This window comes from Rhizobium sp. CBN3 (assembly GCF_030518245.1).
Taxonomy (GTDB): Bacteria; Pseudomonadota; Alphaproteobacteria; order Rhizobiales; family Rhizobiaceae; genus Rhizobium; species Rhizobium aethiopicum_A.
Genome location: NZ_JAULSE010000001.1, coordinates 511,020 through 568,690, shown reverse-complemented (window position 1 = coordinate 568,690; position 57,671 = coordinate 511,020). Strand labels below are relative to the sequence as shown.

The following is a 57,671-nucleotide window of genomic DNA, read 5'->3' as shown; positions in this document are numbered from 1 at the left end:
GCCAGCCGCGCCTTGATGACGCAACGTCTAGAAGAACTCATCGAGGAGCTGATAATAACCGAGCCTTGCCGGATCAGGTGCCGGCAGGCCGTAACGATCGAGAAAGGGCTGCACCAGCGCCTCGCCGAAATTATAGGCGATGCTGCGGCAGGCGAGCGCGATATCCTGATAGCGGTCGGCGACGCCGAGGCGGCTGCAATCGATAAAGCCTGAGAATTGGCTGCCGGACGCGACGAAGTTCGGCAGGCAGGCGTCGCCATGGGTGACGACGAGATCCTCGCTGCCCGGCCTCAGGCTCTCGAGCTCAGCGAAAAGCTCGGCAGCGCTCTTTCCAAGCTGGGCCGCATCGAAATCCTCTTCATCGACGATTGCCGCTTCCATACGCGCCTTGGCCACCGGCAGGCGTTTTTCCAGGCAGTGATCGAACGGACAGGAAGTAATCGGCAGGCGATGAAGATCGAGCATTGCCTCCGCCAGCAACTCGATGCGCGCCAGCGGCGTCAATTCCGCTGCGCTGGCAAGGTCGGTTCCCGGCAGGGCGCTCACCAGCAGCCAGTTACGCTCGCCGTCGCTTTCCAGCGCGATCACCTCCGGGCATGACAGGCGGCAAGCCTTGAGCCAGTCGAGCCGGGCCGCCTCATCGGCAAGTTCGCCGAACGGCCCGGCCGCCTCCACCTTCAAATAAAGCGCTGGCAGGCCCTCGCCTGCCAGACGGAAGACACTCGCCGCCGACCGGCCGAGCGCATCCCGCTCCATCCGGTAGCCGGCCAGACGGGCAGCAAGCGGGCCAGGCAATCTCTCGAAAGATGTCAATGAATCGTTTCGGCGGGGGCTGCTTCGAGCAGGATCTCGAACGCCTCTTCGAGCGCCGCCACCAGAATATCGGTCAGTTCCTCGCCTTTGTTTTCAAGGAACAGCGCGCTGACGGCTTCATCCTGACGCTCAAGAAAACGCTCGATCTCGTTCGACATATCATTGTCCCTTCTTCACCGTACCATCACGGCCAATGAGGAGAGGTTAGGCAGGGTTCCTTGCGCGTGGCTGGTTGCCTGGCGGCGCAAGCCTACATCAGTCAATCACGTATTCTATACTTTGGATATTGGCTCCGAGGGATCAGTCCACCGAATTCGAAAGCAAACGACAGTATTTTCGTGGCGTCGGTATCAACCTCGCACCTGAACCGTACACTGTACCAATTACCATCTTTCGAAAAAGCGCCCGTCTTCATCACCTCAAGTACCGTCGCGTTGGCGAGATATGGATAGGATGGAAGTTCCGGATCTCGGTATTTCGCCGATACGTGTTGAATTTGCTGGTTGAGCTCGGTCCGGCAGAGCTCATTCATGCGTTGGCCGCGCGGCATATTACCCCGTGCTGCTCGTGCGACTGGATCATCGGTTGCACTTTGTGAAAACAACCTCTTAACCTCGGGCAATGCCGTCTTCGATACCTGATCCGTCGGCGGCCTCGGCTGGACAGGCTGCGGCTTCTCCGTCTCGAAGTTCGTCCGCGCCTCTTCGGCTGATGCGACGGCAGGTGCATTCCGTTCCGGATGAATATTTGCCGTCGCGACTTCGGGTAGCTTTACCTCTTCGGGAACCGGATTGCCTGCAGGCTGCTCGGTCGGTTGTAGCGTCTGAGTGGCTTTGGCCATCTGCTCCAACGGCTTCTCCGGAGATGAGGGCGGCGGAGGCACAAGTGTATTATCTATCTCCCCTTGAGATGCATTTCCGTTTTTCGTCTTCGTCGACCCGCTATCCTTGTCACCGAACTCGAAAGCGGATGCCGTCCCTTTCGGCCGGCTCGGCGGCGGGGACGACTTGGGCGGAGGTGGGGGTGGTGGCGGAGGTGGCGGCGCAGCCTTTGCCTGCTTTTGCGGCTTCTCTTCTTTTGGCTTCTCCTCGGCCTTTTTCTGTTCCGGCTTCTTCTCCTCCGGCGGCGGGACGAGCTCGACCTTCACGCTCTCTTCCTCCGGCGGCTTCGGTTTGATCGTCGGCAGGCCGAAAAATAAGGAGGGCAACCACCGGGACATGCAGAAGCACGGACGCACCGATACCCCAGCGGATTTCGAGCCGCCGTTTTACCGTTTCGTGAGTCGTCTCTGCCAAGTCCACTTCGTCTGTCACAGCAGCGATGTGGCCTTTAAAGCCGGCAGCATCAAGCCGCAAAAGCAAAAAACCTCGTGATCGCCGCCGAACTCTCAGTTCGGCGGACGTCATCCGCAGCGCGGTATGGTATGCGATTCGGCCTCACCTGGCCTCTGCACGGTATTTGGAACCGGGCTCGAGCAGTCGTCAGCCCAACGAACCGATGAGATCCCGATAGGCCGCTTCCGGGAAGGCCTTCAGCGTCTCGGTCCGCACGTTGCCGGCCATGGCAAGAGAGAGTGTGAAATGCGCCATCACGGCATCGTCAGGCGCCTCGCAGACGGCCACCATGTCATGCCCGCCCATCGTCAGAAAGAATTGATTGAAGGAGCCGCCGACGCTGGCGAGCAGTTTCTTCGCCGCGTCCAGCCGTTTTGCCGAGTCGCGGACAGTGCGGATGCCTTGATCCGTCCAATCGATCAAAAGAATGTAAGTGGTCATATTGCACCTCCCAGAGCGTGGTGCCGAAAGGGTGAGCAGACGACATCATGCTCTCTTTCTTGATGCAGATCCGGATTCGGATTTCAGGCCGGCAAGGCCTGCAATCATCTGGATCCAGCGGAGGATGGGCCATGCAGGCATATGTCGCCCCTCGCTCGCGCGTTGCGATCGATCCTTACCCGCGGCCGGATTATAGGCTTGTCACCACAAGGCGACAAGAAGCCGCCGGGATCATTGGTACTAATCATAAAAGCAAAAGCCGGGCGTAAAACCCGGCTTTTGCAAATCATGACGGCATTGTCGAAGCGTCAGCTGTCGAGGAAGGAGCGCAGCTTTCTCGAGCGGCTCGGATGCTTCAGCTTCCGCAGCGCCTTCGCCTCGATCTGGCGGATACGTTCGCGGGTGACCGAGAACTGCTGGCCGACTTCTTCGAGCGTGTGGTCGGTGTTCATGCCGATGCCGAAGCGCATGCGCAGCACGCGTTCCTCGCGCGGCGTCAGCGAGGCGAGAACGCGGGTCGTCGTCTCGCGCAGGTTCGCCTGGATGGCAGCGTCGATCGGCAGCAGCGCGTTCTTGTCCTCGATGAAATCGCCGAGATGCGAATCCTCTTCGTCGCCCACCGGGGTTTCGAGCGAGATCGGCTCCTTGGCGATCTTCAGGACCTTGCGGACCTTTTCGAGCGGCATGGCGAGCTTTTCGGCCAGTTCCTCCGGCGTCGGCTCGCGGCCGATCTCGTGCAGCATCTGGCGCGAGGTCCGGACGATCTTGTTGATCGTCTCGATCATGTGCACCGGAATGCGGATCGTGCGGGCCTGGTCGGCGATCGAGCGGGTGATCGCCTGACGGATCCACCACGTCGCATAGGTCGAGAACTTGTAGCCGCGGCGGTATTCGAACTTGTCGACCGCCTTCATCAGGCCGATATTGCCTTCCTGAATGAGATCGAGGAACTGCAGGCCGCGGTTCGTGTACTTCTTGGCGATCGAGATGACGAGGCGAAGGTTCGCTTCGACCATTTCCTTCTTGGCGATGCGGGCTTCGCGCTCGCCCTTCTGCACCATATGCACGATGCGGCGGAATTCCGAGATCGAGATGCCGGTTTCCGTCGCCAGATTCTGGATCTCCTGGCGGATGTCGCGGATCGTCGTGTTCTCGGCCTTGGCGAATTCCTTCCAGCCGCGAGCAGCCAGATTGCCGATCGACTTCATCCAGTTCGGGTCGAGCTCGGCGCCCTGATACTGCTCAAGGAAACTATCGCGCTTGACGCCGTAGGATTCGGCCAGACGCAGCAGGCGGCCTTCGTTCTGCACGAGGCGCTTGTTGATGTCGTAGAGCTGCTCGACCAGCGCGTCGATGCGGTTCTGGTTGAGCGACAGCGATTTGACTGCCTTGATCAGCTCGTCCTTGAGCTCCTTGTAGCGGCGCTCCTGGGCGGAAGACAGCGTGCCGGTGGCGGCAAGGCGCTGCTCGACCTGCTGGTCCTGCAGCTTGCGCAGCTTCTTGTAAGTCTCGGCGATGATGTCGAGCGTTTCCATGACCTGCGGGCGCAGCTCGGCTTCCATCGCGGCGAGAGAGAGGTTGGATTCGTCCTCGTCCTCTTCCTCCTCTTCGGGAGGCAGGCCTTCGCCGCCGACATCGGTAATGTCGTCGTCGCCAGAACGGGCGCGCCGGGTCTTTTCCTTCTCTTCCGCCGCCTTGCGGTCGGCCTCGATCTTCTCGGGGCTCTGGAACTGCGGCGCGGCCTTGGCTTCCGGACCGGAATAGGTCGTCTCGAGATCGATGATCTCGCGCAGCAGCGTCGTGCCTTCGTTGAGTTCGTCGCGCCAGATGATCAGGGCCTGGAAGGTCAGCGGGCTCTCACAGAGGCCGGCGATCATCGTCTCGCGGCCGGCTTCGATGCGCTTGGCGATCGCGATTTCGCCTTCGCGCGACAGAAGCTCCACCGAGCCCATCTCGCGCAGATACATGCGCACCGGATCGTCGGTACGGTCGGTCGGCTCTTTCTTCTTGGCAGTCGCAAGCGCGGTGCCGGCCGAAGGCGCAAGTTCGCCGCCTTCGCTTTCGTCATCGCCGCCGGCGTCGTCGTCATCGCCACCGCCGGAAGCACCAGCCTCTTCGGCTTCCTCGTCCTCGATGACGTTGATGCCCATGTCCGACAGCATCGACATCGTGTCTTCGATCTGCTCGGAGGTCACTTCCTCGGACGGCAGGACGGCGTTCAGCTCGTCCATCGTCACATAGCCGCGCTTCTTGGCGGCCTTGATCATCTTCTTGACCGCGTCGTCGGAAAGATCGAGAAGAGGGCCGTCGCTTGCGCCGTCGCGTTCGACTTCCGCGTCTTCGTTCTCTTTGACCTTGGTTGCCATTTATATCGTCGCCTTCCTGACGCTATCCAATCTCGCTACGGTGAATGGGCCGTCTCAGGGCTTGACGCGCCGCTCGCGTCGCCCTTGAATCACCTGAGCCCACCTAACGGGATGACATTTAAAGTCTGATTAACCACGATCGCCGGTACCGGACAGCAAAGCTTTCTTGCCTTTGGATTTCCGGCCATGGTTGCGCGATCCGCCTTGACCCTGTTCACCGCTTCAACAAGTCGAACGGTGATTCCCACATTTTTTGTTCTCGTCAAGCTTTTCCAGCAAAAAAGCCCGCGAAAACTCGGAAAAAGCCTTATCCACAGGCTTTGAACCGCGGCTGCGATTGCGAACCTTATTTAAGAAGCAGCAAACAAAAGACAAGGGCGGCCGAGATTTTGCTCGCCGCGCCCGTTGTTTCAGCCTTTTGACGCAGTTGTGGCTTGGATATATTGCGCTTTTTCCGGGCGGGTATCGGCCGGCCTAATGCGCCGCGCCATCATAGGGCGTCACCTTCAGCGCGCCGAGATCGAGCGCGGGAATGCAGCGCAGATTAATCGAAGCCATCGACGAGCCGTTAGGGGCCACGCCCTCGCCGAAAGGCGCGATGCCGCAATTGGCGCAGAAATGATGCTGGATGACATGCTTGTTGAAAGTATAAGTCGAGATATTTTCCTCAGGTGTCTTCAGCACCAGCTTCTCGCGCGGCACGAAGGCAAGAAGTCCGCCTCGCCTGCGGCAGAGCGAACAATTGCAGTCGAGCGCCTCGGTGAATTCGCCTTCGACGGTGAAAGCGATGTTGCCGCAATGGCAGCTTCCATAGAGCATGTCGTCCTCCTCACATCCAATCCATCACGACTTTGCCTGAATTGCCCGACCGCATCGCCTCGAAACCGTCGCGGAAATCGTCGATCTTAATGCGATGGGTGATGATCGGCGAAAGATCGAGGCCGCCTTGCACGAAGGCGATCATCTTGTACCAGGTCTCGAACATCTCACGGCCATAGATGCCCTTGAGATTGAGCATCTTGAAAATCACCTTGTTCCAGTCGATCTCGAAACCAGCCGGCGCGATGCCGAGAATGGCGATCTTGCCGCCATTGTTCATCTTGTCGATCATGTCGCGGAAGGCGGGTGCTGCGCCCGACATTTCGAGCCCGACGTCGAAGCCCTCCGTCATGCCGATCGCCTTCATCACGTCGGCGAGGTTTTCCTTCGATGCATCGACGACATGGTCGATGCCGAGCTTGCGCGCCAGGTCCAGACGGTGCGGATTGATGTCGGTGATAACAACCTTGCGGGCGCCGGAACGTTTGGCGACGAGCGCTCCCATGATGCCGATCGGCCCGGCGCCGGTGACGAGCACGTCCTCACCGACGAGATCGAAGGAAAGCGCGGTATGCACGGCATTGCCGAACGGATCGAAGATCGCGGCGATCTCGTCGGAAATGTCGTCCGGGATCGGCACGACATTGCTTTCGGGAATGCAGACGAACTCGCCGAACGAGCCCGGCCGGTTAACGCCGACGCCGAGCGTGTTGCGGCAAAGATGCCCCCTGCCCGCCCGGCAGTTGCGGCACTTGCCGCAGACGATATGTCCCTCGCCGGAGACCCGCTCGCCGACGTGATAGCGGGTGACCGCCGAACCGATCTCGGCGATCTCGCCGGAGAATTCATGACCGACCACCATCGGCACCGGAATGGTCTTCTGCGCCCACTGGTCCCAGTTCCAGATGTGGACGTCGGTGCCGCAGATCGCCGATTTCTTCACCCGGATCAGCACATCGTTCGGCCCCACCTCCGGCACCGGCACATTCTCCATCCAAAGCCCGACTTCCGGCTGCGACTTGACCAGCGCCTTCATCATGTTCGACATTCAACTACCCCACCTTTGCTGGCCCAGACTTCGCTATTCCCTCTTCTCCCCAGCGGGGGAGAAGGTGCCCGTAGGGCGGATGAGGGGGCCACACGGCACACCGCCCAAATCCGATATTGTTTCTCGCTTACTGCTCGAAACCTCGCTTCGCTCGCCCCCTCATCTGTCCTGACGGACATCTTCTCCCCGCTGGGGAGAAGGGAGAAGAAGCCTTCTCAAATCACCCCCAACTCCCGCCCTGCCTCCGCAAAAGCCGCAATCGCCCGCTCTACATCCGCCTTCGAATGCGCCGCCGACATCTGGGTGCGGATGCGGGCCTGGCCTTTCGGCACCACAGGGAAAGAGAAGCCGACTACATAGATCCCCTTCTTCAGCATCAGGCTCGCCATGTCCTGCGCGAGCTTGGCATCGCCAAGCATGACCGGGATGATCGGGTGGCCTTCGCCGGCTAGCTTGAAGCCGAGCTTCGTCATTTCAATACGAAAGAGATCGGCATTGTCGGAAAGGCGCTTGCGCAGGGCATCGCCGTTTTCGATCAGGTCGAACACTTTCATCGAGGCAGCGGCGATGACGGGAGCCAGCGTGTTCGAGAACAGATAGGGCCGCGAACGTTGCCGCAGCCATTCGACGACTTCGGCTCTCGCCGAAGTGTAACCGCCGGACGCGCCGCCGAGCGCCTTGCCGAGCGTGCCGGTGATAATATCGATCCGGCCTTCGACGCCGCAATATTCCGGCGAACCGCGGCCGTTCTTGCCGACGAAGCCGACGGCGTGGCTGTCGTCGACCATGACCATCGCGCCGTATTTCTCGGCGAGATCGCAGACGCCACCGAGATTGGCGATGATGCCGTCCATCGAGAAGACGCCGTCGGTCGCAATCAGCTTGAAGCGGCTGCCTTCGGCCTTTTTCAGCTCCTCTTCCAGCGCCGCCATATCGTTGTTGGCGTAACGGAAACGCTTGGCCTTGGAGAGCCGCACGCCATCGATGATTGAGGCATGGTTCAGCGCGTCGGAAATGATCGCATCCTCTTCGCCGAGCAGCGTCTCGAACAGACCGCCATTAGCATCGAAGCAGGAGGAATAAAGGATCGTGTCCTCCATGCCGAGAAAGGCAGAAATGCGGGCTTCGAGCTGCTTGTGCTCCTCCTGCGTGCCGCAGATGAAACGCACTGAGGCCATGCCGTAGCCATAGCGGTCGAGCGCCTTCTTGCCGGCCTCGGCCAACTCTTCGTTGTCGGCAAGGCCGAGATAGTTGTTCGCGCAGAAATTCAGCACCCGCTCGCCGGTGGAAATCGCAATCTCGCCCGCCTGCTTCGAACTGATGACCCGCTCTGACTTGTAGAGGCCGGCATCTCTGAGCGCCGAAATCTCGGCCCGGAGATGAGAAAGAAATGGCGAGGTCATAGGCGGCCCTTCCTGACGTTTTTTATAGCAATCGGGTTAGCATATCGCTGCTTGCTTGTCTTCTCGCTGCGCCAAAATCAGCGAGCCCGTTCAATCCTTGTCGTGCGAGAGAATGATCTCCAGGAAAGCGTCGCCATAACGCTCGAGCTTCGATTGCCCGACGCCCGATATGCCGAGCAATTCCTTGCGGCTGCGCGGCCGCTCCGTTGCAAAGGCAATCAGCGTCGTATCGGGAAAGACGACGTAAGGCGGCACGCCGAGCGATTTGGCAATCGCCATGCGCTCGGCTCTCAGCGCCTCGAACAGCGTGCCGTCGGCGCCCGACAGGCCCGACTTGCGCTCGCTGCGCTCGGCCTTCTTCGTACGCCGTTCGGAAGCCGGACGGTCCTTGCGGAAGAAGACCTGCCGTTCCTGCTTGAAGACGGCGCGCGCCTCCGGCTCCAGCTTCAGCGCCCCATAGGCCTCATGATCGATACGGATCAGCCCCATGGCGAGCAGCTGGCGGTAGACGGATTGCCATGTGCGCGCCGGAATGTCCTTGCCGGCGCCGAAGACCGGCATAGTCACATGACCGAGACGTTCGGTCTTTTCGTTGATGTTACCGACCAGCACATCGATGACATGACCGGCGCCGAACCGCTCGCCGGTGCGGTAGACGGCGGCGAGCGCCTTGATCGCCGCTTCCGTGCCCTCCCAGGTTTCAACCGGCTTCAGGCAGGTGTCGCAATTGCCGCATTGGCCGGCATGCGGCTCGCCGAAATGGGCAAGGATCGCCTGCCGGCGGCAGGAGGCGGTTTCGCAGATCGCCAGCAAAGCATTGAGCTTGGCCCGCTCGACCCGCTTGATCTCGTCTGCGGCATTGCCCTCGTCGATCATGCGGCGGCGCTGGATCACGTCGGCCATGCCATAGGCCATCCAGACCTCGGACGGCAGCCCGTCTCGGCCGGCGCGCCCGGTTTCCTGATAATAGGCCTCCACCGAACCCGGCAGGTCGAGATGGGCGACATAACGCACATTCGGCTTGTCGATGCCCATGCCGAAAGCGACGGTCGCGACCAGGCAGAGATTCTCTTCTTTCAGGAAAGCATCCTGATTGGCGTCGCGCAGCGCCCGGTCCATACCGGCGTGGTAGGGCAGCGCGCGGATACCCTGCCCGTTCAGCCACTCGGCCGTATCCTCGACCTTGGCGCGCGACAGACAATAAACGATGCCGCTGTTGCCTTTATGGCCGGAGAGGAAGCGCAGAAGCTGCTGGCGCGGCTGGTCGCGCTCGACGATTTCATAGGCGATGTTCGGCCGGTCGAAGCTGGTGGTGAAGATTTCGGCATTGCCGAGCCCCAGCCGCTCGATGATATCGTCACGCGTATGCGGGTCGGCCGTTGCCGTCAGCGCCACGCGGGGCACGCCGGGATACTGTTCGCCGAGGCGGCCGAGCTCGCGATATTCCGGGCGGAAATCATGGCCCCACTGCGAGACGCAGTGGGCCTCGTCGATCGCAAACAGCGCGATCTTCTCACTGGCGATCAGCTCGCGGAAACCATCCGTCAGGATGCGCTCGGGCGTCACGTAGAGAAGATCGAGCTTTCCCGCCGAAAGCGCCCGGCGAACCTCGACGAACTCCTCGCGCGACAGCGACGAATTGAGTGCCGCAGCCCTGATGCCGAGCTGTTTCATCGCCTCCACCTGATCGCGCATCAGCGCGATCAGCGGCGAGACGACGATGCCGACGCCGTCACGGCAAAGCGCCGGGATCTGGAAGCACAGCGATTTTCCCGCGCCTGTCGGAAAGAGCACCACGGCATCGCCGCCGGAAACAATATGCTCCACCACCTGCTGCTGTTTGCCGCGGAAGGTGGAATAACCATAGACCTGTTTCAGGATGTCGAGCGGCGAGCGGCCGGCGGAAAACAGCGCATCGGAAGCGGAAAAGCCTGGTTCATTGCGTTCGCTGAGCGGCATCAGTGGTTCGCCGCCCCTTTGACACGGCCGGAAAGCACGCCGAAGCCGTCGATGATCGCCTCCTGATTCTCCAGGCGTACGCCTTCAAGATGCACTTCCTGCTGCGCCCGTATCAGCTGAACGATCGCCTCGCCGTCGCCGGCTTCGGTCGCCAGCGCAATCTCGCGTTCGAGTTCCATCTTCTGCCGGCGCAGCGCCTTCGCCCGTTTGTGGAAGGCGAGCGCCTGACGATAGCCCTCACGGGCATCCTCCATCGCCGCCTCCTCGGTCGCCGTCCAGAGTCTCGCATTGCGCACCTGCTGGTCGAGGCTCTTGATGAGCGGACCGAAGCCTTCGAATTCCAGCCGCTCAGTCAGATATTCGCGCGTCAGATGCGGGCCGGCGACGGCAGCGGCTGCGCCGAGCATCGCCGACCAGAGCCGCTGCAGCTCGCGGCTGTCATATTCGATCGCGGCGATCTCGTCATAATCGTCGATCATCAGGGCCGGATGATTGACGATGGTGAGCGCCAGCACGCTTTCGCGCAGCGCCGTATTGTCCCGGTGTCCGCGCACGGGGCCCGAGCGGGCGAGCCGGTCGGAAATCAGGCTGGGGCTTTTCGGTCCTGCCTTGGCCGCATTGTCGCGGCCGTTCCGGGAATTGCCGCTGAAACCGCGCCGCTCGCCACTGTTGCGGTTCTGGAACTGCGGCTGGAAGAAGGCGTTCAGCCGGTCGCGAATATCCTGCTGGTAATGGCGGCGCACATTTTCGTCGGCGATGACGGCGACGAGCTGCTTCAGCCGTGCTTCGAGCTCGGCGCGCGCCTCGGGCGTATCGAACTTGCCGGTGTTGATTTCCCGGCTCCACAGCATCTCCGAAAGCGGCTTCGCCTGGCTCATCACCTTGTCGAAAGGCGCGCGCCCATCGTCGCGCACGAGATCGTCCGGGTCCTTACCGTCAGGCAGAAGCGCGAAGCGGACGGAGCGGCCGGGCTTCAGATGCGGCAGCGCCAGCTCGGCGGCGCGATTGGCGGCGCGAATGCCGGCGCCGTCGCCATCGAAGCACAGCACCGGCTGCGGCACCATCTTCCAGAGCAGCTCGAGCTGGTTTTCGGTGAGCGCCGTGCCGAGCGGCGCGACGGCGTTTTCGATGCCCGCCTGATAGAGCGCGATCACGTCCATGTAACCTTCGACGGCGATGATGGTGCCGCTCGCATTGTCGTCCTGAGAGTCGCCGCGGCCAGGCCCCTGTATGGCGCGGCGCGCTCGGGCGAAATTGTAAAGGACATTACCCTTGTGGAAGAGCTCCGTCTCGTTGGAGTTCAGATATTTCGCCGGCGCATCTGATGACATGGCGCGGCCGCCGAAGGCGATCACCTTTTCCCGCGACGAAAGGATCGGGAACATGATGCGGTCGCGGAAACGGTCGTAGGAAACCGGCACATTTTCATGCACGACCAGGCCGCAGGCCTCGATCTGCTCCTTGGAGACACCCTTGCCGGCGAGGAATTCCTTCAGTGCATTGCGGCTGTCAGGCGCATAACCGAGACGGAAGGTCTCGATGGTACGCCCCGTCAGCCCGCGATCGCGCAGATAGGCGCGCGCCTTTGCGCCATTGGCCGTCTGCAGCTGGTCCTGGAAGAAGCTGGTCGCCATTTCCATGACGTCGATCAGCGAGCCGCGCTCCTTTTCGCGTTTCTCCATGACGGGATCGGCAAGCGGCATCGGCACGCCCGCCATGTCGGCGATCTGCTGCACCGCCTCTGGAAAACTCAAGCCCTCCAGCTCGGTCAGGAAGCGGAAGTGGTCGCCGGTGACGCCGCAGCCGAAGCAGTGATACCGCCCCTTTCGGTCCTCGCAGTGGAAGCTCGGCGATTTCTCGCCATGGAACGGGCAGCAGGCCCAGTAGTCGCCGCGCGAGACATTGGTCTTGCGCTTGTCCCAGCTGACGCGGCGCGCAATCACGTTCGAAATCGGAACGCGGTCGCGGATCTCATCGAGAAAGGTGTTGGAAAAGCGCATTTATCCCTCTTGGCCAAGCTCCATATAAGCTGCTTTGCCGCACCATGCCACGAAACTCGTCGGGAAAACCCGCTATTCACAGGCAAGTGCACCCGACGGTGGCAGCGTCGGTTATCCAATCAACAACGCGTGACCACCCCTGCGACAGGGGTGCGACATTATTGTCGCCGAAAGGCCTGAGGTCGGCCGCCTCAAGGGCTTCGGCACGAGCGTGGCATAACACGAAACCGAATTAAAACGTTTCAAAACAGGCCCTTAGCGACACGATCGCTCGCGGATCGTGATCCTGGCGGCGCCTGCCGAACCTTCGCCTCGAAGACGCTCGAAGCGCCGTTTCCGGCAATCATTATTTTTTTGTAATTTGAACAGACAGCCGCATCGCCATAGGTTTGATCTCAACAAAGCGATCCCCGAGCGAAGCACCATCCCTACCCCCGGCGCCGCTTCGCAAGGGTGCCTTTGCAAATACCCTCCGGCTTGGGCCTCAGCCCTGCGTTGCCGGCGGAAGCAAAGAGCAAGAAGGCAGGAGCGCCCCCAGCTCCTGCCTTCTTAAATTTTAGGCTCTGTTGCCAACTCTCCCTTTGAAATTAACCGCTTATCGACAAAACCGTTGACAGACGGCGCGGGCATGAAAGATGTATGCGCCGAACTCCTGGACCCTTCCCAATGGCTTTCACCGCGGAAAATCTTGCAGCAGACGATCGCTTTCTCGCTGCGATCCTAGATTGCGCCAATCAACTGCTTGCGATCTATCGCGAGAGCCCGCGCATCGCATCGATTTTCGCCGCGCAGCAGCGCTGGCTGATGGCCCATGCCGGCTTCGCACTTCATTACGGTCATCCCGACGACGGCCAGAGCGGTGGCCTCTATTCCGGCCGCTTTGTCGATTTCGCAGTCAAGAACGACATCGCCAGCCGCAACACGGCCGCGGCCTTCATGCAGGAAATGCTGGCCTATCGTTTCCTGCGCGTGGTGCCCGGACCTGACAAGCGCACACGCTATCTCGAACCTACCGAAATTGCCGAACAGCATTTCACCCGATGGCTCGTCACCCATATGATGATCCTCGACAGCCTCGACGGCGGCGAACGCGCCGACCAGATCACCGCTGACCCCTCCGCAACAATGGCTGCGATTCAGCCGCGGATCGCAAGGGCGATCATCGGCAGTGAGTCCGTGCGCAATCCTGGCCCCACCTTCAACCTCTTCAACTGGGCGAATTCCGGCGGACTGGTGATGGATTACCTGATCTCCCGCCTTCCACAATTTCCTCGGACGGGCGAGCGCGTCGTTATCGGTCCCCTGTCGCTCCGGGAGCTCCGCGAACAATTCATGATTTCCAATACCCACCTGAAGCGGCTTCTGACCCAGGCCGCAACCATGGAAAGCGTCGGCTGGACAGAACCTTCGCGCAAGGGCGACTTCTGGCTGTCCCGCCGCTTCATCCTCGAATATTGGAACTATCAGGCGGCGAAGTTCGCCATAGTCGATGCCGCCGCCGAGGCCGTGCTCGGACCTGCGGTCCGTCAAGAACCGCAAGCGAGACGGGCCATCTGAGGCTTATCCGTTCAAAAGCTCCTTGACGGTTGCCGATGCCTTGGCGAAATCCATCTGGCCGGCATAACGCTCCTTAAGCGCCGCCATGACCTTGCCCATGTCCTTGACGCCGGCAGCACCCGTCTCGGTGATGATCGCCGAGATGTTGGCGCGCACTTCGCTGTCGGAAAGCTGCTTCGGCATGAAGTCCTGGATGACGGTGATTTCCGCCCGCTCCTTGGCGGCAAGCTCCGGCCGGGAATTCTCCTCATAGATCTTGGCCGATTCGTCGCGCTGCTTCACCATCTTGGCGAGGATCTGCAGGATCTCGTCGTCGCTCGCCTGCTCCTTGCCGGTACCGCGATTGGCAATGTCGCGGTCCTTGATCGCCGCCTGAATCAGCCGAACGGTCGATAACCGCTCCGTATCCTTGGCCTTCATCGCCTCTTTCAGCTGGGTGGCGAGTTGATCGCGCAGCATGTCTTCACTCCTTTTTTGATGCCGCTTCATAAACCACGCCGATGCGACCGATCAAATAAATTGCGCGATGGGCGCGATAAAGCGCAGGAAAACGGCCGCAATCCCGGCTACAAAGATTGACGCTCCGCGATTGCTTGGCTATTTACCGCCACCTGCACCAAAATTCGTGATCAGGCCTGAAGCGCGCGGCATTGCCGTGCCCACACGTCTGCGAGATCAAATGGCGACGAGCGCGGCTAAGCGCATCGGCCGCCGGAAACGGGATGAAGATGACCGCAACAGCACCCTGGACAACCGAAAAGCCGACCGCCTTGCTCGTTCTTGCCGACGGTACGGTGATCGAAGGCAGGGGCATCGGCGCCACCGGCAAGGTCCAGGCCGAAGTCGTCTTCAACACGGCGCTGACCGGCTACGAAGAGATCATGACCGACCCCTCCTATCTCGGCCAGATCGTCACCTTCACCTTTCCCCACATCGGCAATATCGGCACCAATGACGAAGATATCGAGGACCTGACGCCTGCAGCCCGCCACGGCGCGGTCGGCGTCATCTTCAAGGCCGACATCACCGACCCCTCGAACTACCGCGCCGCCAAGCACCTCGACCAATGGCTGAAGGCCCGCGGCATCATCGGCCTTTGCGGCATCGACACGCGTGCGCTCACCGCCTGGATCCGCGAGAACGGCGCTCCGAACGCGGTGATCGCCCACGACCCCAACGGCGTCTTCGACATCGAGGCGCTGAAGGCCGAAGCCAAGGCCTGGAGCGGCCTGGAAGGTCTCGATCTTGCCAAGATCGCCTCGTCCGGCCAGTCCTCACAATGGGCGCAGACGCCGTGGGTCTGGAATGAAGGTTACGGCGAACTCGGCGCGGCGGATGCGAAATATCACGTCGTCTGCCTCGATTACGGCGTCAAGCGCAACATCCTGCGCCTGTTTGCCGGCCTCGACTGCAAGGTGACCGTCGTGCCGGCAACAACGAGCGCCGAAGACGTGCTCGCCTTGCAGCCGGACGGTATCTTCCTGTCGAACGGTCCCGGCGATCCGGCGGCAACCGGCGAATATGCCGTGCCGGTAATCAAGACGCTTGTTAAGACCGATGTCCCGGTCTTCGGCATCTGCCTCGGCCACCAGATGCTCGGCCTCGCCTTGGGCGCCAAGACCGAAAAGATGCACCAGGGCCATCACGGCGCCAATCACCCGGTCAAGGATCACACAACGGGCAAGGTCGAGATCGTCTCGATGAATCACGGCTTCGCGGTCGACTCGAAGTCGCTGCCCGACGGCGTTGAAGAGACTCATGTTTCGCTTTTCGACGGCACCAATTGCGGCCTGCGCGTGCTCGGCAAGCAGGTCTTCTCCGTCCAGCACCATCCGGAAGCCTCTCCCGGCCCGCAGGACAGCCATTATCTCTTCCGCCGCTTCGTCAACATGGTGCGCGAGAAGAAGGGCGAACCGGCGCTCGCCGAACGCTGATTTCAAGAAGTGCCGGTTTCGCAAGGCCTGTTAAACGGGCAGCCACCAAAGTAACGCGGCATCTCTTGAACTTGAAAGACAGCTATCAGAGAAAGGACCGCTATCTGCCCATAGCGACCTTTTTTCGTTGCCGAAGAACAGGGCTGCTTTGCGTTCGCAAGTAGAGGACGGCTTCGCAGCTTCCTGACGCTGAGGGTCGTGGTTGCGCCGGCACTGGCTATTACTCAGCTCCGTGCAAACGGCGGCAACAGCTTCAAGATCGGACATTAATCATCCGTCATTGTGCGACACCAGCCTGGCGTAGCCCCTCCACGACAAGCTCGAAATCAGCGGGATTCTTGAAGGGCAAGACTTTGCGACGGTATTCCAAGGAGTAGTCGGGATTGACTCGCAGCACTTCTTGCCACGCCGCGCGAGCCTCTTCGAAACGGCCGAGGTGCCCGTAACAGGCGGCGAGAAGCGCGCGGGAGACATCGGTAATGGGGTTGCGGCTCACGCGCTGCAGCAACAGCTCGACGGCCTCTCGGAACCTTCCCAGTTGAAACAGAGCCAAAGCCTGAAAGTGGAGAACGACATCCGGAAAGTACGGATTCAGGACCCTCGCCCGATCGAAACAGGCGAGTGCCTCCCCGGCTCTGCCCGAATAGATTAGTGCCTCGCCGAGGCTGACCTGCCCTTCGGCGAAGTTCGGATTGAGGACTATCGCACGCTCGGCCTCGCTGATGGCTCTATCGTGCTGTCGCGAGTAAAGCTTGACCACGCTCAGCGCCCAGTGTGCAACAGGATCGTTATCATCCCGCGCTACCGCCAGCGTCGCAGCCTCTTCGGCTTGCTCGATGGAGCGCTGCGGCGACGCGCTCCACCGGTTCAGGTAGTCGAGCCCGTGAGTAAGAGCGAGAAAGGCGTGCGCCGAGGCGAAGTTCGGGTCTAGGTCGACGGCGCGTTGCAAAAGCTCGCGGGCATCGCTGTTCGTTTGCTTCGTCAGGCGGTGCCACAGCTCCCGGCCACGCAGGAAGCAATCATACGCCTCAGGGCGCCCGGTCTGCCCCGGCACCAGCCTTTTTCGATCGCCCTCTGTCAGACTGACCGCCAGCGCATCGACGATTTTCTGCGTTACATCGTCCTGAACCGCGAATATGTCGGTCAGGTCGCGATCGAACCGCTCCGCCCATATGTGCCCGCCGGTGGTCGCGTCGATGAGCTGCGCTGTGATGCGTACCCTGTTCCCCGATTTGCGCACACTGCCCTCGAGAACATGCCGCACGCCGAGCTTCGTGCCCACCTCCTGCACCTGGACGTTCTTGCCCTTGAAGGTAAACGACGAATTGCGGGCGATGACGAAGAGCTGCGACAACTTCGATAGCGCCGTGATGATGTCTTCCGATATGCCGTCGGCGAAGTAGTCCTGTTCGGCGTCACCGCTCATGTTGGCGAAGGGCAGGACGGCGATCGACAGCTTCGGCGACGTTGCCGTCGCAGGTGGGTTCGTTGCGGTTTCCGAGGTCGCGGCTGCCTTGGTCCCGGCGCTGCCGACTTGCAGCGAATAGACCCGGATCGGTTCGGCGATGTTCTTGAGTTGCGTGTTGCCGAGATCGCTGACCGAGAGGTCGAGCCTCGCCTTGACTTGGCGATAGGCATCCTCGGACAGGCAGATCGCGCCCGCCGCAGCGACGCCCTCCAATCGCGAGGCAATGTTGACCCCATCGCCCATCAGATCGCCGTCGCTCTCCTCGACCACGTCGCCCAGATGGATACCGATCCGGAACTCGATGCGACGATCCTGCGGCACGCCGTCATTGCGCTCGACCATACCGTTCTGCACCTCAATGGCGCAGCGCACGGCGTCCACCACGCTGCGGAACTCGACCAGCGCACCATCGCCGGTGCGCTTCACCACCCGGCCATGGTGCACGGCGATCGTCGGATCGATGAGATCGCTGCGCAGTGCCCGCAATCTCGCCAGAGTGCGGTCCTCGTCGGCGCCGGCAAGCCGGCTGTACCCGACCACGTCTGCGGCCAGGATTGCAGCCAGCTTTCGGTTCTCGCTCATGGCGCGGTCTCCTCACTTCCAGGATAGCAGGGAGACAGAGGGCAAGAAAGAACTTCTAGCCGCGGCTTGGAGCGATCTTGGTTGAGATCGACTTGTCCAATGGCTCATGGACGCACGCGACCTTGAAGCTCCACGCAATGACTGCTCTGTCGTTCCTTGACCCCGAGCCAGCAACTGCTTCTGGCGCACCGTTGCATCAAGCTTCGACAATGTGCCCGAAACAGGAAAGCAATGAACATTCGACCGGCCCCTGCCCTTTCACTGTTGACCTCAACCATGCTTGAGGAATTACAGAACTGCCTGCAGATCCGATGCAGGAGATATAGATGAGCGGAGCTTTCTATCGTGTCGACAAGTTCATCGTGCCGGCGGCGGCGCGTGAGGAATTTCTTGTCAAAGTGATGATGACCCACAAGCTGCTGGAGGCACAGGAGGGCTTCATCGATCACCGGGTGCTGGAGCAGGTCGCAGGTCCCGGCGAATTCAATTTCGTCACGATCGCCGAATGGGAAAATACCGAAGTCGTCGAGCGTGCGCGGGCAGCCGTGACGGCCGCCCATAGGGCCGCAAATTTCGATCCGCAGGAAATGTTTTCGCGTCTCGGCATTCGAGCCGATATCGGCAGCTACAAGCCTGTCGCCGCTTGAGGGTTGTGGCCGCCGGCTCAGACGCCGGCGATCGCGCCCTCCCGGCGAACGAGAAGATAGAACCGTCCGCAGAGCATGGCCGCCGCCGCCGCCAGCCCGACGAGGAAGCCGAACCAGATGCCGATGCCGCCCAGGCCCAGCGGAAAAGCGAAGGCCCAGGCCAGGAAGAAGCCAATCGGCCAGTAAGCTATCAGCGCCATGATCATCGGCACCCGCGCGTCCTTCAGCCCGCGCAGCAGTCCGTTGGCGATCACCTGCAGCCCGTCGACCAGTTGGAAAAGCCCTGCAACGACGATCAGCGGCCCGGCATAGGCGAGCACCTCGGGCGCCTCGGGCGAACTGACGTCGAGGAACCAGCTGCCGAGGAATTGCGGCATGGTGGCAAAGAGCACCGAGCCCACCGCCGAAATGGCGCAGGCGAGGATGAACACCATAATCGAAGCCCGCACCAGCCCGTTATAATCGCCCTGCCCGTGCGCGACGCCCACGCGCACCGTCGCCGCCTGGCTGAGGCCGAGCGGGATCATGAAGGCGATCGAAGCCCATTGTAGCGCGATACCGTGGGCGGCAAGTTCGATCGTGCCGATATAGCCCATCAGCAGCGAGGCCACCGTGAACAGGCTGACCTCGGCAAGGATGGTGACGCTGATCGGGAAACCGAGCCGGATGACTTCCAGCAACGCATGCCAGTCGGGCTTCCAGAACCGCACGAAGATCTCGTAGCGGCGCGTCTCCTCCCGCCTCTGCACGAAGGCAAGGATGAAGAGAAAACCAGCCGTCTGCACCACGACCGACACGATCGCCGCACCCTCGAGCCCCATCGCCGGAAAGCCGAAATGGCCGAGCACGAGGGCATAGGCGAAGAACGCGTTCATCACCAGCGTAACGATGGTGACGTTGAGGATGATGCCTGCCTTGCCGATGGCGCTGACCAGCGCCCGCATCACGTTGAACAGCAGTGCCGGCAGCACGCCGAACTGACCGATCATGATATAGCCATGCGCGAGCTTGGCTACCTCCGGCTTCTGCTGCGCGAAGAGCAGGATCTGCTCGGAATTGAAGAAGGCGGGCTGCATGACGGCCCAATATCCAATCACCACCCACAAACCCATGCGCAGCGATCGGCGCACAGAGACGACGTCGCCGCGGCCATAGGCCTGCGCCACCATCGGAATGACGGCGATGGCAAAACCCGAACCGAAGATCAGGATGGTGAAGAGGAATTGAGCCGACAGCACCATCGCCGCCAGATGCTCGGCGCCGAGGCGCCCGACGATCATCACGTCGGTGGTATTGATGCCGAGCTGAGCGAGCTGTGCGCCGATCAGCGGAATGCCGAGCGCCAGTGTTGCACGAAAATGCGCACCCCAACGATTATCGTTTGTCGGCGCAAGGCTGCGCGCGTCGATCGGCGTGTCCATGACACCAGTCCTGTGATTGAGATCTGCGACGCCGCGTAATGGCGCAAAAATATCACTCGGGCTTAAATCAAAGCCCGGCAAAGAACTACCCCAAAACAGGCAGATGATGAAAAATTCATCATACCATCACCATTTCTGATCGGTTCAGCCCACACCTTCCAGCGCCTCGGCCGGCTCCCCGGCTCGAACCCTCGTGAGGAATATCCCGGCGGCCACAACAATGAGCACAGCAGCCGTGAGATAAGGCGCACCGGCAAAGGTGACGGGCGCCTCAGGCCGCGTGAAATAGCCGAACATTTGCGTGAAGATCAATGGCCCGACAATGGTGGTGATGCTGCTGAGGCTGGTCAGCGCGCCCTGCAACTCGCCCTGCGCCGAAGGCGGCACCTTGCCGGCGGCAATGCTGCGCAGCGCCGGATCGGCGACGTTTTCGATGACGGTCGCCACGATGACGACATAGACCAGCCAGCCCTCCCAGGCGAAGGCATAGCCGGTCAAGCCTGCAGCCGAGAAACAGAGGCCGAGAAGCGCGGTCTTCCACTCGCCAAGCACAGGCACGATCCGCGGCAGGACAAGGCCCATGACGAGCGCAGCACCGATGCCGTAGATGCCGAGCGACAGGCCGATCTGCCCCTCGCTCCAGCCATAGCGGTAGGTGGAGACGAAGGACCAGACCGAGGGATAAACGGCATGCGCCAGGAAAAACAGGAACATGACGAGGCTGACCCCGCCGATGCCGGGGTAATGGCGCATCTGGCGCAGCGCGCCGAGGGGGTTGGCGCGTTTCCACTCGAAGCGGCGGCGGTTCTTCGCCTCAAGCGTTTCCGGCAGCAGAAAGCAGGCGGCGATGAAATTGACAAGCGACAAAGCGGCAGCGCCGAGGAAGGGCACGCGCGGGCCGAATTCCCCGAGGAATCCGCCGATGACGGGGCCGATGGTGAAGCCAACGCCGAAGGCGATGCCGATCAGTCCGAAGTTCTTCGCGCGGTTCTCCTCCGTGCTGATATCGGCGATATAGGCCGAGCAGGTGGCGAAGCTGCCGCCGCTGATGCCGGCTAGCACACGGCCGACGAACAGCATCCAGAAGCTGGTGGCGATGCCGCAGATGAAGTTGTCGATGGCGAAGGTCAGCACCGAAAGCAGAAGGATCGGCCGGCGGCCGAAACGGTCGGATAGGTTTCCGAGCAGAGGTGCGAACAGGAACTGCATGCCAGCATAGACGAGCATCAGCCAGCCGCCGTCGATCGCCGCATCGCTGACGCTGCCGCCGGTCAGTTGCTCCAGATAGGCGGGCAGCACCGGCATGATGATGGCGATGCCGATAATGTCGAGGAAGAGGATGACGAAGACCAGGAAAAGGCCGCGGCGAACGAATCTCGGATCAAGCATGAGGCATCTCTACAGCGGCTGTTTCTGAAAAGACGATCTCCGTCGCCGGAAAGTGACATAGCTCAGAAAAGAAACTGAAACAATCGGTGAACATCTGGAAGCATCTCAGGAGTTCTACGGGAAAATCGTCAGGGCCTCAACCGGTAGACGCGTGCCGTCATTCCGGCGAATCCTAGCGATAAACTCTCTTGCAATCGCCGCGACGGCATCCAGATCAATCCAGGCAGAACACTCATTGTGCATTTCCCCGCACAGCCTGTTCCACTCCGTCCGATTATCGCCGGGATGCGAAGATGGTAGAACAGCCTCGACAGCGGCGCGCCGGCGAGGCTGCCCGATCACGCCGCACGGCGCAATAAAGGAGAAAACAATGCAGACCTATCGTTTAGGACAGACCGGACCCGATGTCTCAGCCATCGGCCTCGGCTGCATGGGCATGTCTGGCATGTATGGTCCCGCCGATCGCGCCGAGAGTATTGCGACGATCCATGCCGCGCTCGATGCCGGCATCAATCTGCTCGACACCGGCGATTTCTACGGGATGGGCCATAATGAAATGCTGATCGGCGAGGCATTGAAGGGCCGCAGGCGCGAAGACGCCGTCATCAGCGTCAAGTTCGGCGCGTTGCGCGATCCTGCAGGCGGATGGAGCGGCATCGATGCCCGCCCGGCGGCTGTGAAGAACTTCCTGGCCTACACGCTGCAGCGCCTCGGCGTCGACTATATCGACATCTACCGCCCTGCCCGCCTGGATCCGAATGTGCCGATCGAGGACACCGTCGGCGCGATCGCCGACCTGGTCAAATCAGGCTACGTCAGACATATCGGTCTGTCGGAAGTCGGCGCCGACACGATCCGCCGCGCCGCCACCGTCGCGCCGATCGTCGACCTGCAGATCGAATATTCGCTGATCTCGCGCGGGATCGAGGATCGCATCCTGCCAACGGCGCGTGAACTCGGCATTTCGATCACCGCTTACGGCGTGCTTTCGCGCGGCCTGATCAGCGGCCACTGGCAGAAGGGTCGGGCCATCGCCGGAGACTTCCGCACCCATAGCCCGCGCTTCCAGGAAGGCAATATCGAGCAGAACCTCGCGCTGGTAGAACAGCTGCGCGAGATCGCCCGAGCAAAAAGCGTCTCGGTCGCCCAGATCGCCATCGCCTGGGTCGCCGCCAAGGGCAAGGATATCGTCCCCCTCATCGGCGCACGCCGCCGCGACCGGTTGAACGAGGCGCTCGGTTCACGCGCAGTCGACCTGTTACCGGAGGATTTCGCCGCGATCGAACGAGCTGTGCCGAAGGACGCGGCTGCGGGTGGGCGTTATCCCGAGCATATGCTGCAGCATATGGATAGTGAGAAATACGGCTAGGTATTAGGTCAAAGGGGCTGAAACGTCCCGTCGTGCGGCCCCCTCATCTCTACGGGCACCTTCTCCCCGAGGGGAGAAGAGGGAGTCGAGACGTCGCGGCAAGTCCCTTTTCCCCAGCGGGGAGAAGGTGGCCCGAAGGGTCGGATGAGGGGGCCGCACGACGGGCAATCACCTCTTCTACCGAATACGCAGGTCTCAAACCGGCCCCGAAAACGTATCGCACGCCGTCAGCTGGCCGCTGTCGAAACCGCGCTTGAACCACCTGACGCGCTGCGCCGAGGTGCCGTGGTTGAAACTTTCGGGAACCACGTAACCCTGCGAGCGCTTCTGCAGCGTATCGTCGCCGATCTGCTGGGCGGCGTTCAGCGCCTCCTCGAGATCGCCGGCCTCCAAGATCCCCTTCTGATCGGTATATTTGCCCCAGATGCCGGCGAAGCAATCAGCCTGCAGCTCGACGCGCACCGACATCTTGTTGGCTTCCTCCTCGCTCATGCGCTGACGGGCCTGATTGAACTTCGGCAGGATGCCGAGCAGGTTCTGCACGTGATGGCCCACCTCATGAGAGACGACATAGGCTTCGGCGAAATCGCCGGAAGCTCCGAACCGATCGGATAATTCCTGGAAAAAATCCGTGTCGAGATAGACCTTATGATCCCCCGGGCAGTAGAATGGACCCGTCGCGGCAGAGGCAAATCCACAGGCCGATTGCGTTTGTCCCGAGAAGAGAACAAGGCGCGGCTCCTCGTAATTCCGGCCCTGGGCCTGAAAGATCCCGTTCCAGGTGTCTTCAGTTTCGGCAAGAACGGTGCGCACGAAGGCGGTCATCTCGTCGTTGGCGGGCGTGCGCGTGCCCGCGGACTCGCTCTGCTCGTAGCCGGGACCGCTCGACATGCCGCCGGTTTCGAGCACCTGCAGCAGATCGACACCCATCATCTTGAAGATGAAATAGATGACGACGAGGAAGATGATCGTACCGATGCTCAAGCCGCCGCCGGCGCGGCGGACGCCGCCGCCTGAGGGAAAACTGAAGCCACCGCCGCGGCCGAACCCGCCGCCGGTGGGATCGCTGCGGCGATCCTCGACATTGTCGGACTGACGCCGGCCTCTCCATTCCATCTTCGTTCTCCCCGCCAATCCCGATGCTTGTCATCAATGAATTTATATAACCGTCAGCAGGAGGAATTCCAGCGGCTTCAACCGCATGCAAAATAGGCGGTTGCACGGCTCCTCGGCTGCAAACTTGACGGACGGGATATTGTTCCCTCAGCCCATCGGCCCCAGCCATGCGTCCCCATCACGTAAAGAAGATGCGTCAACCGCTTGACGCGACTCCTGCTTTCGCTCTTCCTGTTAGAAGGGGAGAATGCGAGAGGAGATGGCGATGAAGGCGGTGCGTCTGCAAGCGACGGGACAGTTGCATCTTTGCGAAGTCGAAAGGCCGGTACCTGGTCCGGGTGAATTGCTCGTCCGAATTGAGGCTTGTGGCATCTGCGGCACCGACCGCCATATCTTCCACGGCGAATTTCCGTCGAAGCCGCCGGTGACGCTCGGCCATGAATTCGCCGGCATCGTCGAGACCGTCGGACGTGATGTGACCGATTTCCGCCCCGGCATGCGTGTGACCGGCGATCCGAACATTTCCTGCGGCGGCTGCGAGGAATGCCGGCGCGGCCGAGTCAATCTCTGCCGGAACCTGCAGGCGATCGGCATTCACCGCGACGGCGGCTTTGCCGATTATGTCTGCATGCCGCAAAGCCAGGCCTTCGCGCTGCCGACCGATCTTGATCCGCTCCACGGCGCCTTCTGCGAACCGCTCGCCTGCTGCATCCACGGCGTCGATCTCGCCGGGCTGCATACCGGCGCTTCAGTCATCGTACTCGGCGGCGGCGTGATCGGCCTGCTCACGGTTCAACTGGCAAGGCTCGCCGGCGCCACCCGCGTCATTCTGGTGACGCGCAGCGCCGAAAAACGACGCTTGGCCGAAATCCTCGGCGCCACGGCAACGGCCGATCCAGGCGACGGCGATATCGTTGCCCGCATCACCGCCGCAGACGGATTGCTGGCCGGCGGCGCCGACGTCGTCTTCGAATGCGCCGGCGTCGCTGAAACCATGCAACAGGCGCCGCGGCTTGCCCGCCGTGGCGGCACTGCCGTCATTCTCGGCGTGATGCCGCAGGGGGCAAAAATCGAGATCGAGCCCTTTGACCTGCTGTTCCGCGAAGTCAGGCTGATAAGCTCCTTCGTCAACCCCTTCACCCATTGCCGCGCCGCCGATCTGATCGCCTCCGGCAGGATCAAGGTCGAGCCGTTGATCTCCCGCAGGATTGGGCTTGCGGAAGCCCCAGACGCGATCGTCAATCCGGCGCGCAGCGGCGAAATCCGGGCACTCGTCATCCCCGGCCGGGAATAGGCGTCCGCGCCGGTTCGAATTCCTGTCGATTCCGCGATTTATGGGGTTCCGTTTGCAAATACATTTGCCTATAAGCCGCTTCTAGCCTGAAAAGACCCAGCATGCGCAACCGACCCGGTGATCTCCCACCCTGGCCGGTTTTCTGCGCAGCCAGAAAATGGATATCGCCATGCCGAAGCGCCAAGACATCAAATCGATCCTCATCATCGGCGCGGGACCGATCGTCATTGGCCAGGCTTGCGAATTCGACTATTCCGGCACCCAGGCCTGCAAGGCTTTGAGAGAGGAAGGCTACCGCGTCATCCTCGTCAACTCCAACCCGGCGACGATCATGACCGACCCCGGGCTGGCAGACGCAACTTACGTCGAGCCGATCACCCCGGAAGTCGTCGCGAAGATCATCGCCAAGGAGCGCCCTGACGCGCTGCTGCCGACCATGGGCGGCCAGACGGCACTGAATACCGCCCTATCCTTGAAGCGCATGGGCGTGCTCGACCGCTACAATGTCGAGATGATCGGCGCCAAGCCGGCGGCCATCGACATGGCCGAAGACCGCGCGCTATTTCGTGAGGCGATGGCCCGCATTGGCCTGGAAACGCCGCGTTCGATGCTGGCGAACGCCACCGACATCAAGGACCTCGACCGCAAGACGCATGAGGCTGAGCGCACCAAACTGCGCGAAAGCCTCTCCGGTCCCGACCTCGACAAGGCGCTGGACGAGCTGGAAAACCAGTGGAATCTTGGCGAGAGCGACCGCAAGCAGCGCTACCTGAACCATGCCATGGCGATCGCCGCCCAGGCACTCGACCATGTCGGCCTGCCCGCCATCATCCGCCCCTCCTTCACCCTCGGCGGCACCGGCGGCGGCATTGCCTACAACCGATCGGAATTCTTCGAAATCGTCGGCGGCGGTCTCGATGCTTCGCCGACCACCGAAGTGCTGATCGAAGAATCGGTGCTCGGCTGGAAGGAGTATGAAATGGAAGTGGTCCGCGACAAGGCGGACAACTGCATCATCATCTGCTCGATCGAGAACATCGATCCGATGGGCGTTCATACCGGCGATTCCATCACCGTCGCTCCGGCGCTGACGCTGACTGACAAGGAATACCAGATCATGCGCAACGCCTCGATCGCAGTGCTGCGCGAGATCGGCGTCGAGACCGGCGGCTCGAACGTCCAGTTCGCCGTCAATCCGAAGGACGGCCGCCTCGTCGTTATCGAAATGAACCCGCGCGTCTCGCGCTCCTCGGCACTCGCTTCCAAGGCCACCGGCTTCCCGATCGCCAAGGTCGCCGCGAAGCTCGCCATCGGCTACACGCTCGACGAGTTGGAAAACGACATCACCGGCGGCGCAACGCCGGCTTCCTTCGAGCCGTCGATCGACTATGTCGTCACCAAGATCCCGCGTTTCGCCTTCGAGAAATTCCCCGGCGCCTCGCCGGTCCTAACGACGGCGATGAAATCGGTCGGTGAAGTCATGGCGATCGGCCGCACCTTCGCCGAATCGCTGCAGAAGGCGCTGCGCGGCCTCGAAACCGGCCTGACCGGCCTCGACGAAATCGAGATCCCCGATTTCGAAGAAGGCGAATCCAGCCAGAACGCCATCCGCGCAGCCATCGGCACGCCGACGCCGGACCGCCTGCGCATGGTCGCCCAGGCGCTGCGCCAGGGCCTCAGCATCGAAGAGGTGCATGAAGGCTGCAAGATCGATCCCTGGTTCATCGCCGAACTCAAGAATATCGTCGACATGGAAGCCCGCATCCGCGAGCATGGCCTTCCCGGCGATGCCGCGAACCTGCGCATGCTGAAGGCCATGGGTTTCTCCGACGCGAGGCTGGCGACCCTGACCGGCAAGCGCCCGAAGGAAGTCGCGGAACTCCGCAACAGCCTGAACGTGCGTCCGGTTTTCAAGCGTATCGACACCTGTGCGGCCGAATTCGCTTCGCCTACGGCCTATATGTATTCGACCTACGAGACGCCCTTCGTCGGCGCCGCCCGCTCGGAAGCTCAAGTCTCCGACCGCAAGAAGGTCGTCATCCTCGGCGGCGGCCCGAACCGCATCGGCCAGGGCATCGAGTTCGACTATTGCTGCTGCCATGCCGCCTTCGCGCTGAAGGATGCCGGCTATGAAGCGATCATGATCAACTGCAACCCCGAAACCGTCTCGACCGACTACGACACGTCGGACCGCCTCTACTTCGAGCCGCTGACGGCCGAAGACGTGATCGAGATTCTGCGTGCCGAACAGGAAAAGGGCGAAGTCGTCGGCGTCATCGTCCAGTTCGGCGGCCAGACGCCGCTGAAGCTTGCCGAAGCACTTGAGAAGAACGGCATCCCGATCCTCGGCACAGCGCCAGACATGATTGATCTCGCCGAAGACCGCGACCGCTTCCAGAAGCTCTTGATGAAGCTCGACCTCAACCAGCCCAACAACGGCATCGCCTATTCGGTCGAGCAGGCCCGCCTCGTCGCCGCCGAGATCGGCTTCCCGCTGGTCGTTCGCCCGTCCTACGTACTCGGCGGCCGCGCCATGCAGATCCTGCATTCGGAAGGCCAGTTGCAGACCTACCTTCTCGACACGGTTCCGGAATTGGTGCCTGAGGATATCAAGCAGCGTTATCCCAACGACAAGACCGGCCAGATCAACACGCTGCTCGGCAAAAACCCGCTGCTCTTCGACAGCTACCTCACCCATGCGATCGAAGTCGATGTCGACTGCCTCTCCGACGGCACCGACGTCTATGTCGCCGGCATCATGGAGCATATCGAGGAAGCCGGCATCCATTCCGGTGACTCGGCCTGCTCGCTGCCGCCGCGCTCGCTGCCGGTCGAACTGCTCGACGAACTCGAACGCCAGGCGAAAGCCATGGCCAAGGCGCTCAATGTCGGCGGCCTGATGAACGTCCAGTTCGCCATCAAGGACGGCACCGTCTACGTGCTCGAAGTCAATCCGCGCGCCTCGCGCACCGTGCCCTTCGTCGCCAAGACCATCGGCGCGCCGATCGCCAAGATCGCCGCCCGCGTCATGGCCGGCGAGACGCTCGACGCCACCTTCGCCGCCTACGGCACGAAGCCCGATCCGCGTAAGCTCACGCACATTGCCGTCAAGGAAGCCGTCTTCCCCTTCGCCCGTTTCCCCGGCGTCGACACGCTGCTCGGCCCGGAAATGCGCTCGACCGGAGAAGTGATCGGCCTCGACACCGATTTTGCCCTGGCCTTCGCCAAGTCGCAGCTCGGCGCCGGCGTCGAACTGCCGCGCGACGGAACGGTCTTCGTCTCCGTGCGCGATGAGGACAAGGCGCGCGTGCTGCCGGCGATCCGCATCCTCGTCGAAGAGGGCTTCAAGGTGCTGGCAACCGGCGGCACAGCCCGCTTCCTCGGCGAAAACGGCATCACCGCCAACAAGATCAACAAGGTCCTGGAAGGACGTCCGCACATCGAGGACGCGATCCGCAACCGCCAGGTCCAGCTCGTCATCAACACCACCGACGGCAATAAGGCGATCTCGGACTCCAAGTCGCTGCGCCGCGCGACGCTGATGCAGAAGGTGCCCTATTACACGACGATGGCCGGCGCCGAAGCCGCCGCCCAAGCGATCAAGGCGCTGAAGGCCGGCAATCTCGAAGTTCGGCCGCTGCAAAGCTACTTCGCTTGATACGGCAGCGCCATCGCCATAAGGCGGTGGCGCAAACTCAGCCGGAATCAATTTATCCAGCTGAGACGATAAGCCGCTGAATTTTCAGCAGGTCGTCGCGAAACCGCGCCAGCTCCTCCGCCTTCAGTCGCTCGTCCGGAATGCGCAGCAGATAGGACGGATGCACCGTCACGAAGAGCGTGCGCCCTCCTTCGATCGCCATCGCCCTTCCCCTGACATCCTGCAGGCGTTCTTTCACATCGGTCAGCGCAGCAAGCGCCGTCGCGCCCATCGCGACGATCAGTTTCGGCTTGATGAGTGACATTTCCCGATCGAGCCACCAGCGGCAAAGCTTTACCTCGCCCATATTGGGCTTCTGGTGGATGCGCCGCTTGCCGCGCGGCTCATATTTGAAATGCTTGACGGCATTGGTGACGTAGAGCGTCGACCGGTCGATGCCCGCCTCCAATAGCACCTGATCGAGCAGCCTGCCGGCAGGTCCGACGAAGGGATGTCCGGAAATATCCTCCTGATCGCCCGGCTGCTCGCCGACGAACATCACCCGCGCATCACGCGGCCCCTCCCCGAAGACAGTCTGGGTCGCATAGGCATGCAAAGGGCAGCGCGTGCAGACCGCGGCTTCCGCGCGCAGTGCTTCCAGCGTGCCCGCCGGAGGCTCGGGTTCTGCGGGCTGATTGCGTGCGGCCTGCTGCAAGCGGTCGTGAAACGGCAGCGACTGCGTCACCTCCCGCGCCGCCATCTCCCGCACCTTGCTTTCGGCCGATGCAATCAAGCCGGGAATAAGGTCGGCCTCCGGCAGGTTCTTCCAGTATTTCTTCGGCATCTCCGCCTGCATCGCCTTCACCTTCAACCGCGCCGGGTTGAAGATGCTGGCATAGTAGGTCCGCCAGAGTTCGTCCGTGGCATCGCTGAGATTAGGCTTTTCGCAGGGCTCGTCGGCAATCGTCAGCCGCTCGCCGTCCCAGGCCGCCGAGCCCTTGGGCGTGGCAATCAGCCAGTCCATGTCGGTGAAACGCCGCTGGAAAAACGGAGCCGTGCGCCGGACAATATGATGATCCGGCTCGAACCAGGCGAGGAATTTCCGGCGACCTGCCGATACCGCGCCGACCTCCTTGAAACGGACGAAGGCCGTCATCTTGTGCGCGTCGCGCCGAACGTTCTTCGCCATCAGCCTGGCCCGCACGACATCCTCGTCGGAACTTACCTCCAGCAGCTGCCGGTCCAGTTGCAGCCGCCAGAGCAGACGGTACAGCAGAGAAAATCGCGCCGGATCGGAATGGCAGAGAACCGTCTCCGCAAGCTCGATGAAGGCGGGCGGCACCGTCATCGGCTTGCGTGTTGTCGCAGGCGCCGGCGGCATGGCGTCCCGTTGAAACGAAAGATCGGCCTCGGCGCTTTTTTCGCGCCAGTCGATCTCCTCGGGCAATATGCCGGCGGCCGCCAGGGCGCGTGCGGCGTCACGCCATTCGCCAAGATCTCCGCGCCCCGCAAGCACGACCCGGCGCATCACAGCAACGACAATTGTTCAGGCTGCGGCTCGAACATGGCGCGCAGATCCGGGCGGTCGACTAGCCGTCGCGGCGACCAGCCTTCCGCTGAGATGAAGGCTCGGACCTTCTTGATCGAAACGCCGAGCCGGGCGAGCTCATCGAGCCGCAGGCGACGAAACCGGCGTGCCGAAACAATCGCCTTCACCGTCTTGGTGCCGAGGCCGGGCACACGCAGCAACCGCTCGCGCTCAGCCTTGTTGATATCGACAGGAAAATCGGCCCGGTTGGCCAGCGCCCAGGCAAGTTTCGGATCGAGATTGAGATCGAGCATGCCGCCCGCCTGGTTTGCGGTAATCTCGTCGATGCCGAAGCCGTAGAACCGATAGAGCCAGTCGGCCTGGTAAAGTCGGTGTTCGCGCATCAGCGGCGGCTTGATCAGCGGCAGGTTTTTTGAGGCGTCTGGGATGGGGCTGAAGGCGGAATAATAGACACGCTTCAGACCATAGCTGCTATAGAGCCGGCCGCTGCTCGCCAGGATCGTCGCATCATTGGCCCCATCCGCGCCGACGATCATCTGCGTGCTCTGGCCAGCCGGGACGAAACGCTGTCGTTTTTTGGTCTTAAGCGTCGGTTCATCGGCCGCCTCGATCTTCAACCTGAGATCAGCCATCGATCGCCTGATACTGGCCGGCTTCTTTTCCGGCGCGAAACGGGAAATCCCGCTGTCGGTCGGCAGTTCGATATTGAGCGACAGCCTGTCGGCATGAAGCCCCGCCTCCTCGATCAGATGCGGCGACGCCTCGGGAATCGCTTTGAGATGGATATAGCCGCGGAAATTATGCGTCACCCGCAGCTCGCGGACAATGCGCACCATCTCCTCCATCGTGTAATCGGAGGAGCGGATGATGCCGGAGGAAAGGAAGAGGCCTTCGATATAGTTGCGGCGGTAAAATTCGAGTGTCAGCCAGACGACCTCCTCCGCCGTGAAGCGTGCCCGCTCGACATTGCTGGAGGAGCGATTGACGCAATAGGCGCAGTCGTAGATGCAGAAATTGGTGAGCAGGATCTTCAGAAGCGAAATGCACCGCCCATCCGGAGCATAGGCATGGCAGATACCGGATCCCTCGGTTGAACCCAGCCCGCCGTTTGCGCTCGAATCGCGTTTCACCGTGCCGCTGGACGCGCAGGAAGCGTCATATTTCGCAGCGTCGGACAGAATGGCCAAGCGTTCGGTTAGCGACTTCTTCATCCCAATGTTCACTATATGTTCTAATATACATAGTCAACCGAAACGATCCCGCCTCTGCCCATTTTGGGGCGCATCGCCCGATGCCGCAGTGGGTTGCATTTCGTCTATGCGAATTTTCTGGAAATCGGCCTTGCCGATCTGCTATAAGCACTTAACTAGAAATGTGGCACGGTTCCGAAGCTCCCCTTCGGGACCTGTTTTCTTTTGTGTGGGCGCCTGATTGCGCGAACACAAGGAGTGAAGGACAAAAAAATGGTTGAAAAGGTACCGATGACACAGGGTGGTTTCGTCAAGCTGCAGGAAGAGCTGCGCTGGCGTCAGCAGGAGGAGCGCCCCCGAATCATCGAGGCGATCGCCGAGGCCCGTGCTCATGGCGACCTTTCCGAAAACGCCGAATACCACGCCGCCAAGGAAGCCCAGAGCCACAACGAGGGCCGTATCAGCGAACTGGAAGACCTAACGGCGCGCGCCGAGGTCATCGACCTCACGAAGATGTCGGGCGACAAGATCAAGTTCGGCGCCAAGGTGAAGCTCGTCGACGAGGACACCGAAGAAGAAAAGACCTATCAGATCGTTGGCGACCAGGAAGCCGACGTCAAGGCTGGCCGCATCTCCATCTCCTCCCCGATCGCCCGCGCGCTGATCGGCAAGGAAGTCGGTGATTCCATCGAGGTCAACGCACCCGGCGGCTCCAAGGCCTACGAAATCCTCCAGGTTTCCTGGGGCTGATCGCCCGCCAGACACGAGATCCATCCCTTGCCGGACATTCGTGACGTCGAGATCATCGCGCCCAACTTCAAGCGCCGGCTCTCCGGCGTCACGTCGACTATCGTCCAGCTCATCCCGTGCCAGATCCGGCTCGGCATGAGGATCGCGACGCTCGGCCCCGGCCTGCCCGACGGCTTGGCGAAACTGACATGGCCGCAGATCCTCGGCTTGTGGCGCCCGCCCGCACGCCGCCGTCACCGCGTCTGGCACGCCCGCCGCAACAATGAGATGGCTGTCGGCATCCTGCTTCGCCATGTCCTGCGCATGCCGCTGAAGCTGCTCTTCACCTCGGCGGCGCAACGCCGTCACACCGCCTACACGAAATGGCTAATCCGCCGTATGGATGCGGTGATTGCAACCAGCGACCGGTCCGGCTCCTTCCTCGAGGTACCGCATACGGTCATCCAGCACGGCGTCGACCTTTCTATCTTCCATCCGCCGGAAACGGCCGACGACGGCATCGCCGCGACCGGCCTGCCCGGCCGCTATCTCGTCGGCTGCTTCGGCCGCGTGCGCCATCAGAAAGGCACCGATCTCTTCGTCCAGGCGATGATCGAACTCTTGCCGCAGCATCCGGAATGGACGGCCGTCGTCTCCGGCCGCGTGACGGCGGAGCACACCGCCTTCGGCGAAAAGCTCAAGGCCGATGTCGCCGGCGCCGGGCTCACCGACCGCATTCTCTTCCTCGGCGAAGTGCCTGATATCAAGGTCTGGTATCGCCGCCTGACGCTTTACGTCGCCCCTTCCCGCAACGAAGGCTTCGGCCTGACGCCGCTCGAAGCCATGGCTTCTCGCACCGCCGTCGTGGCATCGGATGCGGGCGCCTATGCCGAACTCATCGCCGACGGCGAGACCGGCTCGGTGGTGGCGGCTGGCGACGGCGAAGCGCTGACGCGGGCAATCGCCCCCTATATCGCAGATCCCACACTGGCGATCGCGCATGGGGAGAATGCACTGCGTCATGTCCGGACGAATTTCGCGCTGGAGAACGAAGCAAACGCGATCGGCGCTGTTTACGATCGCCTTCTCGGCGACAACCGCGGCTGAGTGGAAAAGAAGACTACGTCGATACAAAGAACCATAAAAGACCCCGCCCCAAACCCCTCCCCACAAGGGGGAGGGGCTTAACTTGCCGCGCCCGTTCTCCAAATCTGCGACGTTTCGAGAAGGAACGAAGTGGGCGCTCCGGGTTAGTCCCTCCCCCTTGTGGGGAGGGGTTGGGGAGGGGTAAGCGGTCTCGCCGATCTCCTTGGGTCGGAACGGCTCGTGACGTTGAACATGTGCGTAGAGGGCGACATCTATCGACAAGCGAACGGCCCGCTGTAAAACGGGCCGCTGCAAAGATTGCCAATAATCAGGCGAGATTATTCCGCCGGCTGAAGTCCGGCAACCGGAGCGCCCTCTTCTGCCTGGCCGCCCAGCACTCTAGCGAGCTGCGCCGTATCCAGCTCGTTTTCCCAACGGGCCACGACGATTGTCGCGACCGCATTGCCGACGAGGTTGGTCAGCGCCCGGCATTCCGACATGAAGCGGTCGATGCCGAGGATTAGCGCCATGCCGGCGACCGGCACGGAAGGCACGACGGAGAGCGTTGCGGCAAGCGTGATGAAGCCGGCGCCGGTGATGCCGGCAGCACCCTTCGAGCTCAGCATCGCCACGAGCAGCAGCAGGATCTGGTCACCCCAGGAGAGCTGGATGCCGGTTGCCTGGGCAATGAAGAGGGCGGCCAGCGTCATGTAGATATTGGTGCCGTCAAGATTGAAGGAATAGCCGGTGGGGATGACGAGGCCGACGACCGAGCGCTTGCAGCCGGCCTTTTCCATCTTGTTCATCAGTCCCGGAAGTGCGGCTTCTGACGACGAGGTGCCGAGAACCAGCAGCAGCTCTTCCTTGATGTAGCGCAGCAGCGCCAGGATCGAGAAGCCGTTATAGCGGGCGACAGCGCCGAGCACGACAAGAACGAAGAGCAGCGAAGTGATGTAGAAGGTGCCGATCAGCATGGCGAGGTTCGCGATCGATCCGATGCCGTACTTGCCGATGGTGAAGGCCATGGCGCCGAAGGCGCCGATCGGGGCAGCCTTCATCAGGATGGCGACCAGCTTGAAGATCGGAGCCGTCAGCGCATTCAGGATGTTGATGACCGGCTCGCCCTTTTCGCCGACCATGGCGAGCGCAATGCCGAACAGCACCGAGAAGAACAATACCTGCAGAATATCGCCATCGGCAAAGGCGCCGACAATCGTCGTGGGGATGATGTTTGTGAGGAAGCCGACGATGCTCTGCTCATGCGCCTTCTCGGCAAAGGTGGCGACGGCCTTGGGGTCAAGCGAAGCCGGATCGATATTCATGCCGGCGCCGGGCTGAACGACATTGGCGATGACCATGCCGATGACGAGCGCCAAGGTCGAGAAGGTCAGGAAGTACAACATCGCCTTGCCGGCGACGCGGCCGACCTTCTTCAGATCGCTCATGCCGGCAATGCCGGTTGCCACCGTCAGGAAGATGACGGGCGCAATGACCATCTTCACGAGCTTGATGAAGGCATCGCCGAGCGGCTTCAGCTGCGTGCCGAGCTCGGGGTAGAAATGGCCGAGAAGGATACCCGCGGCGATGGCGGCGAGAACCTGAACGTATAGATGGGTGTAAAAGGGCTTCCTGCCCTTGCTCTCTGCAACTGCGTCAACTGGTGCTGCGATCATGATATCCTCCTAAGGGCTCGCCCGGAACGAACTCCGGCCTCCCGAGCCGTTCGCTTCACTCCAACAGCTCAGCCGTTGTGCCATCTCCTTCGCAATCGCCGTGCCAGTTTCGCATAAATTGGGTAACTAGTTGTTTTGAATAGGATAAAATTTATACCGCTGCCAAAGGGCTAAATAAGCAATGCGGAAAGCCGCACAAATCCGTTTGCGTTCCGTGCCGAAAAATGCACAAATCCGCCATGTCCTTGTCCGTTTCACAAAGGCTGTGGCCCTCCCTGCCCCTCCAGCACCGCATCCGCCGGATGTGGTGGCTGTTTGCGGCCGCCGCCCTGCTGGCTGTGATCGCTAGCCTGTGGGCAAGCGGCGAGCTTGGCCGCCAACGGGCCGAGACGGCTCTCGAAGAGCAGGCCCGCACGGATGCCAGTCTGAACGCAGCATTGCTGCGCACGGTTCTCGAAAAATTCCGGGCCTTGCCCTTCGTCCTGTCGCAGGACAATGCGCTCGCCGCCGCGCTGGCAGAGCGCGATGCCGCCACGTTTGAGCAGCTGAGCCGCAAGCTGGAAATGCTGGCGACGGGCACCAAAGCGGCCGTCATCTATGTCATCGACAAGCACGGCATGGCTGTTTCTGCCAGCAACTGGCGCGAGCCGACGAGCTTCGTCGGCAACGACTATCGCTTCAGGGAATATTATCAGGGTGCGGTCGCCCGTGGCCAGGCCGAACACTTCGCGCTCGGCACCGTCAGCAAGGAACCTGGCCTCTATATCTCGCAGCGCATCTCCGACGGCAACAACAGCCTGCTCGGGGTCGTCGTGGTCAAGGTGGAATTCGACGATGTTGAGGCAGATTGGAATGCCACGGATGCCCCGTCTTACGTCGTTGACGACCGTGGCATCATTCTCATCACCAGCATTCCCTCATGGCGGTTCATGACGATCGGCCAGATCGCCGAGGACCGGCTGACGGCGATCCGCGAAAGCCTCCAGTTCGGTGATGCGCCACTCCAGCCCCTTCCGCTCGACATAGTCCGAAATCTCGGCGACAGGCTCGACGTCGTCGAGATAGTCATGCCGGGCGGCGCCGGCAAAACCAGCTTTCTCGATGTCGGAGCACCCGTTCCGGAAACCGCATGGCGCCTTCAGCATCTTGTGGCGCTCGGCCCTTCGATCGATGCGGGGGTTCGCGAAGCCCGCATGCTGGCGCTGCTGACGCTGCTGCCAGTGCTGTCGGGAGCGGCCTTTCTGCTGCGCCGCCGCCAGACGATCACGCTCAGGATCTTCAGCGAACAGCAGGCGCGCGAAGAACTGGAACGGCGCGTGGCCGAGCGGACGCTCGATCTTAGCCAGGCGCGGGATCGCCTGCAGGCCGAGATCACCGGTCACCGCAGCACGGAGCAGAAGCTCCAGGCGGTGCAGCAGGATCTGGTGCAGGCCAACCGGCTGGCAATCCTCGGTCAGGTGGCGGCCGGCGTCGCCCATGAGATCAACCAGCCGGTGGCGACCATCCGCGCCTATGCCGACAATGCCCGCACCTTCCTCGAGCGCGGCCAGACCGCGCCTGCCGGCGAAAATCTTCAGAACATCGCGGCGCTGACGGAGCGTATCGGCACGATCACCGAGGAGTTGAAGACCTTCGCCCGCAAGGGCCGCAGCAGTGCCGAGCCGACTGGCCTGAGGGAAGTCATCGAGGGTGCGGTGATGCTGTTGCGCAGCCGCTTTGCCGGCCGCATGGACACCCTTGACATCGAGCTGCCGCCGGCCGCGCTGCAGGTCATGGGAAACCGGATCCGCCTCGAGCAGGTGCTCATCAATTTGCTTCAGAACGCCCTGGAGGCAGTCGCGCCGAAGGCCGAGGCGGGGCGCGTCGAGGTCAGGACATCAACCGATGCGGACATGGTGACCCTGACGGTCGTCGACAACGGCCCCGGCATTTCGCCTGAAATCCGCAAGGGCCTATTCACGCCGTTCAACACATCGAAGGAGAGTGGTCTCGGCCTCGGACTCGTCATTTCCAAGGATATTGTCGGCGATTACGGTGGCCGGATGGAGGTTGAGAGCAATGGCGCAGGAAGCCGGTTCATCGTTCATCTGAGGAAGGCTTAGGTCATGGACACACGGAGCCCGGTTGCGCTGATCGACGACGACAGGGACCTGCGCCGCGCCACCGCCCAGACGCTGGAGCTCGCCGGCTTCTCCGTTTCCGCCTATGACGGCGCCAAGGCGGCGCTGGCGGACCTGCCGGCGGACTTCGCCGGCCCCGTCGTCACCGATATTCGCATGCCCGAGATAGACGGGCTGCAACTCTTCGCCATGCTGCAAGGCATGGATGCCGACCTGCCGGTGATATTGATGACCGGCCACGGCGATATTCCGATGGCCGTCCAAGCCATTCAGGATGGCGCCTATGATTTCATCGCCAAACCCTTCCCCGCCGACAGGCTCGTCCAGAGCGTGCGTCGCGCCAGCGAAAAACGTCGGCTCGTTCTGGAAAACCGCATGCTGCGCAAGGCGGCCGAAGATGCGCAAGAGACTTTGCCGCTGATCGGCCAGACGCCCGTCATGGAGAATCTCAGAAAGATTCTTCGCCACATCGCCGATACCGACGTCGACGTGCTTGTGGCCGGCGAGACCGGCAGCGGCAAGGAAGTGGTCGCGCAGATCCTGCATCAGTGGAGCCACCGCCGGAAAGGCAATTTCGTGGCGCTGAACTGCGGCGCACTACCTGAGACCGTCATCGAAAGCGAGCTGTTCGGCCACGAGGCCGGCGCCTTTACCGGCGCGCAGAAGCGCCGGACCGGCCGCATCGAACATGCCAGCGGCGGCACGCTTTTCCTCGACGAGATCGAGAGCATGCCTCTCGCCACGCAGGTCAAGATGCTGAGGGTGCTGGAGATGCGCGAAATCAGCCCGCTCGGCACCAACGAGGTGCGCCCGGTCGATCTGCGCGTCGTCGCAGCCGCCAAGATCGACCTTGGCGATCCCGAAGTGCGAGGGGATTTTCGCGAGGATCTCTATTACCGGCTGAATGTCGTGACGATTTCCATTCCGCCGCTGAGGGAGCGCCGCGACGATATTCCGCTGCTGTTTTCCCATTTCGCCGCCCGCGCCGCCGAGCGCTTCCGCCGCGATGTCCCGCAGCTTTCAGAGAATGTCCGCCGGCATCTCGCCACCCATGCATGGCCGGGCAATGTCCGCGAGCTCTCCCACTATGCCGAACGGGTGGTGCTCGGCGTGGAAGGCGGCGGAGCGACGCTCGTTCCCGCGCAACCGACGGGCGGCACGCTGCCCGAACGGCTGGAACGCTACGAGGCGGAGATCATCCGCGAGGCGCTCGCAGCCAATGACGGCGACGTGCGCGGCACCATCGAGGCGCTCGGCATTCCGAGAAAGACGTTTTACGACAAGCTCCAGCGCCACGGCATCAACCGGGGCGGCTATGCCGCGCGGAAGTAATCGCGAAGTCGCATTAGACTTCGACCAGTCCGAGCTTCTTCACTTGCCGGATCGTCAGCATGGTGCGCACGGTGTCGACATGTTCGTTCGCCGTCAGCACCTCGATGACAAAATCCTGGAAGTGGGTGAGATTTTCCGCCACGCAATGCAGCAGGAAATCGCTGTCACCCGAAACCATCCAAGCCTGGCGCACCAGCGGCCACTCGGTGGTGGCGGCGGCAAACGCCTTGAGGTTTCCTTCAGACTGGTGTTTGAGGCCGACCATGCAGAAAGCAACCAGATCAAAGCCGAGCTTCGGGCTGTTCAGCATGGCGTGGTAGCCCTCGATAATACCGGCTTCCTCGAGCTTGCGCACCCGGCGCAGACAGGGTGGCGCCGAGATGCCGACCCGGTCGGCGAGTTCGACATTGGTCATGCGGCCATCGGCTTGCAGCTCCCGGAGGATCTTTATGTCGATGACGTCGAGTTCCGTGCGACCCACACCGTGGCCTTTCTTTAATTCTTCGCGGCGAGCTTCTATATAAAGCGGCGGAATACGCAAGAAAGTTTCAAGCCGATGACGGATTCTTGCACAGCGAGGCGATTTGCCTTGTTGGTAATGCAAGGCTGCCCTTGAATAATAGCATTGGACGTTCATAAATGGCGCATGGACCGCGAAACGGCCGCAATCGCCTTTTAGCCGCCGCCCTCCTGCCAGTCGAAAGGAAATGACATGCCCGCCCGCCACACGAAGGTGCTCATCATCGGTTCCGGACCCGCCGGCTATACTGCCGCGGTCTATGCCGCGCGCGCCATGCTGAAGCCGGTTCTGATCGCCGGCCTCGAACAGGGCGGCCAGCTGATGATCACCACCGATGTCGAGAACTATCCGGGCTTTGCCGATCCGATCCAGGGCCCCTGGCTGATGGACCAAATGCTGCAGCAGGCAAAACATGTCGGCGCCGAGATCGTCAGCGACCTCGTGACCGAAGTCGACCTGAATCAGCGTCCTTTCGTCGCCCGGACCGACAGCGGCCAGGTATGGACCGCGGATACGCTGATCATCGCCACCGGCGCCAAGGCCAAGTGGCTGGGCATCGAAGGCGAGCAGCATTTCCAGGGCTTCGGCGTTTCGGCCTGCGCCACCTGCGACGGTTTCTTCTATCGCAACAAGGACGTCATCGTGGTCGGCGGCGGCAACAGCGCCGTCGAAGAGGCGCTCTATCTCTCCAACATCGCGAAGTCGGTCACATTGGTGCACCGCCGCGACTCCTTCCGCGCCGAGAAGATCCTGCAGGAACGCCTGTTCGCCAAGGAAAACGTCGAGGTGCTGTGGAACAGCGAGGTGGCCGAGATCACCGGCACGCCGGCCAAGCCGCCAATGCCGCAATCCGTGACTGGCGCGCGTCTGCGCGACGTCAGAACCGGTGCGATCACCGAGATGCCGATCGACGGCGTCTTCGTCGCGATCGGCCATGCCCCGGCGACCGAGCTTTTCAACGGCAAGCTGAAGCTGAAGGACAATGGCTATCTCTGGACTGCGCCGGATTCGACCGCGACCAGCTTGGAGGGGGTCTATGCCGCCGGCGACGTGACCGACGATACGTTCCGCCAGGCAATCACCGCCGCCGGCTTGGGGTGCATGGCAGCGCTCGAAGCCGAGCGATATCTGACGGGCCACATGCCTATCGCCGTGGCTGCGGAGTAAGACCGGCATGAGGGGCGGGGGAATGCCATTGGATTGGGACAAGCTGCGTATTTTCCACGCAGCGGCCGAGGCGGGTTCGTTCACGCACGCGGCGGACAAACTGCATCTGTCCCAATCCGCCATCAGCCGCCAGGTCAGCGCGCTGGAGCAGGATGTCGGCACCAAGCTGTTTCACCGCCACGCACGCGGCCTCATCCTGACGGAACAAGGCGAACTGCTCTACCGCACCGCCCATGACGTGCTGCTGAAGCTCGAAACCGTCAAGATGCAGCTCACCGAGACGACCGAGACGCCGTCGGGCAAGCTGCGCGTGACGACGACGGTCGGTCTCGGCCAGGGCTGGCTGACCGACAAGATCCAGGAATTCCTGCAGCTTTATCCCGATGTGCAGATCCAGCTGATCCTCGACAACGAGGAAGTGGATGTGAACATGCGCCACGCCGACTGCGCAATCCGTCTGCGTCAGCCGCAGCAGTCCGACCTCATCCAGCGCAAGCTCTTCACCGTGCACATGCACGTCTACGCCGCTCCCTCCTACATCAACCGCCATGGCGAGCCGCAGAAGATCGAGGATCTCGACAATCACCGCATCATCACCTTCGGCGAGCCGGCTCCGAGCTACCTGCTTGACGTCAACTGGCTTGAGGTCGCCGGCCGCTCCTCCGACAACAAGCGCATTCCGCATCTGCAGATCAACAGCCAGACCTCGATCAAGCGCGCCTGCCTGCTCGGAATCGGCGTCGCCTGCCTCCCGGATTATATCGTCGGCCGCGACCCCGGCCTGATTCAGCTGCCGATCAATGCGGACGTGCCGTCTTTCGACACGTATTTTTGTTATCCTGACGAGATCAAGAATGCCGCCAAGCTGAAAGCTTTCCGCGATTTCATTGTCAGCAAAGCCAGAAACTGGAATTTTTAAGCCAGATTTATGGAATGATTTCCATACTATGCGGTGAGCGCATGACTGGCATGCACAAATGAGGGTTGCCGTTTGCCCATTAAACCACCATATCGCACATAGCTGATGCACATGGTGGCTTTTCCTCCCAGTTCCACCGCATTAGCTGTTCCCCTCTGGAGGTTTTTGAACCTTCACACTTATAAGGGCCCTGGTTTTCCAGCGGCCCTCTTTTTTTGCCTTGCCGCTTCGGAAAATGCCGCGTCGCAAAAAAATTGTGCGGCGCATAACAGGTATGCACAAAAAAGCATTGAAACCTGCCTAAGGAAGCACCATATCCAACTCAGCTGATGCATTTCGTGGTTTCTCTCCCAGTTCCACCGCATTAGCTGTTCCCCTCTGGAGGTTATTGACCTTCACAATTCAAAGGGCCCTGGTTTTCCGGTGGCCCTCTTTTTTTTGCCCAAAATTTGCTCAATCGACAAAAGCAGCCGCCTCACGTCTCCGTGATTTGCATATCGGCATCCGACGATCGATATATCGTTCATACACGATTTATAGTTCGGTAAACGACGATGGACAAAGACGAGATCATCAAGGCCCTCGCCCACCCCACCCGGATGGACATTCTGAGCTGGCTGAAGAATCCCGAGGAACATTTCCCCACGCAGGAGCATCCCTTTGAAATGGGCGTCTGCGCCAGCCAGTTCGAGCGCTGCGGCCTATCTCAATCCACCGTCTCGGCCCATCTCGGAACCCTGCAGCGCGCCGGCCTCGTCACCACCAAACGTGTCGGCCAGTGGATCTTCTACAAGCGCAACGAAGAAACGATCGCTGCTTTCCTCAGGCAGTTGACACAGGATCTTTAGAATGCCCCTCGCCCTTCTCGTCCTCGCCTTGAGCTCCTTTGCGATAGGCACGACCGAATTCGTCATTATGGGTCTGCTGCCGGAGGTCGCCGCCGATCTCTCGGTGACGATCCCGCAAGCAGGATGGCTGGTCACGGGCTATGCGCTGGCGGTTGCGATCGGCGCTCCTGTCATGGCGATTTCGACTGCGAAGCTGAAGCGCCGTACGGCACTGATTGCGCTGATGGCCTTCTTCATCGCCGGCAACCTGCTTTGTGCTCTGGCGAGCGATTATTGGGTGCTGATGATCGCCCGCATCGTGACCGCGCTCTGCCACGGCGCCTTCTTCGGCATCGGTTCGGTCGTCGCCGCCGGCCTCGTCGTCGAAGACCGCAAAGCCCGCGCCGTCGCGCTGATGTTCACCGGTCTGACCCTTGCCAACGTCCTTGGCGTGCCGCTCGGCACCGCAATCGGCCAGGCCTATGGCTGGCGCGCCACGTTCGGCGTCGTCACCGTTATCGGCATCATCACCATATCAGGCCTGATCGCCATCCTGCCGAAGGACAAGAAACAGGAAAGCGGCAGCATCCTGCGCGAGATCGCGGCACTCAGGAATGGCGGCCTGTGGCTGGCGCTTTCCACCACCGTCTTCTTCGCCGCCTCGATGTTCGCCCTCTTCACCTATATCGCGCCGCTCTTGCGTGACGTCACCGGCGTTTCGCCTGAGGGCGTCACCTGGACGCTGTTCCTGATCGGCCTCGGTCTGACCGTCGGCAATCTCATCGGCGGCAAGCTTGCCGATTGGCGCCTCGGCGTCACACTTGCCGGGGTCTTCACCGCGATCGCCGTCACCTCGATTGCCTTCAGTTATACGAGCCGCCTCTTCATCCCGGCTGAGATCACCCGCTTCCTCTGGGCGACCGCAAGCTTTGCCGCCGTGCCGGCGCTCCAGGTCGGCTTCGTCGGCTTCGGCAAGGATGCGCCGAACCTCGTCTCGACGATCAACATCGGCGCCTTCAACACCGGCAATGCGCTCGGCGCCTGGGCGGGCGGCCTGGTCATCGAAGCCGGCTTCGATCTCACCCTCGTTCCGCTCGCCGCAGCCCTGATGGCCCTGATCGGCCTGGGTGCGACGGCGCTCACCTATCTCTCCGCCAGAGGCCGAGCCGCTCTCGCCCCCGCCGAGTGATCCTCCCGCAAAAGAAAGGACCATCATGGCCAAGCTTTTCGAACCCGCCAAGGTTGGCGACATCGCCGTCAAGAACCGTATCGTCATGGCGCCGCTTACCCGCAACCGTTCGCCAGGTGCGATCCCCAACGACCTCAATGTCGAATATTACCGCCAGCGCGCCACGGCGGGTCTGATCATCACCGAAGCGACCGCGATCACCCATCAGGGCCAGGGTTATGCCGACGTGCCCGGCCTTTACAGCACGGAAGCGCTCGACGGCTGGAAGCGTGTGACCGATGCCGTCCACGCAGCCGGCGGCAGGATCGTCGTCCAGATGTGGCATGTCGGCCGTATCTCGCACACGACGCTGCAGCCGGACGGCGGCAAGCCGGTGTCCTCGACCAATCGCGTCGCCAAGGCCAAGACCTATCTGGTCAATGCCGACGGCAGCGGCAGCTTTGCCGATACCTCCGAGCCGCGTGCACTCGAAACCTCCGAAATCCCCGGCATCATCGAGGATTACCGCAAGGCAGCCCGCGCGGCCATCTATGCCGGATTCGACGGTGTCGAGATCCACGGCGCCAATGGCTACCTGCTCGATCAGTTCATCCGCGACGGCGTCAACGACCGCACCGATCAATATGGCGGCGCGATCGAAAACCGCACCCGCCTGACCTTCGAGGTCGTCGATGCCGTGGTTAGGGAAGTCGGCGCAGGCCGTACCGCAATCCGCATCTCGCCGGTGACGCCGTCGGGCGAAAGCTACGATTCCAATCCGCAGGCGACCTTCACCCGTGTCGTCGAGGGGCTGGCCAGATACGGCCTCGCCTATATCCACGTCATCGAAGGCCAGACCGGCGGTGAGCGCGACTACAAGCAGGGGGATAACCCCTCCTTCGATTACAAGGCACTGCGCCAGGCCTATGAAAAAGCCGGCGGCAAGGCGAGCTGGATGGTCAATAACGGTTATGACCGCGATCTCGCGATCGACGCCGCCGAAAGCGGCCGCGCCGATCTCGTCGCCTTCGGCAAGCCCTTCATCGCCAATCCCGATCTAGTCGAGCGGCTGGCAAAGAACCTGCCGCTCAACACGCCCGACCAGTCGACCTTCTACGGCGGCACCGCCAAGGGCTACCTCGACTATCCCACATTAGAAAAGGTCGCCTGAGATTTCCCATACGCATCAAGAAATCCCGCCGAGAGGCGGGATTTCTGCGTTCAGTATCCCTATATGAGGGGCATGTTTGCCCCCTATCTCGATCGCTGGTCGCTCATGTCGGACGGCGAGCCCATCATCACCCATTCGAGCCGCCTGCTCCCTGTCCTCTGGCAGGAGAGGCCCGCCATGCTGAAAGTTGCGACCGATATCGATGAACGATACGGCGCACTGCTGATGCAGTGGTGGGACGGCGACGGCGCAGCTCATGTCTATGCCCACGAAGGTGACGCCGTATTGCTGGAAAGGGCAACCGGGAAACGCTCCCTGCTGGCCATGGCGATGGACGGAGAAGACGACGAGGCGAGCCGCATTCTCTGCCGCACCGCCGCCCGGCTGCACGCACCGCGCGAAAGACCACTCCCCAATCCCATTCCCCTCACCCGCTGGTTCCGCGATCTCGAGCCGGCCGCCTGCAAACATGGAGGCACGCTTGCCGATTGCTCGGCGATCGCCAACGCCCTTCTTGCCGATCCGCGCGATCTCTCCGTCCTCCATGGCGACATCCACCACGGCAACATTCTCGATTTCGAGGCGCGCGGCTGGTTGGCGATCGATCCGAAACGGCTCCACGGCGAGCGCGGTTTCGATTTCGCCAATATCTTCGCCAACGAGGAATTGCCAACCATCACCGACCCCGCCCGCTTCCGCCGCCAGCTCGCCATCGTCTCTGCGGAGGCGGGGCTGGAGCCGAAGCGGCTGCTGCAATGGATCGCCGCTTATTCCGGTCTTTCCGCAGCCTGGTTCCTTGGCGACCCCAATATCGAGCAGGCGGAGACGGCCTTGATGGTTGCGCGGATCGCGCTGGCCGAGCTGGCGGCCTAAGGCGCCTTCTGCAGCGTATGCCCGATAAAGGCGGCCGCGGTGTCACGATGCGCTTCCGGCAGGCAGCCGAGCGCCACCAGTGAGGCCCTCACCGCCTCGTCGATCGGTGTCTGCGGCTCCTTGCTAAGTTCGGCGACAAGCTTGGCGTTGTTCATCCTGAGCGGCACTTTCCAGAGATAGCGCATCTCCTTGATCTCCCGCATGACCGGAACGAAAGGCGCGGCGAGCGGCACGATCCACCAGGGAAACCGCCCGATCTTCGCCTTGCCGCCGGCGACTCGCTTGATCGCTTCCGCCATCTGCATGCCATCCGCATCCCAGAAGCCATCCATATGATAGACGGCGAAGGGCGGCAGCCGATTGGCCCGCTCGACGAGCTGGGCGATGGTTTCCGCCATGTCGGGCAGATAGGTCCACTGATGGCCGACGCCGCGCCGCCCTGGATTCTTGATGGTGCCGACCGGCTTGCCCGGCGTCACCAACCCCGATGAGAACCAGCTATTGGCCGTTGCGCCCGGACCGAAGAAATCGCCGGCCCGGACGATGATCGCGGCGGTGCCGGATTGCGAAGCCGCCTTCAGCCGCTTCTCCATCTCGACGCGGATCGCTCCCTTCTTTGTAAGGGGATGCTGCGGGCTTTCCTCCGTCGGCGACTGCAGGGCGTCGGGACCAAAATTATAGACGTTGCCCGGCAGAACGATCCGCGCACCGACGACTCGAGCGGCAGCGATCGTATTGTCGAGCATCGGCAGCACCAGCCTTTCCCAATCGCGATAGCCGGGCGGATTGACCGCGTGGACAATCAGGCCAACACCTTCAGCCGCCTTCAGCACGTCGCCGGCATTCATCGCATCGCCCTGCACCCATTCGAATGCCGGCTCGTTCTTCGACGCCTTGGCGGCGTCACGGTTGAGCGCACTGATGCGCCATCCGCGGGCCAGAAGTTTGCGCGCGATCGCGCCGCCGATACCGCCGGTCGCGCCGAGAACCAGTGCCGTGATCTTCGTTTCTCCACTCATCGCAATCATCTCCTTCAATTGAATGAGATGACTATGCGCCTGCTCTCAGATAAACAAAATTGACGAAATAAGTGGATCTGCTATACAAAAACATATGACACTCGAGCCAAGCTGGGATTTCTACCGCAGTTTCCTGACCGTGCTTCAGCAAGGGTCGCTTTCGGCGGCCGCACGCGAACTGGGGCTGACCCAGCCGACCATTGGCCGCCATGTCGACGCTCTGGAACAGGCGATCGGCGCCGAGCTCTTCATCCGGTCGCCGAACGGCCTTGTGCCGACCGACGCCGCACAGGCGCTGAAACCCTATGCCGAAACGCTGGCGGCAACCGCCGCCGCCCTTTTGCGCACGGCATCCGGCGAGCGAGAGAGGGTAGCCGGAACGGTGAGGGTCAGCGCCAGCGAGGTCGTCGCCGTCGAAATCCTGCCTCGGATTCTCGGGCCGCTCCAGGAAGCCTATCCCGAACTTCACATCGAGCTCTCGGCATCCGATGCGATCGAAGATCTGGTAAATCGCGAGGCCGATATCGCCGTACGCATGGCCGAGCCGCAGCAGGATGCTCTCATCGTGCGCCGCATCGGCGACATCCCGATCGGCTTCCACGCCCACCGCCGCTATCTCGAACGGTACGGCATTCCGCAAACCATGGCGGACCTCGCCAACCACCGGCTCATCGGCTTCGAACGGCAGACGGCCTACGTCCGCATGGTGATGAAGCGCTATCCGGCGCCCGAAGGCATCAAATTCTCCTACAGGACCGACAGCAATCTCGCCCAGTTGTCTGCAATCCGTGCCGGGGTCGGCATCGGTCTCTGCCAGATCGGACTGGCACGAGAAAACCCCGACCTCGTGCATGTCCTGCCCGATGCGTTCGAGATTCCACTCGGCACATGGGTGGTCATGCACGAAAGCCTGAAGACCTCACCGCGCTGCCGCGCCACGTTCGACGCGCTGGTCAAGGGCCTCCGGACCTACCATCATCACTCGACCGGCGCGTAAGCAGAAAAACGAAATCGATTTTTGGTGAGAATCATGAGCAATCTCGCATCGGAGGGAGATGACGATGCACAAGCCGGTTGAACTCGTGAGCTACGATAGGGAATGGCCGAAAGCTTTCCAGCGCATCCGAGCCAAGCTGCTGGCTTTGCTGCCGCAGGCGCTCGCCATCGATCACGTCGGCAGCACGGCCATACCTGGTATGACCGCCAAGCCGCTCATCGATATCGACATCGTTCTTCCCGGTCTGGAGCATATCGAGCCCGCGACGCAGGTGCTTCTCTCGGAAAACTACGAGCCGCGCGGCAATCGCTACGATGACGAGGTCTGGGCATTCTTGTCGAGAGGTTCGGTGCCGGCCGAACGAGTCTACCTTTGCCCGGCCGGCAACGGCACGCATCGAAACAGGCTGGCTTTCCGGGATTATCTTACCGCGCATCCAAAGGCGGCGGCTGATTATGCCGCGCTCAAACGCAGGCTGGTAGCCGAATTCAGAATGGACGGCGATCGCTATACCGCTGAGAAGCGCGAATTCGTCGACACGATCGTCACACGGGCATTGAAGGGATAGAGCATGTCGCGCAAAACTGTGCGCAGTTTTGCGACAGCGGCACACGCAAAAACAAGGACCTAAAGCGCAGCGAGCGAATCTGAAAGATCGCGACGCGCTCTAGGGTTAATGTCCGGCGCTCTGCGAGGCTCCAGCCGATCGCTCCTGCCATAAGCCGTCGACCACCTCGGTTTCCGGCCGGTCGCCGCCCTCGGCATATTCCTCATGCCATTTGCCGTTTTCGTCCTGCCAGCTGATCTCGGCGGAATCGCCCCCGACTTGCTGTTCGGCCGCGACGATGCGCGCAGCTTCGAGCGCCTCGGCATGGGTCGGGAATGCCTCGGAATAGACGCCTCCCAGCCTGTAGGCCCAACCGCCGTCATGCGGCACGACTTCATAGACCACCTTGATCATGCATCCGTCTCCTCATCATCTTGTTGCGCATGCGCATGCTTCCGGACAGGGTCCGGATCATCGCGGCCGCGTGACGAGAATTCGAGGACGCCGCGATCTGCTTTCCGGCCCCGATGGCGTCAGTATTCCATTAAACGCCGAAGACTGCAAATAGCAGAGTGCAGCCGCGTGCTTCCCATCCGAAATCAGTGACTTAGTTAAAAGGCGTGAATCGCAACGGGAGCTGAGATTTGGGCATCGCGTCACGCCTTAAAGAGGAGAGGTTTCTGGTCACTGCACTCGTCGTCGCGGTGACCGCCTATCTTCTGGAGCATACAGTCATGGAGATGGGGCGCGGCCTGGCGCTCATCGCCGCCGCAGCACTCGTCGCCACCATCGTGCTCGCTTCGATCCGCGTCGCCTATCATGCCGAACTGCTCGCCGTCAAAGTCGGCGATCCCTACGGCACGATGATCCTGACACTTTCGGCCCTCGCCGTCGAAGTCATCATTCTCGCCATCATGATGAGCGGCGAAAGCTCTCCAACGCTGGTGCGCGACACGATCTATTCGGCCCTCATGCTCGATATCAACGGCATCCTCGGCCTCGCTGCCCTTCTGGGTGGCCTCAAGCACGGGGAGCAGCCCTACAACGACAATTCGGGCAAGACCTATGGCGTGATGATCCTCACCGCCATGGGCATTTCGATGATCGTGCCGGAATTCGTGCCGCGAGATCGGTGGCATTATTACTCCGCCTTCACCATCGTCGCGATGATCGCTCTCTACGGCCTCTTCCTGCGCATGCAGGTCGGCCAGCACAGCTATTTCTTCAGCTACAGCTACCCGCGCTCCGAGCGGAAGAAGGAAAGTCGCGACGAACACGGCATCAACGGACCGGCCGCCGTCTCGATCGCCACCATCCTCGTCGGCGTCGTCATCATCGGCCTGCTGGCGGAATTCATGTCGGCCTTCATGACCGAAGGCTTGCGCGACAGCGGCGCGCCGATCGCGGTAACGGCCGTCGTCGTCGCGGCGATTTCGGCCGCCCCCGAAATCCTGACCGCTTTGCGAGCGGCGCTCAAGAACCGGATGCAGGCAACCGTCAACATCGCCATGGGCGCCTCGCTATCGACGGTGATCCTGACGGTGCCCGTGATGGAAGCGATCGCGCTCTATACCGGCCAGCCCTTCATCATGGCGATGACCCCGGTGCAGACGGTGATGGTGACGATCACCTTGATTGCCGCGGCGATCAACCTCAATGACGGCGAGACAAACGCCATCGAGGGCATGACACATTTCATCCTCTTCGCCACCTTCGTCATGCTGACGGCTCTGGGGCTCTGAGGGCTCCCTCCCCGCGGAGGAAGGGAAGGAACACTCTGTTTAGGCGGGCTGTTGGGCGAAGAGCAGGCGTTCACGGGCTGCGAACCATTCCTCGGCGTAATCGTCGTTCTTGTATTCCTCGAAATACGGCCCGCCATCGGTGAAATGGACGTTCTTGGCGTCTTCGCGGTAGTCGTATTCATTGACGAGGTAATTCCACGTCACCGGTAATTCGCCGATGAGGTCTTCATTCTCCAGCCATTTGAACTGATGCAGTTGCAGCCCGGTCGCGGTATTGACGTAGTCGGGCGTCAGCGCGCGGCATTCGTCATTGTTGAAGAGAATGAGGCTCGACCAGTTCTTCTTTTCGTACTTGGTCTGCGTCTGACCGAGGAATTTGGTGTCGATCTTCGGCCGGTAATCGTGTTTGACGCACATGACGGCGTAACGCTCGTTGCGCAATGCCCAAAGCTCGGCGATATCGGCACGCATCAGCATGTCGCAATCCATGAAGATGCTCCAGCCCTCGTAACCGCTCAGATAGGGCGTCAGGAAACGCGAGAAGGAGAACTCCGTGGATTGCAGCGCGTTGCGCTGGCGGGTGAAAATCCTGCCAAGATTGGAGAGCGCAATGGGCGAGAACTCGACCGGGATCGACGACTTCTCGATGATGCTCTGCACGAGAACGTGGTAGGCGACCACTTCCTTGGGATCGAATCCCACAAAAATTCGGACGTTCTGTTGTTCCATTGTCCACCCTTGATCGCCAGTATCGGCAACAGCTTTCTTGGCCACCCACGCCTGTTGGCAACGGCCTGCGACAGTCATCTATTCGACTTTTCGAGAAAACGCTGCTTGCGGGTTTTCGGTTTAAACCGCCGAAAGAAATTGTCGACGGCGCGGATGAATTTGGTGACGGACATCAGCCTGTCGATCTGGCTGTTAGTATTGTCGAGCCGCTCCGACAAGACCTCAACCGCAGTCATCGCGATCTCGATCGGCGGCACCTCAGGAAACCGTTTGGCAAGCGCCGAATAGGGGCTGGCATCGACGCCGCCCATCATCGAGATCGAACCCATACGCGCAAAGAGACGCAGGAAAATCTGCTCGAACGTCCAATCGTGCACGTCGAACACCTTCCACTTCTCGCTCCGCTTCGCCGAAAAGCCGGCAAGCAGGATCTTGCCCGGCAACTGCAGATCGGCGAGCCACAACGCTACCGCAAAGCCGCTCGTCGCGATCTTGCCGATCGGATAAAGATCGGCGAGCATTTGCGTCAGATCAAGGTGACGGGCCTTAGCGCCTTCAAAGCAGCTCTTTTCGCTGAAATTTTCCTCGACGGAGACCCGGATGTTGACGACGCCGAGAAAATCGTCGCCGCCAAAGAAACGCAAGACATCTGCCGCCTCGCGCCGGTGGACGATATGGGCACCCATCACGTCGCTGCGGGCAACCAGCATGGAATGGCCGACGAAGGGTTCGTCGAGCACCTTATAGACCTTGTTGAAGAAGACGTAGAGCGCCGTCTCCGGCAATTCGCTCCGCAGCCGTTCGAGGTCAACCGCCTCGCTGTTTGCTACCAACACGATATGAGAATAGCCCGACAACAGCGCCTTCCACGCTTCCGGCGTCAGGAAATTGAAGCCGCCATCCGGAGCGGTCGTAGCCTTGTTATCGCTGGGGATTGCTTCCATATCGCCTCACATGCACTTTCCAAGGACGACGCGCTCCGTCCGCCCGACTAGCTGTTGCTGAAATAGGCGCGCATCCGGGCAAGCCGCGTCAGCCCGCCGATCTGCTTTCCCACATGCGAGAGGAAGCCCGCCACTCGATCCGTCATCGACGGCTGCCTGCAGAAGGACGTCCAGGGTGTGTTGCGAAGATCTTCGGCATAGTGCTTGGCCATCCGCCGGTGCACCCAGGGGACGTTCGCCTGCCACGGCTTCTTGCGGCCGGTAAAATGAAAGATAGCCGGCCGATCGACGAAAGGCAGCAGGCCCGTCTGTGTATTCCAGCGCGGATCGAGCACCAGCCAGTCGCGGTCGAAAGTGACGTTCAACGCATCCTGGTCGTTATTCTCGAACAGATGCGACCGCTCCTCGAAGATTTCCCGGGTCCTGGCGAAAAGCCCCCTCGCCCGGCAGGCCGACCAGTCGAACAGCAGCACGCCGGCATTGAAGTAGCGACCGCCCTCGCCCATGCCGATCTTGCGCTGCCGTGCCCCGGCCTTCTCAGGAAAGGCCATGACGTAGTCGTCGACGGCGGCGAGCGCCTTGCCTTGGAGATCCCGCGTGAAGAGCTCGTCGACGGAAGCCACCGCGAGCACGTCGGCATCGAGGTAAAGCAGGCGCTCGATATGGTCCGGTATATCCCAATCCATATAGAGCCGCGCCAGCGTGGCGGCGGACCAGCGGCCCCGCGCCTGGAGGCCGGTATCTGGCGTCTTATAGGGCAATACCCTGATCGCCATGCCGTGAAGCCGCCCAAAATTATCGACCTCGGCGACCTCGTGCGGCTTGAGGTCGATGCCGAGAAGCAGGAACTCTACATCAGCATTTGTAAGATTGCGCTTGACGGAAAGCAGAGTGCAGCAGGCGGCCGGGAGCATGTTAACGTCAGAACAGACGATGACGGCACTCTGCTGCAAAATCAGGCCCCCCCGAAGCGGCAAATTGAACTTGATGCCGGATATCTAGTTGGTTTGGCGGCCGCCCGCAACCGCAGATCACCCGCCCCACCGGCACTCCGCGTCACGTTTTGAATCGGAATTCAACGACTTGCGAGGCGAAGCGGATTCAATGCGGCAACGCGTTGAATCAGGAGGTGAGCTATAGGCGCAATGCCAGAGGATGATCAACGAGCAGCCGGTCGACGGTGGCGAGTTGCAAGCCTTCCACCTTGCACTGCGCCAACAGCAGCCGATCAAAGGGATCTCGCGTCTCCGGCTCGGGGTCGGCGGTGGTGATGACGTGTGGGATATCAACAGGCAGGATCGTCAATCCGGCTTCCCGTAGATAGATGGGAATGGTCTCAAGCGGCAATCCCGGCTGCAATTTGCCAAGTCTTGTCTTGATGGCGATTTCCCAAAGACTGGCGACACTGACTAAGCCGCTGGTGACGCCGTCTGAAAGCAACTGCTCGACACGCGGAAAGCGTTCGGTCAGCTTCTTCTGCGCGATAGCGATCACCATATGCGTATCAAGCAGCACACGCATGGTCACGGCAGCGGCTTGAGAAGGAAATCTTCCGGCAAAGGATCGTCGAAATCGTCGGCAATATACATCTCCGTCCTCGTGATACCCTTGGAACGGAGGTAGGCCTCACCAGCCTCCAGATTCAAACCGCCGCGTTTCTGATGCGGCACGAGGTCGAACGCTGGCCGGCCGTTGCGCGTCACGACAACGGTTTCGCCTGCCTCGACCTCGCGGGCAAGCTCGGTCAGGCGGTTCTTCGCGTCGCGGATTGAAACGGTCTTCATAACTCAAATGTAGCCACATGAAGCTACATCGTCAACGCCACTGCAGACAAAAGGCCCGCCATCGCCAGCGGGCCTTCGATCGACATTGCGGCAATCAGTTTATTTGCAGGCGCCACAGAAGCGCTGGATGCGCCGGCAGGCTTCCTCGAGCAGATCTTCCGATGTCGCATAGGAGATGCGGAAGTTAGGGCCAAGACCGAAGGCCGAGCCGTGAACGACGGCGACGCCTTCCGATTCCAGAAGCTCGGAAACGAAATCCTCATCTGTCTCGATGACCTTGCCCGACGGCGCCGTCTTGCCGATCAGGCCGGCGCAGGACGGATAAACGTAAAAGGCGCCTTCCGGCACCGGGCAGACGATGCCCTTGGCCTGGTTCAGCATGGAGACGACGAGGTCGCGGCGGCCTTCGAAAATCTTCTTGTTCTCGGGGATGAAATCCTGCGTGCCGTTCAGCGCCTCGACAGCCGCCCATTGGGCGATCGACGTCGCACCCGAGGTCTGCTGACCCTGGATCATGTCCATCGCCTTGATGAGCTGGATCGGCCCGGCGGCATAACCGATACGCCAGCCGGTCATGGCATAGGCCTTGGAAACGCCGTTCATCGTCAGCGTGCGGTCGTAGAGCTTCGGCTCGACTTCGACGGGCGTGACGAATTTGAAGTCGCCATAGGTCAGGTGCTCATACATGTCGTCCGTCAGCACCCAGACATGCGGATGCTTCATCAGCACATCGGTCAGCGCCTTCAGCTCGGCATGCGTATAGGCCGCGCCCGTCGGGTTGGACGGAGAGTTGAAGATGAACCACTTCGTCTTCGGCGTGATCGCCTTTTCGAGATCGGCGGGCTGGAGCTTGAAGTTATGCTCCTGGGTAGCCGAAACGAACACCGGCGTGCCGCCGCAGAGCGCCACCATCTCCGGATAGGACACCCAGTAAGGCGCCGGGATGACGACCTCATCGCCCGGGTTCAGCGTCGCCATGAAGGCGTTGAACAGGATCTGCTTGCCGCCGGTGCCGACGATCGTCTGTTCCCAGGAATATTCAAGGCCGTTCTCGCGCTTGAACTTGGCGGCGATCGCCTTGCGCAGCTCGGGGATGCCGGAAACCGGCGTATACTTCGTCTCGCCGCGGTTGATCGCGTCGATGGCAGCCTTCTTGATATTGTCTGGCGTATCGAAATCCGGCTCGCCTGCGCCAAGGCCAATTACGTCGCGTCCTTTCGCTTTCAGCTCACGCGCTTTCTGGGAGACGGCGATGGTGGCAGAAGGCTTCACACGGGAAAGAGCATCGGCAAGGAAGGCCATGATATCGGTCCTATTGGTTGAAACGGGCAGAAAGCCGGGACCGGAGTTCTGCGGTTAGCTCTATGTCCAATGTATGACGGCATTTCAAGGACAAAGGCGTGATGGGGGCAATGATTCTTATTCATCGTTTGGCCGCGCCGGCGGGCTGGCCCGCTTTCCATTTCGGCGAGGCTTGCAGCGAACGGTGGAACCGTTCCGCAGCCAAGTGCGCTTGCGGCGGGATTTAGCTCAGCCTAATCTTCCTCCCGATCCAATGGCGGCGCGTATCGGGCGTCAGGGAGGGCACGGTTAGAATGGCGGACGTCCGGGAATTGAACCAGCCAGAGGGACAGCAATACCAGCAGCAGGCCACCGGCCGGAACATGGCTGCCCGCAACTATCTGAGCCTCCATACGGCGATTTTGCTCGGGATCCTGTTTATTGCCATCGTCTTCAGGTTCCACAAGATCACCTTGCCGCTGGTCGACGGTTTCAGCTGGCGCGAGATCAGCACCGCGATGATGGCGGACAATTTCCAGCAGCGCAGCTGGAACATCTTCTTTCCGGAGGTCAGCTGGACCGGGCCCGGGCCAAGTTATCAGGGCCGCGAGTTCCAGATCATCAGCTATGTCACAGCCCTGCTCTACCAGCTCTTCGGCTGGCACGACTGGTTCGGCCGCGTGGTAGCGGCTTTCTTCGGTCTGGTGACGGTGTTTTCGCTGCATAGGGTCACCGCGCTATGCTGGGGCGAGATGCACGCCCATGCGGCGGCGCTTGCCTACGCGCTGATGCCGGCGGCGATCATGATCGACAGCTCGTTTCTTCCCGATCCGGCAATGCTGGCCCTGGCGACGCTTGGCGTCTGGCTGTTCGTCAAGTACTGGGCCGGCGGCAGCGGCTGGCTCTTGCCGCTCGCCACGGCGAGCGTCTCGCTCGGCGCACTGTCAAAGCCGCCAGGCCTCGTCGCGGGGGCCGTCGTCTTTTATTTGATGGTTTGCTGGATTCTAGAGAAGAAGCAGAAGCAGGCAACCGTGGTCTTCGTTTGGGGGCTTTTAAGCCTAGCCATCATCGCCTCTTATTACAGCTGGGCCATTTATCTCGGCCGCAACTATCCGCCATATCATATCGCCGGCAGCGGCGGCTACATCTGGGATCACGGATTTTGGGCATACGTCAAGAACAGGTTTTATTTCAAATCCGCGTGGAACACGGCGGTCTTGTGGTTCTACGGCTATCCATTCTTGATGCTGTCGGCGGTCGGCTTGTGGATACCGCCGAGATCCGTCGAAGACCTGAAGCAACGCGCACTTTCAACCATTCCCTATGTATGGATGGCAGCGGCGATGATCCTCTATCTGGCGGCGGCGGGCGAAATCACCGCCAATGTTTGGAACTTCCACATCTTCCATGTGCCGCTCGCGATATTCTGCGGCCGCGGCGCGCTTCTCCTGGCAACGCTTTCCTCGAGAACAGTTCTAAAGCCGGCTGTGGCGCTCCGCGCCATCTGCATCGTGGCCGTGGCGCTTGCCTGGTCGACCCTGCCCCTCGTCAGGACGATGAAGAAGCCCGTCGCCACGAAGGGCAAACTGCTTGGCGAGGAACTGGCGCGGTTGACGCAACCGGGCGATCTCGTCGTCGCCATCGCGCCCGACGTCGGCGACCCCGTCGCAGTCTACTACAGCAGGGCGCGCGGCTGGGTGTTCCCACCGGGCGGAGGCGACGCCGATTGGTCGACATTCGTCGCGGATGAGGCCACTGCGATCGCGCAGCTCGACGAACTGCGCGCGCAAGGCGCGGATCTGTTCGGCGTTGCCAAGAACGCCACCGACCAGCAGAATCGGCGGTTCGTCGAGCATCATGTTGGCGTCATCGATTATCTGGACAAGACGGCAACCAAGCTTGTGGATTCGAACGATTTGCTGGTCTACAGAATCACCCGTCCATGAACGTCGCGACAGTCTGAGGCCATGGGCTTTGGACAGGACATGGCTCGATCGCGGTGCTTTCGCCGTGACGACGATTCTGTTTTTCGTCTTTTGAAATCAGAGAGATCGTCGGATTTCGTCATCGCCACGAATAAGCCGCAACAAATGCCGCACGCCGCCGCAATTCGGTCGCGAGCGCGCCGAGATCGAAGCTGCATCATTCGCTCATCCAAAATTGGTTATTGAGGGTAGGCCAATGTTTCTGGAAGATGAGTTCGCCATCGGGCGCATGCGCATGCGCCGGATCTCCATTTCATGTCTTGTCGCCGTCACCGCCTTTGTCGCCTGCATCGCCGCGATGCTGGGGCTGGCCTCCACCGCCCGCGCCGAGACGCGGCAGGCATCCGGCCAGCTCGCGGCGCTTGTGCGGCCGAACGACGTCAACAACAGCTCGCTGCTCTTCCCGTCGAAGGAACCGGGCTTCTATGTCGAAGCGCCGCGGCTGAAGACCGACGTCGCAATCGATGTCTCCGGCCCGATCGCCAGGGTGAAGGTCACCCAACGTTTCCGGAACCCGAGCCAGGGCTGGGTCGAGGGCACCTACGTCTTCCCGCTGCCGGACAATTCCGCCGTCGACGCGCTGAAAATGCAGATCGGCGAACGCTTCGTCGAAGGCCAGATCAAGCCGCGCCAGGAGGCCCGAGAGATCTACGAGCAGGCCAAGGCCGAGGGCAAGAAGACGGCGCTGCTCGAACAGCAGCGGCCAAACATCTTCACCAACCAGGTCGCCAATATCGGCCCCGGCGAAGAGATCGTCGTGCAGATCGAATATCAGCAGACCGTCCACCAGTCCGGCGGCGAATTCTCGCTGCGTTTCCCGATGGTCGTCGCGCCGCGCTACAATCCGGCGCCGATCGTCCAGACCGTCGAATTCAACAACGGCGCCGGCTTCGCGACACCGAGCGACCCGGTGGAAAATCGTGAGAAGATCGAAGCCCCGGTGCTCGATCCGCGCGAGAATGCCAAAATCAATCCGATCTCGCTGACCGTCAATCTCAAGGCCGGCTTCCCGCTCGGTGACGTGAAGTCGTCCTTCCACGAGATCGATATCCGGCAGGATGGCGACCACTCAAGGACGATCAGACTGAAGGGCGATGCTGTACCCGCCGACAAGGATTTCGAGCTCACCTGGAAGGCAGCCCCCGGCAATATGCCGAGCGCGGGCCTCTTCCGCGAAGTCATTGATGGCAAGACCTATCTGCTCGCTTTCGTCACCCCGCCCACGGCACCGGATGCGGCGGCGCCGCCGAAACGCGAGGTGGTCTTCGTCATCGACAATTCCGGCTCCATGTCCGGCCAGTCGATCGAGCAGGCAAAGCAGAGCCTGGCACTTGCCATCTCCAGGCTGAACCCCGGCGACCGTTTCAACGTCATCCGTTTCGACGACACCATGACCGATTATTTCAACGGTCTCGTCGCTGCTACGCCTGATAATCGCGAAAAGGCCATCGCTTACGTCAGGGGCCTGACCGCCGATGGCGGCACGGAAATGCTGCCGGCGCTCGAGGATGCGCTTCGCAACCAAGGCCCGGTCGCAAGCGGATCGCTGCGCCAGGTCGTATTCCTGACGGATGGCGCGATCGGCAACGAACAACAGCTCTTCCAGGAAATCACCACAAACCGCGGCGATGCCCGCGTCTTCACCGTCGGCATCGGCTCGGCGCCGAACACTTATTTCATGACCAAAGCCGCCGAGGTCGGCCGCGGCACCTTCACCCAGAT

Annotated in this window: 49 protein-coding genes (1 of these 49 only partly in view); 22 read left to right on the top strand and 27 right to left on the bottom strand. The window is 61.4% G+C overall.

Annotation, left to right across the window (positions count from 1 at the left end):
* Positions 1-27: 27 nt before the first annotated feature.
* The 3 genes from QWJ46_RS02800 to QWJ46_RS02790 all read right to left on the bottom strand — a co-directional run bounded on the left by QWJ46_RS02800 (position 28) and on the right by QWJ46_RS02790 (position 1,960).
* Positions 28-813: an APH(3') family aminoglycoside O-phosphotransferase gene (locus QWJ46_RS02800; protein WP_302748887.1), complete on the bottom strand. Its 786-nt coding sequence runs from the start codon at positions 811-813 to the stop codon at positions 28-30.
* The gene (locus QWJ46_RS02795; RefSeq protein ID WP_184454275.1) at positions 810-971 is read right to left on the bottom strand and encodes a hypothetical protein; all 162 of its coding nucleotides are present in this window, start codon (positions 969-971) and stop codon (positions 810-812) included. The genes QWJ46_RS02800 and QWJ46_RS02795 overlap by 4 nt, the downstream gene beginning before the upstream one ends.
* A 101-nt stretch (positions 972-1,072) precedes the next feature.
* Positions 1,073-1,960, bottom strand: coding sequence for a DUF930 domain-containing protein (locus tag QWJ46_RS02790; protein WP_368046069.1), 888 nt, complete (start codon positions 1,958-1,960; stop codon positions 1,073-1,075).
* Positions 1,961-1,985: 25 nt separating this feature from the next.
* Here QWJ46_RS02790 and QWJ46_RS31235 point away from each other — a divergent pair, with 25 nt between their 5' ends.
* Positions 1,986-2,186 (top strand): hypothetical protein, encoded by a 201-nt coding sequence (locus QWJ46_RS31235; protein WP_368046068.1) that lies wholly within the window; start codon positions 1,986-1,988, stop codon positions 2,184-2,186.
* Between the two features lie 108 nt (positions 2,187-2,294).
* Here QWJ46_RS31235 and QWJ46_RS02785 read toward each other — a convergent pair whose 3' ends face one another.
* The 7 genes from QWJ46_RS02785 to dnaG form a co-directional block, all read right to left on the bottom strand.
* A complete protein-coding gene (locus QWJ46_RS02785) occupies positions 2,295-2,588 on the bottom strand; it encodes a GYD domain-containing protein (protein ID WP_302748886.1) in 294 nt (97 codons plus the stop codon).
* 308 nt (positions 2,589-2,896) lie between these two features.
* Complete coding sequence (rpoD, locus tag QWJ46_RS02780; protein ID WP_184454271.1) at positions 2,897-4,954, bottom strand: RNA polymerase sigma factor RpoD; 2,058 nt, start codon at positions 4,952-4,954, stop codon at positions 2,897-2,899.
* 474 nt (positions 4,955-5,428) lie between these two features.
* On the bottom strand, positions 5,429-5,773 hold the full coding sequence (locus QWJ46_RS02775; protein WP_184454269.1) for a GFA family protein: 345 nt from the start codon (positions 5,771-5,773) through the stop codon (positions 5,429-5,431).
* 10 nt (positions 5,774-5,783) lie between these two features.
* Positions 5,784-6,821, bottom strand: a complete 1,038-nt coding sequence (gene tdh, locus QWJ46_RS02770) for an L-threonine 3-dehydrogenase (RefSeq protein ID WP_184454267.1) — start codon at positions 6,819-6,821, stop codon at positions 5,784-5,786.
* Positions 6,822-7,036: 215 nt separating this feature from the next.
* Positions 7,037-8,224 carry a glycine C-acetyltransferase gene (locus tag QWJ46_RS02765; protein ID WP_302748885.1) on the bottom strand — a complete coding sequence of 396 codons (1,188 nt, stop codon included), beginning with the start codon at positions 8,222-8,224 and terminating at the stop codon, positions 7,037-7,039.
* A 90-nt stretch (positions 8,225-8,314) separates the two neighbouring features.
* Positions 8,315-10,183, bottom strand: coding sequence for a DNA helicase RecQ (gene recQ, locus QWJ46_RS02760; RefSeq protein ID WP_302748884.1), 1,869 nt, complete (start codon positions 10,181-10,183; stop codon positions 8,315-8,317).
* Positions 10,183-12,183: a DNA primase gene (gene dnaG, locus QWJ46_RS02755; RefSeq protein WP_302748883.1), complete on the bottom strand. Its 2,001-nt coding sequence runs from the start codon at positions 12,181-12,183 to the stop codon at positions 10,183-10,185. Before dnaG ends, recQ begins: the two co-directional genes overlap by 1 nt.
* A 666-nt stretch (positions 12,184-12,849) precedes the next feature.
* On the opposite strand from dnaG, the gene QWJ46_RS02750 reads away from it, so the two are divergent.
* Positions 12,850-13,740 carry a hypothetical protein gene (locus tag QWJ46_RS02750; protein WP_302748882.1) on the top strand — a complete coding sequence of 297 codons (891 nt, stop codon included), beginning with the start codon at positions 12,850-12,852 and terminating at the stop codon, positions 13,738-13,740.
* A gap of 3 nt (positions 13,741-13,743) precedes the next feature.
* On the opposite strand, the gene QWJ46_RS02745 is transcribed toward QWJ46_RS02750, so the two are convergent.
* Positions 13,744-14,199, bottom strand: coding sequence for a GatB/YqeY domain-containing protein (locus QWJ46_RS02745; RefSeq protein WP_184454254.1), 456 nt, complete (start codon positions 14,197-14,199; stop codon positions 13,744-13,746).
* A 269-nt stretch (positions 14,200-14,468) separates the two neighbouring features.
* Here QWJ46_RS02745 and carA point away from each other — a divergent pair, with 269 nt between their 5' ends.
* Positions 14,469-15,674, top strand: coding sequence for a glutamine-hydrolyzing carbamoyl-phosphate synthase small subunit (gene carA / locus QWJ46_RS02740; RefSeq protein WP_184454340.1), 1,206 nt, complete (start codon positions 14,469-14,471; stop codon positions 15,672-15,674).
* A gap of 277 nt (positions 15,675-15,951) precedes the next feature.
* Here carA and QWJ46_RS02735 read toward each other — a convergent pair whose 3' ends face one another.
* Positions 15,952-17,724, bottom strand: a complete 1,773-nt coding sequence (locus QWJ46_RS02735) for an adenylate/guanylate cyclase domain-containing protein (protein WP_302748881.1) — start codon at positions 17,722-17,724, stop codon at positions 15,952-15,954.
* Between the two features lie 326 nt (positions 17,725-18,050).
* Here QWJ46_RS02735 and QWJ46_RS02730 point away from each other — a divergent pair, with 326 nt between their 5' ends.
* Positions 18,051-18,371 (top strand): antibiotic biosynthesis monooxygenase, encoded by a 321-nt coding sequence (locus QWJ46_RS02730; RefSeq protein WP_302748880.1) that lies wholly within the window; start codon positions 18,051-18,053, stop codon positions 18,369-18,371.
* A 17-nt stretch (positions 18,372-18,388) separates the two neighbouring features.
* Here the strand turns inward: QWJ46_RS02730 and QWJ46_RS02725 are convergent, their stop codons facing one another.
* Together QWJ46_RS02725 and QWJ46_RS02720 are read right to left on the bottom strand one after the other, a co-directional pair.
* Positions 18,389-19,792 (bottom strand): MATE family efflux transporter, encoded by a 1,404-nt coding sequence (locus tag QWJ46_RS02725; protein ID WP_302748879.1) that lies wholly within the window; start codon positions 19,790-19,792, stop codon positions 18,389-18,391.
* A 144-nt stretch (positions 19,793-19,936) separates the two neighbouring features.
* Positions 19,937-21,181 (bottom strand): TCR/Tet family MFS transporter, encoded by a 1,245-nt coding sequence (locus QWJ46_RS02720; RefSeq protein WP_302748878.1) that lies wholly within the window; start codon positions 21,179-21,181, stop codon positions 19,937-19,939.
* Positions 21,182-21,551: 370 nt separating this feature from the next.
* Between QWJ46_RS02720 and QWJ46_RS02715 the strand changes: the two genes are divergently transcribed.
* The gene (locus QWJ46_RS02715; RefSeq protein ID WP_302748877.1) at positions 21,552-22,550 is read left to right on the top strand and encodes an aldo/keto reductase; all 999 of its coding nucleotides are present in this window, start codon (positions 21,552-21,554) and stop codon (positions 22,548-22,550) included.
* Between the two features lie 195 nt (positions 22,551-22,745).
* Here QWJ46_RS02715 and QWJ46_RS02710 read toward each other — a convergent pair whose 3' ends face one another.
* A complete protein-coding gene (locus QWJ46_RS02710) occupies positions 22,746-23,666 on the bottom strand; it encodes a neutral zinc metallopeptidase (RefSeq protein WP_184454243.1) in 921 nt (306 codons plus the stop codon).
* A 265-nt stretch (positions 23,667-23,931) separates the two neighbouring features.
* Here QWJ46_RS02710 and QWJ46_RS02705 point away from each other — a divergent pair, with 265 nt between their 5' ends.
* Positions 23,932-24,960, top strand: coding sequence for a zinc-dependent alcohol dehydrogenase family protein (locus QWJ46_RS02705; RefSeq protein WP_302748908.1), 1,029 nt, complete (start codon positions 23,932-23,934; stop codon positions 24,958-24,960).
* A gap of 169 nt (positions 24,961-25,129) precedes the next feature.
* Positions 25,130-28,618, top strand: a complete 3,489-nt coding sequence (gene carB, locus QWJ46_RS02700; RefSeq protein WP_302748876.1) for a carbamoyl-phosphate synthase large subunit — start codon at positions 25,130-25,132, stop codon at positions 28,616-28,618.
* Positions 28,619-28,670: 52 nt separating this feature from the next.
* On the opposite strand, the gene QWJ46_RS02695 is transcribed toward carB, so the two are convergent.
* Both QWJ46_RS02695 and QWJ46_RS02690 read right to left on the bottom strand, forming a co-directional pair.
* A complete protein-coding gene (locus QWJ46_RS02695; protein ID WP_302748875.1) occupies positions 28,671-30,125 on the bottom strand; it encodes a UdgX family uracil-DNA binding protein in 1,455 nt (484 codons plus the stop codon).
* Positions 30,125-31,357 carry a putative DNA modification/repair radical SAM protein gene (locus QWJ46_RS02690; RefSeq protein WP_184454236.1) on the bottom strand — a complete coding sequence of 411 codons (1,233 nt, stop codon included), beginning with the start codon at positions 31,355-31,357 and terminating at the stop codon, positions 30,125-30,127. The genes QWJ46_RS02695 and QWJ46_RS02690 overlap by 1 nt, the downstream gene beginning before the upstream one ends.
* A 252-nt stretch (positions 31,358-31,609) precedes the next feature.
* On the opposite strand from QWJ46_RS02690, the gene greA reads away from it, so the two are divergent.
* On the top strand, positions 31,610-32,086 hold the full coding sequence (gene greA, locus QWJ46_RS02685) for a transcription elongation factor GreA (protein ID WP_017965278.1): 477 nt from the start codon (positions 31,610-31,612) through the stop codon (positions 32,084-32,086).
* Between the two features lie 27 nt (positions 32,087-32,113).
* Positions 32,114-33,172, top strand: coding sequence for a glycosyltransferase family 4 protein (locus tag QWJ46_RS02680; RefSeq protein ID WP_302748874.1), 1,059 nt, complete (start codon positions 32,114-32,116; stop codon positions 33,170-33,172).
* Between the two features lie 317 nt (positions 33,173-33,489).
* Here QWJ46_RS02680 and QWJ46_RS02675 read toward each other — a convergent pair whose 3' ends face one another.
* Entirely contained in the window at positions 33,490-34,824 is a 1,335-nt protein-coding gene (locus QWJ46_RS02675; RefSeq protein WP_302748873.1) for a dicarboxylate/amino acid:cation symporter, read from the bottom strand.
* Positions 34,825-35,048: 224 nt separating this feature from the next.
* On the opposite strand from QWJ46_RS02675, the gene QWJ46_RS02670 reads away from it, so the two are divergent.
* Together QWJ46_RS02670 and QWJ46_RS02665 are read left to right on the top strand one after the other, a co-directional pair.
* On the top strand, positions 35,049-36,926 hold the full coding sequence (locus tag QWJ46_RS02670) for an ATP-binding protein (protein ID WP_302748872.1): 1,878 nt from the start codon (positions 35,049-35,051) through the stop codon (positions 36,924-36,926).
* 3 nt (positions 36,927-36,929) lie between these two features.
* Positions 36,930-38,276 carry a sigma-54 dependent transcriptional regulator gene (locus tag QWJ46_RS02665; RefSeq protein WP_302748871.1) on the top strand — a complete coding sequence of 449 codons (1,347 nt, stop codon included), beginning with the start codon at positions 36,930-36,932 and terminating at the stop codon, positions 38,274-38,276.
* 13 nt (positions 38,277-38,289) lie between these two features.
* Here QWJ46_RS02665 and QWJ46_RS02660 read toward each other — a convergent pair whose 3' ends face one another.
* Entirely contained in the window at positions 38,290-38,757 is a 468-nt protein-coding gene (locus tag QWJ46_RS02660; protein ID WP_009992419.1) for an Lrp/AsnC family transcriptional regulator, read from the bottom strand.
* A 231-nt stretch (positions 38,758-38,988) separates the two neighbouring features.
* On the opposite strand from QWJ46_RS02660, the gene trxB reads away from it, so the two are divergent.
* The 6 genes from trxB (at position 38,989) to QWJ46_RS02630 (ending at position 44,921) form a co-directional block, all read left to right on the top strand.
* Positions 38,989-39,963, top strand: a complete 975-nt coding sequence (gene trxB, locus QWJ46_RS02655; RefSeq protein WP_302748870.1) for a thioredoxin-disulfide reductase — start codon at positions 38,989-38,991, stop codon at positions 39,961-39,963.
* Positions 39,964-39,985: 22 nt separating this feature from the next.
* Positions 39,986-40,882, top strand: coding sequence for a LysR family transcriptional regulator VtlR (locus QWJ46_RS02650; protein WP_085778879.1), 897 nt, complete (start codon positions 39,986-39,988; stop codon positions 40,880-40,882).
* Between the two features lie 554 nt (positions 40,883-41,436).
* Positions 41,437-41,730: a helix-turn-helix transcriptional regulator gene (locus QWJ46_RS02645; protein ID WP_302748869.1), complete on the top strand. Its 294-nt coding sequence runs from the start codon at positions 41,437-41,439 to the stop codon at positions 41,728-41,730.
* A 1-nt stretch (position 41,731) separates the two neighbouring features.
* Positions 41,732-42,898: an MFS transporter gene (locus QWJ46_RS02640; RefSeq protein WP_302748868.1), complete on the top strand. Its 1,167-nt coding sequence runs from the start codon at positions 41,732-41,734 to the stop codon at positions 42,896-42,898.
* A 25-nt stretch (positions 42,899-42,923) separates the two neighbouring features.
* The gene (locus QWJ46_RS02635) at positions 42,924-44,048 is read left to right on the top strand and encodes an alkene reductase (protein ID WP_302748867.1); all 1,125 of its coding nucleotides are present in this window, start codon (positions 42,924-42,926) and stop codon (positions 44,046-44,048) included.
* Positions 44,049-44,120: 72 nt separating this feature from the next.
* Positions 44,121-44,921 (top strand): aminoglycoside phosphotransferase family protein, encoded by an 801-nt coding sequence (locus QWJ46_RS02630; RefSeq protein ID WP_302748907.1) that lies wholly within the window; start codon positions 44,121-44,123, stop codon positions 44,919-44,921.
* On the opposite strand, the gene QWJ46_RS02625 is transcribed toward QWJ46_RS02630, so the two are convergent.
* Positions 44,918-45,940, bottom strand: a complete 1,023-nt coding sequence (locus QWJ46_RS02625; RefSeq protein ID WP_302748866.1) for an NAD-dependent epimerase/dehydratase family protein — start codon at positions 45,938-45,940, stop codon at positions 44,918-44,920. The two genes, QWJ46_RS02630 and QWJ46_RS02625, sit on opposite strands and share 4 nt — an antisense overlap.
* A gap of 94 nt (positions 45,941-46,034) precedes the next feature.
* On the opposite strand from QWJ46_RS02625, the gene QWJ46_RS02620 reads away from it, so the two are divergent.
* The gene (locus tag QWJ46_RS02620; RefSeq protein WP_302748865.1) at positions 46,035-46,937 is read left to right on the top strand and encodes a LysR family transcriptional regulator; all 903 of its coding nucleotides are present in this window, start codon (positions 46,035-46,037) and stop codon (positions 46,935-46,937) included.
* Positions 46,938-46,995: 58 nt separating this feature from the next.
* Entirely contained in the window at positions 46,996-47,505 is a 510-nt protein-coding gene (locus QWJ46_RS02615; RefSeq protein WP_302748864.1) for a GrpB family protein, read from the top strand.
* Between the two features lie 105 nt (positions 47,506-47,610).
* Here the strand turns inward: QWJ46_RS02615 and QWJ46_RS02610 are convergent, their stop codons facing one another.
* Positions 47,611-47,898, bottom strand: coding sequence for a DUF2188 domain-containing protein (locus QWJ46_RS02610; RefSeq protein ID WP_064804010.1), 288 nt, complete (start codon positions 47,896-47,898; stop codon positions 47,611-47,613).
* Between the two features lie 230 nt (positions 47,899-48,128).
* Here QWJ46_RS02610 and QWJ46_RS02605 point away from each other — a divergent pair, with 230 nt between their 5' ends.
* Positions 48,129-49,226, top strand: a complete 1,098-nt coding sequence (locus QWJ46_RS02605) for a calcium:proton antiporter (protein WP_184454213.1) — start codon at positions 48,129-48,131, stop codon at positions 49,224-49,226.
* A gap of 39 nt (positions 49,227-49,265) precedes the next feature.
* Here QWJ46_RS02605 and QWJ46_RS02600 read toward each other — a convergent pair whose 3' ends face one another.
* From QWJ46_RS02600 to QWJ46_RS02575, 6 genes are all read right to left on the bottom strand, one after another.
* Positions 49,266-49,955 carry a glycosyltransferase gene (locus QWJ46_RS02600; protein WP_302748863.1) on the bottom strand — a complete coding sequence of 230 codons (690 nt, stop codon included), beginning with the start codon at positions 49,953-49,955 and terminating at the stop codon, positions 49,266-49,268.
* Positions 49,956-50,029: 74 nt separating this feature from the next.
* On the bottom strand, positions 50,030-50,899 hold the full coding sequence (locus tag QWJ46_RS02595) for a 3-deoxy-manno-octulosonate cytidylyltransferase (RefSeq protein WP_302748862.1): 870 nt from the start codon (positions 50,897-50,899) through the stop codon (positions 50,030-50,032).
* Between the two features lie 47 nt (positions 50,900-50,946).
* The gene (locus QWJ46_RS02590; protein WP_368046067.1) at positions 50,947-51,852 is read right to left on the bottom strand and encodes a glycosyltransferase family 8 protein; all 906 of its coding nucleotides are present in this window, start codon (positions 51,850-51,852) and stop codon (positions 50,947-50,949) included.
* 181 nt (positions 51,853-52,033) lie between these two features.
* Positions 52,034-52,420, bottom strand: coding sequence for a type II toxin-antitoxin system VapC family toxin (locus QWJ46_RS02585; protein WP_302748906.1), 387 nt, complete (start codon positions 52,418-52,420; stop codon positions 52,034-52,036).
* Positions 52,421-52,422: 2 nt separating this feature from the next.
* The gene (locus QWJ46_RS02580) at positions 52,423-52,683 is read right to left on the bottom strand and encodes a type II toxin-antitoxin system Phd/YefM family antitoxin (RefSeq protein WP_302748860.1); all 261 of its coding nucleotides are present in this window, start codon (positions 52,681-52,683) and stop codon (positions 52,423-52,425) included.
* A gap of 99 nt (positions 52,684-52,782) precedes the next feature.
* A complete protein-coding gene (locus tag QWJ46_RS02575; protein ID WP_302748859.1) occupies positions 52,783-53,985 on the bottom strand; it encodes a pyridoxal phosphate-dependent aminotransferase in 1,203 nt (400 codons plus the stop codon).
* A 293-nt stretch (positions 53,986-54,278) separates the two neighbouring features.
* On the opposite strand from QWJ46_RS02575, the gene QWJ46_RS02570 reads away from it, so the two are divergent.
* Positions 54,279-55,910, top strand: coding sequence for a glycosyltransferase family 39 protein (locus tag QWJ46_RS02570; RefSeq protein ID WP_302748858.1), 1,632 nt, complete (start codon positions 54,279-54,281; stop codon positions 55,908-55,910).
* 235 nt (positions 55,911-56,145) lie between these two features.
* Positions 56,146-57,671, top strand: the 5' portion of a protein-coding gene (locus QWJ46_RS02565) for a marine proteobacterial sortase target protein (protein WP_302748857.1). It continues 856 nt past the right edge of the window; the window shows 1,526 of its 2,382 coding nt (coding positions 1-1,526); it begins with the start codon at positions 56,146-56,148; the stop codon falls past the right edge of the window.

Coding starts and splice junctions, on each gene's coding strand:
- QWJ46_RS02695 (WP_302748875.1), bottom strand. CDS start 30,125: ATGCGCCGGGTCGTGCTTGCGGGGCGCGGAGATCTTGGCGAATGGCGT.
- QWJ46_RS02765 (WP_302748885.1), bottom strand. CDS start 8,224: ATGACCTCGCCATTTCTTTCTCATCTCCGGGCCGAGATTTCGGCGCTC.
- QWJ46_RS02675 (WP_302748873.1), bottom strand. CDS start 34,824: ATGATCGCAGCACCAGTTGACGCAGTTGCAGAGAGCAAGGGCAGGAAG.
- QWJ46_RS02610 (WP_064804010.1), bottom strand. CDS start 47,898: ATGATCAAGGTGGTCTATGAAGTCGTGCCGCATGACGGCGGTTGGGCC.
- QWJ46_RS02775 (WP_184454269.1), bottom strand. CDS start 5,773: ATGCTCTATGGAAGCTGCCATTGCGGCAACATCGCTTTCACCGTCGAA.
- QWJ46_RS02615 (WP_302748864.1), top strand. CDS start 46,996: ATGACGATGCACAAGCCGGTTGAACTCGTGAGCTACGATAGGGAATGG.
- carA (WP_184454340.1), top strand. CDS start 14,469: ATGACCGCAACAGCACCCTGGACAACCGAAAAGCCGACCGCCTTGCTC.
- QWJ46_RS02725 (WP_302748879.1), bottom strand. CDS start 19,792: ATGGACACGCCGATCGACGCGCGCAGCCTTGCGCCGACAAACGATAAT.
- trxB (WP_302748870.1), top strand. CDS start 38,989: ATGCCCGCCCGCCACACGAAGGTGCTCATCATCGGTTCCGGACCCGCC.
- carB (WP_302748876.1), top strand. CDS start 25,130: ATGCCGAAGCGCCAAGACATCAAATCGATCCTCATCATCGGCGCGGGA.
- QWJ46_RS02650 (WP_085778879.1), top strand. CDS start 39,986: ATGCCATTGGATTGGGACAAGCTGCGTATTTTCCACGCAGCGGCCGAG.
- QWJ46_RS02580 (WP_302748860.1), bottom strand. CDS start 52,683: ATGAAGACCGTTTCAATCCGCGACGCGAAGAACCGCCTGACCGAGCTT.
- QWJ46_RS02645 (WP_302748869.1), top strand. CDS start 41,437: ATGGACAAAGACGAGATCATCAAGGCCCTCGCCCACCCCACCCGGATG.
- QWJ46_RS02715 (WP_302748877.1), top strand. CDS start 21,552: ATGCAGACCTATCGTTTAGGACAGACCGGACCCGATGTCTCAGCCATC.
- tdh (WP_184454267.1), bottom strand. CDS start 6,821: ATGTCGAACATGATGAAGGCGCTGGTCAAGTCGCAGCCGGAAGTCGGG.
- QWJ46_RS02620 (WP_302748865.1), top strand. CDS start 46,035: ATGACACTCGAGCCAAGCTGGGATTTCTACCGCAGTTTCCTGACCGTG.
- QWJ46_RS02570 (WP_302748858.1), top strand. CDS start 54,279: ATGGCGGACGTCCGGGAATTGAACCAGCCAGAGGGACAGCAATACCAG.
- greA (WP_017965278.1), top strand. CDS start 31,610: ATGGTTGAAAAGGTACCGATGACACAGGGTGGTTTCGTCAAGCTGCAG.
- QWJ46_RS02730 (WP_302748880.1), top strand. CDS start 18,051: ATGAGCGGAGCTTTCTATCGTGTCGACAAGTTCATCGTGCCGGCGGCG.
- QWJ46_RS02690 (WP_184454236.1), bottom strand. CDS start 31,357: ATGAAGAAGTCGCTAACCGAACGCTTGGCCATTCTGTCCGACGCTGCG.
- QWJ46_RS02600 (WP_302748863.1), bottom strand. CDS start 49,955: ATGGAACAACAGAACGTCCGAATTTTTGTGGGATTCGATCCCAAGGAA.
- QWJ46_RS02595 (WP_302748862.1), bottom strand. CDS start 50,899: ATGGAAGCAATCCCCAGCGATAACAAGGCTACGACCGCTCCGGATGGC.
- rpoD (WP_184454271.1), bottom strand. CDS start 4,954: ATGGCAACCAAGGTCAAAGAGAACGAAGACGCGGAAGTCGAACGCGAC.
- QWJ46_RS02735 (WP_302748881.1), bottom strand. CDS start 17,724: ATGAGCGAGAACCGAAAGCTGGCTGCAATCCTGGCCGCAGACGTGGTC.
- QWJ46_RS02785 (WP_302748886.1), bottom strand. CDS start 2,588: ATGACCACTTACATTCTTTTGATCGATTGGACGGATCAAGGCATCCGC.
- QWJ46_RS02750 (WP_302748882.1), top strand. CDS start 12,850: ATGGCTTTCACCGCGGAAAATCTTGCAGCAGACGATCGCTTTCTCGCT.
- QWJ46_RS02705 (WP_302748908.1), top strand. CDS start 23,932: ATGAAGGCGGTGCGTCTGCAAGCGACGGGACAGTTGCATCTTTGCGAA.
- recQ (WP_302748884.1), bottom strand. CDS start 10,183: ATGCCGCTCAGCGAACGCAATGAACCAGGCTTTTCCGCTTCCGATGCG.
- QWJ46_RS02575 (WP_302748859.1), bottom strand. CDS start 53,985: ATGGCCTTCCTTGCCGATGCTCTTTCCCGTGTGAAGCCTTCTGCCACC.
- QWJ46_RS02670 (WP_302748872.1), top strand. CDS start 35,049: ATGCACAAATCCGCCATGTCCTTGTCCGTTTCACAAAGGCTGTGGCCC.
- dnaG (WP_302748883.1), bottom strand. CDS start 12,183: ATGCGCTTTTCCAACACCTTTCTCGATGAGATCCGCGACCGCGTTCCG.
- QWJ46_RS02585 (WP_302748906.1), bottom strand. CDS start 52,420: ATGCGTGTGCTGCTTGATACGCATATGGTGATCGCTATCGCGCAGAAG.
- QWJ46_RS02665 (WP_302748871.1), top strand. CDS start 36,930: ATGGACACACGGAGCCCGGTTGCGCTGATCGACGACGACAGGGACCTG.
- QWJ46_RS02635 (WP_302748867.1), top strand. CDS start 42,924: ATGGCCAAGCTTTTCGAACCCGCCAAGGTTGGCGACATCGCCGTCAAG.
- QWJ46_RS02745 (WP_184454254.1), bottom strand. CDS start 14,199: ATGCTGCGCGATCAACTCGCCACCCAGCTGAAAGAGGCGATGAAGGCC.
- QWJ46_RS02630 (WP_302748907.1), top strand. CDS start 44,121: ATGTTTGCCCCCTATCTCGATCGCTGGTCGCTCATGTCGGACGGCGAG.
- QWJ46_RS02710 (WP_184454243.1), bottom strand. CDS start 23,666: ATGGAATGGAGAGGCCGGCGTCAGTCCGACAATGTCGAGGATCGCCGC.
- QWJ46_RS02625 (WP_302748866.1), bottom strand. CDS start 45,940: ATGAGTGGAGAAACGAAGATCACGGCACTGGTTCTCGGCGCGACCGGC.
- QWJ46_RS02720 (WP_302748878.1), bottom strand. CDS start 21,181: ATGCTTGATCCGAGATTCGTTCGCCGCGGCCTTTTCCTGGTCTTCGTC.
- QWJ46_RS02795 (WP_184454275.1), bottom strand. CDS start 971: ATGTCGAACGAGATCGAGCGTTTTCTTGAGCGTCAGGATGAAGCCGTC.
- QWJ46_RS02640 (WP_302748868.1), top strand. CDS start 41,732: ATGCCCCTCGCCCTTCTCGTCCTCGCCTTGAGCTCCTTTGCGATAGGC.